Annotated in this window: 49 protein-coding genes and 1 other RNA gene (1 of these 50 cut by a window edge); 40 read left to right on the plus strand and 10 right to left on the minus strand. The window is 45.3% G+C overall.

The genetic code is table 11. The features are described from left to right. Positions 1–2,548, minus strand: partial view of an alanine--tRNA ligase gene (gene alaS / locus B3R91_RS03985; protein WP_286796565.1) — the 5' portion only. It extends 125 nt beyond the left edge of the window; the window shows 2,548 of its 2,673 coding nt (coding positions 1–2,548); its start codon is at positions 2,546–2,548; its stop codon lies beyond the left edge, outside the window. A gap of 188 nt (positions 2,549–2,736) precedes the next feature. Next, positions 2,737–4,473, minus strand: a complete 1,737-nt coding sequence (locus B3R91_RS03990) for a TIGR00341 family protein (RefSeq protein WP_286796566.1) — start codon at positions 4,471–4,473, stop codon at positions 2,737–2,739. A 379-nt stretch (positions 4,474–4,852) separates the two neighbouring features. On the opposite strand from B3R91_RS03990, the gene B3R91_RS03995 reads away from it, so the two are divergent. After that, positions 4,853–5,062 carry a hypothetical protein gene (locus B3R91_RS03995; protein WP_144296491.1) on the plus strand — a complete coding sequence of 70 codons (210 nt, stop codon included), beginning with the start codon at positions 4,853–4,855 and terminating at the stop codon, positions 5,060–5,062. A 225-nt stretch (positions 5,063–5,287) separates the two neighbouring features. Here B3R91_RS03995 and B3R91_RS04000 read toward each other — a convergent pair whose 3' ends face one another. Next, on the minus strand, positions 5,288–6,688 hold the full coding sequence (locus tag B3R91_RS04000; protein WP_286796567.1) for a L,D-transpeptidase family protein: 1,401 nt from the start codon (positions 6,686–6,688) through the stop codon (positions 5,288–5,290). A gap of 427 nt (positions 6,689–7,115) precedes the next feature. On the opposite strand from B3R91_RS04000, the gene prmB reads away from it, so the two are divergent. The 4 genes from prmB to ssrA all read left to right on the plus strand — a co-directional run bounded on the left by prmB (position 7,116) and on the right by ssrA (position 10,782). Further along, the gene (gene prmB, locus B3R91_RS04005) at positions 7,116–8,288 is read left to right on the plus strand and encodes a 50S ribosomal protein L3 N(5)-glutamine methyltransferase (protein WP_201591603.1); all 1,173 of its coding nucleotides are present in this window, start codon (positions 7,116–7,118) and stop codon (positions 8,286–8,288) included. An 85-nt stretch (positions 8,289–8,373) separates the two neighbouring features. Beyond that, positions 8,374–9,477 (plus strand): chorismate synthase, encoded by a 1,104-nt coding sequence (aroC, locus tag B3R91_RS04010; protein WP_286796568.1) that lies wholly within the window; start codon positions 8,374–8,376, stop codon positions 9,475–9,477. 189 nt (positions 9,478–9,666) lie between these two features. After that, positions 9,667–10,338, plus strand: coding sequence for an alpha/beta hydrolase (locus tag B3R91_RS04015; protein WP_286796569.1), 672 nt, complete (start codon positions 9,667–9,669; stop codon positions 10,336–10,338). A gap of 85 nt (positions 10,339–10,423) precedes the next feature. Further along, positions 10,424–10,782, plus strand: a transfer-messenger RNA (tmRNA) gene (ssrA, locus tag B3R91_RS04020). A gap of 82 nt (positions 10,783–10,864) precedes the next feature. Here the strand turns inward: ssrA and B3R91_RS04025 are convergent. The 7 genes from B3R91_RS04025 to B3R91_RS04055 all read right to left on the minus strand — a co-directional run bounded on the left by B3R91_RS04025 (position 10,865) and on the right by B3R91_RS04055 (position 14,813). After that, on the minus strand, positions 10,865–12,019 hold the full coding sequence (locus tag B3R91_RS04025; RefSeq protein WP_286796570.1) for a tyrosine-type recombinase/integrase: 1,155 nt from the start codon (positions 12,017–12,019) through the stop codon (positions 10,865–10,867). Positions 12,020–12,211: 192 nt separating this feature from the next. Next, the gene (locus B3R91_RS04030; protein ID WP_286796571.1) at positions 12,212–12,382 is read right to left on the minus strand and encodes a hypothetical protein; all 171 of its coding nucleotides are present in this window, start codon (positions 12,380–12,382) and stop codon (positions 12,212–12,214) included. Then, positions 12,375–12,575, minus strand: coding sequence for a hypothetical protein (locus B3R91_RS04035; protein ID WP_286796572.1), 201 nt, complete (start codon positions 12,573–12,575; stop codon positions 12,375–12,377). Before B3R91_RS04035 ends, B3R91_RS04030 begins: the two co-directional genes overlap by 8 nt. A 2-nt stretch (positions 12,576–12,577) precedes the next feature. Continuing rightward, entirely contained in the window at positions 12,578–13,429 is an 852-nt protein-coding gene (locus B3R91_RS04040; RefSeq protein ID WP_286796573.1) for a hypothetical protein, read from the minus strand. Between the two features lie 2 nt (positions 13,430–13,431). Continuing rightward, on the minus strand, positions 13,432–13,629 hold the full coding sequence (locus B3R91_RS04045; protein WP_286796574.1) for a TraR/DksA C4-type zinc finger protein: 198 nt from the start codon (positions 13,627–13,629) through the stop codon (positions 13,432–13,434). A 3-nt stretch (positions 13,630–13,632) separates the two neighbouring features. After that, positions 13,633–13,926 (minus strand): hypothetical protein, encoded by a 294-nt coding sequence (locus B3R91_RS04050; RefSeq protein WP_286796575.1) that lies wholly within the window; start codon positions 13,924–13,926, stop codon positions 13,633–13,635. 167 nt (positions 13,927–14,093) lie between these two features. Then, the gene (locus tag B3R91_RS04055) at positions 14,094–14,813 is read right to left on the minus strand and encodes an XRE family transcriptional regulator (protein ID WP_286796576.1); all 720 of its coding nucleotides are present in this window, start codon (positions 14,811–14,813) and stop codon (positions 14,094–14,096) included. A 137-nt stretch (positions 14,814–14,950) separates the two neighbouring features. Here B3R91_RS04055 and B3R91_RS04060 point away from each other — a divergent pair, with 137 nt between their 5' ends. The 35 genes from B3R91_RS04060 to B3R91_RS04230 form a co-directional block, all read left to right on the plus strand. Then, the gene (locus B3R91_RS04060; protein WP_286796577.1) at positions 14,951–15,175 is read left to right on the plus strand and encodes a transcriptional regulator; all 225 of its coding nucleotides are present in this window, start codon (positions 14,951–14,953) and stop codon (positions 15,173–15,175) included. A gap of 54 nt (positions 15,176–15,229) precedes the next feature. Further along, positions 15,230–15,673 carry a phage regulatory CII family protein gene (locus B3R91_RS04065; RefSeq protein ID WP_286796578.1) on the plus strand — a complete coding sequence of 148 codons (444 nt, stop codon included), beginning with the start codon at positions 15,230–15,232 and terminating at the stop codon, positions 15,671–15,673. Between the two features lies 1 nt (position 15,674). Next, complete coding sequence (locus tag B3R91_RS04070; protein WP_286796579.1) at positions 15,675–15,851, plus strand: hypothetical protein; 177 nt, start codon at positions 15,675–15,677, stop codon at positions 15,849–15,851. 40 nt (positions 15,852–15,891) lie between these two features. Continuing rightward, positions 15,892–16,542, plus strand: coding sequence for a Rha family transcriptional regulator (locus B3R91_RS04075; protein WP_286796580.1), 651 nt, complete (start codon positions 15,892–15,894; stop codon positions 16,540–16,542). 13 nt (positions 16,543–16,555) lie between these two features. Next, a complete protein-coding gene (locus B3R91_RS04080) occupies positions 16,556–17,935 on the plus strand; it encodes a YdaU family protein (RefSeq protein ID WP_286796581.1) in 1,380 nt (459 codons plus the stop codon). A gap of 134 nt (positions 17,936–18,069) precedes the next feature. Next, positions 18,070–18,414: a DUF1064 domain-containing protein gene (locus B3R91_RS04085; protein ID WP_286796582.1), complete on the plus strand. Its 345-nt coding sequence runs from the start codon at positions 18,070–18,072 to the stop codon at positions 18,412–18,414. Positions 18,415–18,684: 270 nt separating this feature from the next. After that, the gene (locus tag B3R91_RS04090; RefSeq protein WP_286796583.1) at positions 18,685–19,506 is read left to right on the plus strand and encodes a hypothetical protein; all 822 of its coding nucleotides are present in this window, start codon (positions 18,685–18,687) and stop codon (positions 19,504–19,506) included. Positions 19,507–19,831: 325 nt separating this feature from the next. Next, positions 19,832–20,188, plus strand: a complete 357-nt coding sequence (locus tag B3R91_RS04095; RefSeq protein ID WP_286796584.1) for a hypothetical protein — start codon at positions 19,832–19,834, stop codon at positions 20,186–20,188. 95 nt (positions 20,189–20,283) lie between these two features. Then, entirely contained in the window at positions 20,284–20,502 is a 219-nt protein-coding gene (locus B3R91_RS04100; protein WP_286796585.1) for a hypothetical protein, read from the plus strand. Then, positions 20,460–20,804, plus strand: a complete 345-nt coding sequence (locus B3R91_RS04105) for an HNH endonuclease (RefSeq protein ID WP_193030017.1) — start codon at positions 20,460–20,462, stop codon at positions 20,802–20,804. Before B3R91_RS04100 ends, B3R91_RS04105 begins: the two co-directional genes overlap by 43 nt. Positions 20,805–21,151: 347 nt before the next feature. Next, positions 21,152–21,616 (plus strand): phage terminase small subunit P27 family, encoded by a 465-nt coding sequence (locus B3R91_RS04110; protein ID WP_252962943.1) that lies wholly within the window; start codon positions 21,152–21,154, stop codon positions 21,614–21,616. 22 nt (positions 21,617–21,638) lie between these two features. After that, on the plus strand, positions 21,639–23,357 hold the full coding sequence (locus B3R91_RS04115) for a terminase large subunit (protein WP_286796586.1): 1,719 nt from the start codon (positions 21,639–21,641) through the stop codon (positions 23,355–23,357). Positions 23,358–23,374: 17 nt separating this feature from the next. Then, positions 23,375–24,655 (plus strand): phage portal protein, encoded by a 1,281-nt coding sequence (locus B3R91_RS04120; RefSeq protein ID WP_286796587.1) that lies wholly within the window; start codon positions 23,375–23,377, stop codon positions 24,653–24,655. After that, a complete protein-coding gene (locus B3R91_RS04125; RefSeq protein WP_286796588.1) occupies positions 24,624–25,472 on the plus strand; it encodes a head maturation protease, ClpP-related in 849 nt (282 codons plus the stop codon). The genes B3R91_RS04120 and B3R91_RS04125 overlap by 32 nt, the downstream gene beginning before the upstream one ends. 45 nt (positions 25,473–25,517) lie before the next feature. Next, positions 25,518–26,756 (plus strand): phage major capsid protein, encoded by a 1,239-nt coding sequence (locus B3R91_RS04130; RefSeq protein ID WP_286796589.1) that lies wholly within the window; start codon positions 25,518–25,520, stop codon positions 26,754–26,756. Positions 26,757–26,868: 112 nt separating this feature from the next. Next, positions 26,869–27,117, plus strand: coding sequence for a hypothetical protein (locus B3R91_RS04135; protein WP_286796590.1), 249 nt, complete (start codon positions 26,869–26,871; stop codon positions 27,115–27,117). Between the two features lie 14 nt (positions 27,118–27,131). Beyond that, positions 27,132–27,587, plus strand: coding sequence for a head-tail connector protein (locus B3R91_RS04140; RefSeq protein WP_286796591.1), 456 nt, complete (start codon positions 27,132–27,134; stop codon positions 27,585–27,587). 1 nt (position 27,588) lies between these two features. Then, on the plus strand, positions 27,589–27,912 hold the full coding sequence (locus tag B3R91_RS04145; protein WP_286796592.1) for a phage head closure protein: 324 nt from the start codon (positions 27,589–27,591) through the stop codon (positions 27,910–27,912). A 90-nt stretch (positions 27,913–28,002) separates the two neighbouring features. Continuing rightward, on the plus strand, positions 28,003–28,461 hold the full coding sequence (locus B3R91_RS04150; protein ID WP_286796593.1) for an OB-fold protein: 459 nt from the start codon (positions 28,003–28,005) through the stop codon (positions 28,459–28,461). A 498-nt stretch (positions 28,462–28,959) separates the two neighbouring features. Continuing rightward, complete coding sequence (locus tag B3R91_RS04155; protein ID WP_286796594.1) at positions 28,960–29,679, plus strand: BRO-N domain-containing protein; 720 nt, start codon at positions 28,960–28,962, stop codon at positions 29,677–29,679. Positions 29,680–29,972: 293 nt separating this feature from the next. Then, positions 29,973–30,359, plus strand: coding sequence for an HK97-gp10 family putative phage morphogenesis protein (locus tag B3R91_RS04160; protein WP_286796595.1), 387 nt, complete (start codon positions 29,973–29,975; stop codon positions 30,357–30,359). 12 nt (positions 30,360–30,371) lie between these two features. Then, a complete protein-coding gene (locus tag B3R91_RS04165) occupies positions 30,372–30,740 on the plus strand; it encodes a hypothetical protein (RefSeq protein ID WP_286796596.1) in 369 nt (122 codons plus the stop codon). Positions 30,741–30,770: 30 nt separating this feature from the next. Continuing rightward, the gene (locus B3R91_RS04170; RefSeq protein WP_286796597.1) at positions 30,771–31,202 is read left to right on the plus strand and encodes a hypothetical protein; all 432 of its coding nucleotides are present in this window, start codon (positions 30,771–30,773) and stop codon (positions 31,200–31,202) included. Positions 31,203–31,305: 103 nt separating this feature from the next. After that, positions 31,306–31,662 (plus strand): hypothetical protein, encoded by a 357-nt coding sequence (locus B3R91_RS04175; protein ID WP_286796598.1) that lies wholly within the window; start codon positions 31,306–31,308, stop codon positions 31,660–31,662. Positions 31,663–31,739: 77 nt separating this feature from the next. Beyond that, positions 31,740–32,024: a phage tail assembly protein T gene (locus tag B3R91_RS04180; protein WP_286796599.1), complete on the plus strand. Its 285-nt coding sequence runs from the start codon at positions 31,740–31,742 to the stop codon at positions 32,022–32,024. 15 nt (positions 32,025–32,039) lie between these two features. After that, positions 32,040–35,336 carry a phage tail tape measure protein gene (locus tag B3R91_RS04185; protein ID WP_286796600.1) on the plus strand — a complete coding sequence of 1,099 codons (3,297 nt, stop codon included), beginning with the start codon at positions 32,040–32,042 and terminating at the stop codon, positions 35,334–35,336. A gap of 60 nt (positions 35,337–35,396) precedes the next feature. Then, on the plus strand, positions 35,397–35,735 hold the full coding sequence (locus tag B3R91_RS04190; RefSeq protein WP_198328381.1) for a phage tail protein: 339 nt from the start codon (positions 35,397–35,399) through the stop codon (positions 35,733–35,735). Positions 35,736–35,743: 8 nt separating this feature from the next. Then, positions 35,744–37,210, plus strand: a complete 1,467-nt coding sequence (locus B3R91_RS04195; protein WP_286796601.1) for a hypothetical protein — start codon at positions 35,744–35,746, stop codon at positions 37,208–37,210. 25 nt (positions 37,211–37,235) lie between these two features. Further along, positions 37,236–37,619, plus strand: a complete 384-nt coding sequence (locus tag B3R91_RS04200; RefSeq protein WP_286796602.1) for a four helix bundle protein — start codon at positions 37,236–37,238, stop codon at positions 37,617–37,619. A 277-nt stretch (positions 37,620–37,896) separates the two neighbouring features. After that, positions 37,897–38,964, plus strand: a complete 1,068-nt coding sequence (locus B3R91_RS04205) for an RNA-directed DNA polymerase (protein ID WP_286796603.1) — start codon at positions 37,897–37,899, stop codon at positions 38,962–38,964. Next, positions 38,927–39,250, plus strand: a complete 324-nt coding sequence (locus tag B3R91_RS04210) for a hypothetical protein (RefSeq protein ID WP_286796604.1) — start codon at positions 38,927–38,929, stop codon at positions 39,248–39,250. Before B3R91_RS04205 ends, B3R91_RS04210 begins: the two co-directional genes overlap by 38 nt. A 1-nt stretch (position 39,251) precedes the next feature. Then, entirely contained in the window at positions 39,252–40,085 is an 834-nt protein-coding gene (locus tag B3R91_RS04215) for a phage minor tail protein L (RefSeq protein ID WP_286796605.1), read from the plus strand. Positions 40,086–40,094: 9 nt separating this feature from the next. Further along, the gene (locus B3R91_RS04220) at positions 40,095–40,844 is read left to right on the plus strand and encodes a C40 family peptidase (protein WP_286796606.1); all 750 of its coding nucleotides are present in this window, start codon (positions 40,095–40,097) and stop codon (positions 40,842–40,844) included. 7 nt (positions 40,845–40,851) lie between these two features. Continuing rightward, positions 40,852–41,406, plus strand: coding sequence for a tail assembly protein (locus tag B3R91_RS04225; RefSeq protein ID WP_286796607.1), 555 nt, complete (start codon positions 40,852–40,854; stop codon positions 41,404–41,406). Beyond that, positions 41,406–44,568 (plus strand): host specificity protein J (locus B3R91_RS04230; protein ID WP_286796608.1); only part of this gene is annotated, 3,163 nt, incomplete at its 3' end. The genes B3R91_RS04225 and B3R91_RS04230, both read left to right, overlap by 1 nt.

The following is a 44,568-nucleotide window of genomic DNA, read 5'->3' on the forward strand; positions in this document are numbered from 1 at the left end:
CCAAATGACGAATAATGTCGCCCGCTTTGACGCGATCGGTTAGCGATTTATCAACGCTTGCCGCCAGTGCCAGTTGCTCGTCTTTATCACCAATTAACACAATCACGCTGTACGGCAGTTTTGATTTTACATCGTCTATTAGGGTACGGATCGATTTGCCATCAACACCGCTTAAGGTGCTAATAAGTACCGATGTACCAGCGATTGTCTGCACGTCATCAAGCAAGTTTGCCGCTTGGGCGCTAGCAATTTTTTGCTCTAAGCGTTCTAGTTGTTTTTCCAAATCACGCTGCTTATCTGCCATGGTGCGCACACGCTGTGCAACTTCTGGACGTTTGACTTTTAGCTGAGCTGCAAGCTCGCTCAGTTGCTGCTCGCTTTGCTGCATGTTTTTAATGGCATTCATCCCAGTGACCGCTTCAATACGGCGAATACCCGCAGCAATACCTGATTCACTGGTGATTTTTAATACCCCAATATCGCCAGTATGCTGTACGTGAAGACCGCCACACAGCTCAATAGAAAACGGCTTACGCTGACCATCAACGATACTGTCGGTACCCATGGTCAAGACACGGACGTCATTACCATATTTTTCGCCGAATAACGCCATCGCACCTTGTTTCATCGCTTCATCGATAGACATATGCTCGATACGGGCAGGGATGTTGGCTTGAATTTGCTCATTGACAAGACGTTCGATACGGCTGATTTCAGCAGCGCTAACCGGTTTGTCATAAGAAAAGTCAAAACGTAATACTTCGCTTGAGACTAATGAGCCTTTTTGTGTGACTGCATCGCCCAGTACTTCTCTTAATGCCGCATGCAATAAATGCGTCGCCGAGTGGTTTTTGGCACTCGCCGCACGAATGCTTGATAATACTTGTGCATCAGCGGTTTGCTGAGCGTTAATTTCGCCCATAGTGACCACACCATAATGGATAATGGCTTGGCCAGATTTTTTGGTATCTTGCACTTCAAAAACACCTGTCGCTGTGCGAATCTCACCCAGCTCGCCAACCTGACCACCGCCTTCAGCATAAAATGGGGTACGGTCAAGGACAATAACGCCTTCCATGCCTTCAGCCAAGCTCTCGGCTAGATTGCCGTCTTGATAAAGCGCATGAATAGTGACGCCGTCTTCTTCAAGCTGTTCGTAGCCGACAAAGGTCGTTGGATTGTCTACTTGAATGACACTACTATAATCAACGTCGAATTTGCCGGCATCACGCGCACGTTCACGCTGTGCTTGCATGTGCTCATCGAATTCTGCTTCATCAATCACAATACCGCGCTCACGGGTGATATCAGCGGTCAAATCAACGGGGAAACCATAAGTATCATAAAGTTTAAATGCTGCTTCGCCAGAGAGCGTATCGCCGTCTTGTAAGCCTTCAAGCTCGCTGGCAAGCAAGCGTAACCCTTGTGCTAAGGTTTTGGCAAATTGGGCTTCTTCTTTTTGAATGGCGTTTTCAATCGCGCTTTGTTTGTCTTTTAGCTCGGGATAGGCGTCGCCCATCTCAGTAACCAAAGGCGCGACCATTTTATAAAAGAATTCACTGTCCGCGCCAAGTTTATTGCCATGACGTACGGCACGGCGAATGATACGGCGCAGTACATAACCACGCCCTTCGTTACTTGGGGTTACGCCATCAGCAATCAAAAAGGCCACGGCACGAATATGGTCGGCGATGACTTTTAATGAGGATTGTTGCTCGTTTTCAATACCTAAAATCTTAGCCGCCGCATCCATTAGATGGATAAATAAATCTATCTCATAGTTGCCATGGACGCCCTGCATGATGGCGCTAATACGCTCAAGCCCCATGCCAGTATCGACGCTCGGCGCAGGTAGCGGTAGCATGGTACCGTCTTTTTGACGGTTAAACTGCATAAAGACGCAGTTCCAAATCTCGATATAGCGGTCGCCGTCTTCTTCTGGTGTACCCGGCAATCCGCCTTCGATATCAGGGCCATGGTCATAAAAAACTTCGGTACAAGGACCGCAAGGACCGGTATCACCCATGGTCCAAAAGTTATCAGAGGCGTACGGTGCGCCTTTATTATCACCAATACGGATGATGCGCTCACTAGGTAGGCCAATGTCTTTATGCCAAATATCAAAGGCTTCATCATCAGTTTCATAAATGGTCACATACAAGCGATCTTTATCAATTGCCAACCATTCATCGGAAGTTAAAAATTCCCAAATATAAGCAATACCTGCTTGCTTAAAATAATCGCCAAACGAGAAGTTGCCGAGCATCTCAAAAAACGTATGATGGCGCGCCGTATAACCGACATTATCCAAATCGTTGTGCTTACCGCCGGCACGGACGCATTTTTGTGAGCTCACCGCACGCGTATAGTCGCGCGGCTCCATACCCAAAAAGGTCTCTTTAAACTGATTCATACCGGCATTGGTAAATAGCAATGTCGGGTCATTGTAGGGAATCAAGCTCGATGAGGCGACGGGGGTGTGCTGCTTGCTTATAAAAAAATCGATAAAAGCTTGACGAATATCGGCTGTTTGATGTGGCTGGCTCACAGCGGCTCCTTACTGACGAATGGTTTTATTAAATAGAATAAGTAAAATAATTTTGCAAGCGATTTTAGCACAAACGTACCAAGCGTGTTGAAGATTCATCAGCAAACGCAGTGGAAATAAGGCTTAATTTTCTTTATTAAGCAAGCGCTTGTATTAAGTGACTAGGATAAATTAAACCGTCAAACACATCAGTTGGTTAAAACGGTCACATCGGTTTTATCGAGTTTATCTTGAATAAGTGGGTGTGATTCAATCACCTGCACGGGCATATAGCGTAGCTGTAGCTTAATGGGTAAATAGTCGGGAAAATGTTCCGCCATATTTTTGCTAATAATCGCCTCAATTTGGCGGACGTCATAAAAGGTAGGGGTGGTCTCGCCGCGAATCACCGCGCGCACGACTTGATGGGAAGTGTCTTTATCGAATTGGGTATTGGTCAGCACGTTACCCTTGTCGCTAAAGTAGCTATTAATCGTCTCTTTGACGCTACTTTCAAACCCTTGCTGCTTGGCGTTGGTTTGTAGGTTGATGGTTAAATAGGTCCCTAAAACGCCTAACAACAATAACGTCACCGCATTACGCCGTAAAAAGGTCCAATAAGTACTTGATTTATAATCATCATCGACCAAGCGGCGAAAACCTAGTAGCCATAATACCAAAGCGTTGGTAAATTGAATGGCGATAATATTGGTCAAGGCCAATAGCAGCGCGCCAAGTCCCATTTGCATCTCACCATTGGCAAATAATATCCCACTGGCGGCAAGCGGTGGCACCAATGCCGTAGCCACGGCGACCCCAACCACAGCGACCGAGAGGTGCGGCGAAACCATGGCATAAGCACCTGCCGTACCACCAGCTAAGGCAATCATCAAATCCATCGAAGTTGGCTGGGTGCGCGATAATATCTCGACAGTAAGTGGTTGATCTTTATGTAGCCAACCAACGATGAAACCGACCAATACAACCAAAGAGATGCCAAGAAATACCGTAATAAGTGATTTTCGCAATAGCGGCATACGGTGGTCAATAATCGCCAACGCCACACCAGTGATAGGACCGAGCATCATTGCTACTAGCATCGCGCCGATAACCACCGCTGCCGAATTGGTCACCAAACCATAGCTTGCGATGATAGCCGAGAGGATATTCATCACAAAATACATTTTACTCGGCAGGGCGTTGGCCTCAATCCGGACCCGTACTTCTGGATAGTCTACTTTTTTATTACTGAATTGCTCGGCGACAAACTGCTTATAAGACTCAAGTTTGGCTTCTTTTTTCTCTTTGACCTCGTCTTCTTCGCTATCCTCTATATTATCTGCATTTACGTGGTTGTCGCCTTCCAAAGCCTTATTAGCGGTTTGGCGTGTGTTTTCAGCCTTATTAACTTCCTGCTTATTTTGCTTATTATCTTTTTTATCGTTGGTGTTATTTATATCTAAGCTATTTAGGTTTTGTTTTACATTCTCTTGCCGTTTTTCTTCAACTACTAATTTTTGAGTTTCTGTGTCTTTTGCATGGTTTTGATTAGAGATAGTTTTATTTGCGGCGGCGTTGACCTCAGTTTTATCCTTATCCTTCTCCTGAAAAAACGCTTCCGCTGTATCGGTAAATTCAATGTCTGAATTATTATTTGTAAATTCATCAACAGGTTGAGAGTCGTCAACGTCTTCCGGCGTTTCTAAGGAAGCAACCACCACATCGGGTGCCACCGTTTCCATTTTGATGGTTGCCTCAGGCACTTGCGCATCTTTTGACGCTGTTGCTCGTTCTTCCTCATTGTTATTTTCGCTATGCGTCTGTTCTTCGATAACAGCCTCGTTGTCGATATTGCCAACATTACGTTTATCTGCAAACTCAGCATCGTTTTTAGGGTGATTCATAGGTAATGAGTCTTTAGAAGTGTCAGCGTGAGAGGAGGTCATAGAAGAAAACTTTATTAAAAAATGAGGTTAGAAGATAAAAGTGGCAGTTCAGAGTATAGAGAACGACAAGAACTCTAAAACTAAAGAAAGTAGAAGGTCTACTATTGTAATGATAAATGTCCAATAGCGTGTAAATTTCTTGTGCCTATAGCGTGTAAATTTCTTGTGCCTAAATAGAGGGAGATAAAAGACAGATAAGCGGATAGTTTAGCTATATTTTCAAGAGAAAAATGCCAAGTACAAATCAATAATTATAATATGGCTTTTAATATGAATCACTTGCTATAAATGGGCTGTGGGTCTATAAGAAAAGGCTTACTATTTGTGTGGATTTGGTGTATAAAGGTGTTATACCCACACAATAAATGAGGAATACATCATGAACTGGCCACTATTTTCTGTCATCTATTCAATAGCCGCAACCGTGACCGTCGGTGTATTAATGATTGCCGCTTTGGTCACAGGATTTAACCAAATCCCGCACATCCAAATGGCGGTTGCCGCAGGGATCATTGTATCCATTCCTGCTGCCTTATTTTTTACCAAAAAAGTGGGAAGTATCACGGGTAAGGAAAGTCATAAAGCCTAGGGCTACAAAGCTACGACTTTAAAGCTGAGTTATTTCAAAAGCTGGCTATTTCAAAAGCTGGCTATTTCAAAAGCTAGCAGTTTCAAAAGCCCGCCACCATAAAAATTAAAAATAAAGAAAGGCGGCTTAGCTTTAGACTTTATATAAAATAAAAAACAGCCCCCTAAAAAGGAGCTGTTTTTTTATTGCTTATGATGTGTTGTTATGCGTTTTCATTAATAACAACTATTTTAACTCAACGGTGGCGCCATTTTCGATATTGGCATATACCTCTAACACATCCCAGTTTGTCAAACGGACGCAACCAGCGGATGCTTGGCGGCTGATACCTTCAGGTTTCGGTGAGCCATGTAGACCATAAGATGGCTTAGACAAGCCCATCCATACCACACCGACAGGGCTGTTTGGACCTGGTGGTAGCATATGTACTTGTTTGTCTGACCCTTTACCAACGGTCGCTTTATACCACGGCATTTTTACTTTATTAATGATTTTAAACGTGCCTTGCGGTGAAGGTGTCGCATCACTTCCGACTGTTGTTGGATAAGTGGCGACCAGTTTATCACCGTTATAAGCATAAAGGGTTTTGTCGGCTTTATTGGCAACGACGCGATTAATCCGCTGTTTGAGTGGATCGCGCGTATTTAAAACGGTGATGGTTTCGCCAGCTTTATACTGTTTGTTTTTATTCAACTTGTCTAAATAGCGCACATCCATATGGAAGCGCTCACCTAACATCTCTTTGATGTCCTGATAATACAAGCCTTTCATTTTCGATTTGGCTTCTGCACCAGCAGGCGTAGTAGCAAATTTGGTTTTCACATCATCTTCGGTGATGGTATAAGTCACTAGCACTGGCTTATTGGCTGGGATGTTTTTATTCAAAGCGTCCCACGTTTTTTGATCCATTTTACCAGTCGCAGGCAAGTCTTTCATGGTTTGGAAGTTAATCAGTGCTTTTTTACTGTTCATACCCCAGCCGCCATCGATAGCGCCCGGTGAAGCGTGATTCCAATCCAATAACGCTTGCATTTTGATGGTCATTGCGGAGTTGACCTTCATGTTCGGTGTCCAAGTGGCACCGTTGACTTGCTTGGCATAATTAGACAGGTTTAGCGTGGTATATTTTTTACCATCGACATCTTCGATACTTTTGATAGAAGTATCGGCTGGGCGGTTATTTGCTACTGCTGCACTAGGAGCGGCAACAGCTTGGCCATCACTGATGTCATCGGTGCTATCAGACTGTACATCTTTACGCGCTAGCTCTTCGACGCTCATATTGTCGGCGCTGACGCTTTGTTGCTCATCTGCTTGTTGCGCGTCATTGTCGTCTTCGTTAGCTTCCTGTTTTTCATCAATCAGCTGCGTCATACGATCAGGCGATTTAGGCTTTAAAGCAGGCGTGGCTACGACAGGCGCACGACTATCGAGTGAACTGCTGCGGTTTTCTTGCACGTTAAGGCTGACTTTTTTCGCCATACTAGGCTGAGCAATAGTAGGCATTGAGTCAGCTTTACGTACTGGTAGAGTGCGCGTATTGTCGGCAGGGGCAGCAACAGCGCTGACACTGGCACTAACAATCGCAATAGATATAGCGGTGATAAGGGGCTTCATTTTCATCATATTGGCTTACTTATGGTTATAACTAATGCGGCTATTATGCGCATAATTTGGACGCTTCGCAAACTTTTGACACATCTTTTTTCGTTTAGGGCTTGCTAAACGTCAACAGTTGACGTATTCACTACAGTTGGGAAATAATTTAGTCATGCTAGTTATCAAACAGCATTCACATTTGGTTAGAGTCTTGTTTATTTGCTTTATCGTTAAATGCTAGAGTGATAAGAGGTTAATGATACATTTACCTATCATAAAAGTTGCCTTATTTATTTGCAGTAGCTTTTTGCGCTAAAAAACACAGTTATTGGCGCCGCAGCAGGTTTACGTCTATAATGTATGACAAGTTTTTATTTAATAAATCGGCTGTTAAAAGTCAGCGATTTAACCCATCCGCATGTCGTCGATACGCATGCAATCAGTAAGGTGTGATATGTCAGAAGACCAAACCATGAGCGCAGAAGAGTTTCAAAATCAGTACTTTGCTGATGAGTCGCAAGGCTTAGAGGATGAGATGACCTACGATTTGGAGTCAGGTCTGCTTGGTGAAGATGATGAGTTTGCCAATCTGCGTGCCGAGCTTGCAGAAGCGCGTGAGCAACTGGTCAGCATTCGTGATTTTATTCGTTTTGCGGTCACGCAGCTGCGCAACTATGACGTGGTCGTCGCTCAAGGAACGACGGATGAATTTGCCGAAGCGTCGGCGATTGTGTTGCACACGCTGTCCTTAGATTGGGCAGCCAATGATCAGATTCTAGATTGCCGTTTAACCACTTCAGAAAAGCAGCAGGTACTGGGCTTATTAGAAGAGCGTATCGCTGAGCGTAAGCCGTTAAGTTACCTCATTAATTTATCGTATTTCTGTGACCTGCCTTTTTATGTCGATGAGCGCGTCCTAATTCCACGCTCACCAATCGCCGAGCTGATTCGTCAGCAGTTCCATCCGTACTTCGATGTTAATGAGTTGGCAAAGCCGCTTGGTATGAGCATGAACAATCAAGCTGCCGCCTTCTTTGACCATGGTTTAGAGATTAAGCAGTTGGCGCAGCCTGAGCGTATTTTGGATTTATGTACCGGTTCTGGTTGTATCGCTATTGCGCTTGCCACCCGCTTTGTTGATGCCTTAGTCGATGCGGTTGATATTGATAAAGGAGCGCTAGAAGTTGCGATGGTCAATGTCGATCATCATGACTTAGGTCATCAAGTTAATGTGATTGAGTCTGACTTATTTGCCAAGATTCCTGCTGAGCATCAATATGAGCTAATCGTTACCAATCCTCCGTATGTCGATGCCGCGATTATGGCCGATTTGCCACCAGAGTTTTTATATGAGCCAGAACATGCGCTCGCTGCCGGTCAGGACGGACTGGATTTGGTACATCGTATCTTGTTTGAAGCGCCAGATTATCTGAGCCCTGAGGGCTTGCTGGTCTGTGAAGTCGGCGATAGTGAATGGGCGTTAAAGCAAGCGTATCCTGAAATCCAATTTGATTGGTTGAAATTCGCTCACGGTGGTCATGGTATTTTTGCTATTACCTATGACGAGCTTATGACTCATCGTCAATTATTCGCCGCTTATGTGCAATTATTAGATGGTAATCAATAAAGTAAAATTGACACTGACAATAAATTAAAAACAGCAATTCAAAAACGGCAATTAAAAAATCGACTTCATTTGTTTAAGGATAGATATGGCTGGCAATAGTATTGGACAGGTTTTCACCGTAACGACGTGCGGTGAGTCGCATGGTGCAGGCCTGATGGCTATCGTCGATGGCGTTCCGCCAGGTTTAGAATTGTGCGAAGCAGATTTGCAGATAGATTTGGATCGCCGTAAACCTGGGACGTCTAAATACTCGACCCAGCGCCGTGAGTCTGATGAAGTCGAGATTATCTCTGGGGTATTTGAAGGTAAAACGACGGGCACATCGATTGGGCTTTTGATTCGTAACACCAATCAAAAATCAAAAGATTATAGTGAGATAAAAGATACTTTTCGCCCCGGTCATGCCGACTATACCTATAGTATGAAATACGGCTTTCGTGATTACCGCGGCGGCGGTCGTTCATCTGCGCGCGAAACGGCCATGCGGGTGGCGGCAGGTGCCATCGCTAAAAAATATTTGCATGAGCGCTTAGGCGTGCAAGTACGCGGTCATGTTACCCAAATTGGCTCGGAATACAGTCAAGTGCTAGATGCTAGTCAAATCGATTGGGATTTTGTCAATAGCAATCCGTTTTTTTGTGCAGACGCCGATGCAGTCAGCCGCTTTGAGGTTTTGATAGACAGCTTGCGCCGTGAAGGCACGAGCTGTGGTGCGAGGTTAGAGATTATCGCAAGTGGCGTGCCCGTCGGATTGGGTGAACCGGTATTTGACCGCTTAGATGCCGATATTGCCCATGCGATGATGAGTATCAATGCCGTTAAAGGCGTTGAAGTTGGTGATGGTATGGCGGTAGCTGGACAGTTTGGTCATCGCTCACGTGATGAGATGACCCCTGATGGTTTTACCGCCAATCATGCAGGTGGTATCTTGGGTGGTATCTCATCAGGCCAAGATATCCGCGTTAGTATTGCTCTGAAACCAACTTCTAGTATTACCACGGCTGGCAAGAGTATCAATACAGAGGGTGAAGCGATTGAGATGCTGACTAAAGGGCGCCATGACCCTTGCGTGGGTGTGCGCGCGACCCCCATCGCTGAAGCGATGCTAGCGATTGTGTTACTCGATCACTATCTGCGCCATCGTGGTCAAAATGCCGATGTTAAGCTGCCAGTGCAGTCGATTACTTAGATTTTCTACCATCCGTTTATTTGCCCTTTGTCGCATCTACTGCTGTTCTATTAGATACGTTAGAGGGTTTTTTTATGCATGCCTAAAAAGTTAAGTAGGTAAGTTATAAACTCTCATTGAATACGATATATCTTGATTAATCAAAGAAACAAATCTGGTTTTATTTATCAGTTAAAGGAACTTAAAAACATGAGTAACTATTTAGATGCTGTGATTGTTGAACATAATCCTACAAACAAAGTGATTGACCGAGCGGTTATTTGGTTGCATGGCTTGGGTGCTAGCGGTCATGACTTTGAGCCAGTTGTTCCACAGTTAGGTCTTGCGGATGACATGGCAGTACGTTTTATCTTTCCGCATGCGCCTAATCGTCCAGTGACGGTGAATGGTGGTATGGTCATGCCCGCATGGTATGACATCTTAGAAATGAGCCTTGAACGTAAAGTCGATATCGCTCAAATCGAAGAATCTTCTCAGCAAATCCATGATTTGATTGCTCGTGAAGTTGAGCGCGGCGTTAAGCCTGAGCATATTGTCATTGCGGGATTTTCGCAGGGCGGGGCAGTGGCGTATCATGTGGCACTTGGCTATCCACAGCGCTTAGCAGGCTTGATGGCGCTGTCTACCTATCTGGCGACCAATGACCATATCAGCTATAGCGCCGCTAACAAAGACATGCCGATATTGATTGAACATGGTACGCATGACCCTGTGGTGCCTGTGGTTCTAGGCGAGCAAGCACAAAATTTGTTATCGGCGAAAGGCTATAGTGTCGTTTACCATACCTACCCGATGGCGCATCAAGTTTGTATGCCACAGATTCAAAATATTGGTCAATGGATGAATAAAGTTTTGGCTTAGACAATTGAGCTGTAACTTAATGTAATACAGAAGGCGTTTAGGTTGAAAACCGATAGGCAGGTACTATATAATAGTCAGTCTTATTGGGGATGTTCTGGCTTCGACGCTGGTGATGAAACTCAATGATGCATGTCGAGAGTGTATGTCCTCTCGTTAATCAAACATATATTGTTATAGTCGCAAACGACGAAACTTACGCTCTAGCAGCTTAAACCCTGCTTACTTGGTTGCTGATCACCTACAGTTGGTCAACTAAGTTGAAGCGTCCGCATGTAGGCTCGCCACAAGTGATTGTCTCAATCGCTTGGGTTCAAAAGTAGAGAATCGTCCAATCCATCCTGACTGTCGGATCGGTGCGGATTAAAACTAAAGACAGAAACTAAACATGTAGATTCATGAGCGTAATGCTGGCGGACGCGGGTTCAACTCCCGCCATCTCCACCAAATATTTTAAATAAAGTCAGTCACTTAGGTGGCTGGCTTTTTTTATGACATCATTTTGACATCATTGGCTGGCGAGAAGATGTCAGTCAGTTGTGAGCTTGGATATCTCAAGCTTGTTCTGATCACCGTGCAACCAACGACCATACCTCTTAATTAGCATCTGTAAGCTATGGCCCAACTGGTTGGCAACAAATACTGGATTCACATCAGACATGAGTAACATGGTGGCATAGGTGTGCCTGGCGTTATATGCTGGACGATGCCTTACTCGAGTAGACTGCATTGCTTCAATCAAGCGCATGCGAGCAGGCTTCTCATTGTAGAAAGGCTCATTGGTTTCTGGACATATCATCACATAGTCATCACTGAGCTTCATAGCATTCAGTGCTTCAAGCGCTCGCTTCGAGCGGTCATTCAAATAGACTTCACGCGCAGTATGGGTTTTGGTGACTTGCTTCTCAACGCCGCGCACACGGCTTTTATTAATAATCACTGAGCCGTTAAACCAGTCAATATCCTTCCATCTTAGAGCGTTCAGCTCACTAGGGCGACATCCAGTCCAAAAAGCCACTTCAAAATACCAATAATAAAAATGGTCTTTATTGGTCAAATTTTTATCTAACCAATTTAATAGCGCATTCATCTCATCACGGGTAAATGGGTCCGGCAATCCCGATTGCACTTTTTTATTCTTTATCATCGCCATTGGGTTTTCTGCTGGCGTGATAAGACGCAATTCAATAGCCTTTTCAAATACGCCGCGCAGTGGTACCAGGCAGTTATTGAAAGTCTTGTCGGACTTAAAGTCGATATCGGCAATGATGTCACGTATTAGGTCAGAGGTTATTTCATGGATTGGCATCAATGCCATATCTGGCATCCAATGCTTATTTAATGCGCTGACATAATCCTTTTTCGAGTCCATGTTGGCTTCGCAGTGCTTAAGGTATTTTTGCGCGACTTCTTGGAATAAGGCGCCATCGCCGACGATGACGCTATCATCATTAACCAATTCACCTTTTGCGCTGGCGAGGTCTGCTTCTGTGAGCACACCCCATTCGGCTTTGGTGATTAGGTCACGTCTAATTTTAGCAGCTGCCTTGATGCCCTCCGCAGTGATGGGGTGTGGTAGCGTGACGTGATAGGACTTACCATCTCGTCTAAAGTAGACCTGGATACGCCCCGATCTAAGCCGGACGCCCTGCGGTAACGTTGCTCTGCTTTCTGAGTCATCCACTTGTTATATCCTCTTATTGAGTAATATAGGTTACCAGCTTCCTTCATCCAAACAACGTTTTCTGGCCACTCTCGCTTACGGTGAGTAAGCTTTTGCTCGTCGATACCGGTAAGAGCAGCGAATTGCTTGGCGTCTACCCAATCAAGCGGGGTTAGGCCCATCTGATGGAGTAATTCGATAGTGACTTTCGATTCATTTGGCATTTCTTGCACTCCTATCTTGTTGTCTGGCCAACTCCTTAGCGACTTGAGACTTAATTACTATTTCATCATATTCATGCTTAGTTATTCTTTTAACAAACAAGCCGTCATCGTACCAATAGGTCTTGCCGAATAACCCTAGTTTCTGATAAACCTTACTCATAAGCTTCTCCTAATACGTCTATGCGTAGTTGGTTAAAGGCATGAGCTATCAACGCATCTTTAGCTGCAATCTCGCTATTACCTGAACAGCCAACCATTACATCAATCTCAACATTGATTATTACGGTTGCAGAACAAATAGAGCCTGTCTTAGTGAAACCTAAAACCCTAACTTCATTTTCAAAATCACTCACAATCATGCTCCTTGTTTAAAGTGTGAGTTCGGCTCAAGAGCATCGATGAAATGCACAAAACGCCAAATATCGCCTATTGAGTCCATATATCCATCGTCGTCATAGTCAACGATGACCGCTCGAGTAAAATTAGCCATCCTTTTTGCCTCGTCTGGCGATTTATTACTGAATCCGCATATTGCCCCATAACCATCATCAAGCCACTGTTGCACTTCAGGCTTCGGTATTGGATGTTCATCCATCAAAACCGCGTGATGCTCTTCATCTGTAGTGCCTGCAGATTTGCAACTGGTCACGATATACATCAGGTTTTTGTTGCCATTGAAAGTAAATATATTAGTAATACCATCAATTGGTTTTGAGCTATAAAGACGTATTGGCACATCTTTGATTTTGTAATGCTTACCGATAATTTGACCTATTTTTCCTAGGTTCTTAAGGCAATTGCCTCGGAGCAATATATTCTTGTCTTTTTCTTTTTTTATATCTTCAATGTAGCCTGCCACAGCGCGCTTAACATCGGGGAATTTGCCATCAATTAAACCTCTGAACGTTCTAAAGTCTTCGTCTTTGGCACAAACAAGGTCGCCCGTTGAGGCTTGTAGATGGACGCTGTATTTAGTTTTGATGGCGTCTTTGATACAGCGACGGTTAATGATGTAAGAGAAGTCATCACCTTGATAGTCTTCACAGACAATCCAGCGCAATAGCTGATGGCCATCAGTAGAGTAGGCCAAGACTTTATTATCACCGCCGACGAAGTAAACACCTTCTAGGTAATATCTAACGTCTTCTTTGGCAGCGGCACATAACATGGCTTTTAAATAAGCTGTTTTTAATTCGATTAAATCCATGACTATCTCCGTCCTTCAAAGTTGTTTTGGCAATCAAAGCAGCGCTTAACACCGCCAATGGCGCGCCGCTTACTTGGTATTTCTTCGCCACATTCTTGGCATTCGATTAACGATGCAATGTCAAACGTTGGCAGTACACGCAGGCGAGCTTGCATTTCAGCATCTATACGGTCTTGGGCGAGGTCGATATCATCAGCCATTAGTTACTCTCTCCCGTAAGCATTAGATATAAATAGGTTGGCATGCCTTGCTTCTGACGCCTGCTTAGATGCTTCATATACCTCTTCATCAAAACCATTCATTGGATCAGTGACATAGTTACTACTCTCACTGATCGGGTTGTCTAGCTTGTGAATGGCAATCTTTGCATCATGTGCCGATTGCTGACGGTCAAAAGCATCTCCTATCACGCCAGCCACTGCCGAAACAGTATTCAGTGCAATAACAAGTAGCGCCATGAGTCCGATTGCTGCGAGCATGTTCTTTGCGAATTTCATAGTAGTTACTCTGTGTCGTTGTGATTGATTAGATTATAGTTAAAACTATAAATAGCTGTCAATAGTTTTAACAATAAAAATAGCTTTGACTTTAAAATAGAGTAATTTGCGCAAATAAAAGACACAAAAAAAACCGCCATAAAGGCGGTATTTAAAGGGGCTTAGCTTTAATGTTGGGCGAATGTGTATCGAACACGCCCAAATAGTTTAAATTGAGCAAAGCTGTCTCTATCGATTACTTGGTCAGGATAATTATCTTTATCTGAATTATCTGACTTTAAAACGACTGTGCCATTTAAGTTTCTAATAGCTCGTTTGCATATCATTTCACTGTCTGCTTGGAACACATAAATTTTATTGTTTACAAAGTTATCAAATTCACGCTCATTTGTATCGACCAACATTAGTGTGCCATGCGGAATAGTGTAGCCCATGCTATCGCTACAGGCATGCATCAATACCAAGCCGTCGCCATTGATAGGCATATTGTTACTACGTAAAAATTCAACCGTAAAAGCTTGTGTATGGGCTTCAGGGTACTGCTCATTGATGTACCCGCTGCCACAGCTAGCCTTTATATCTAAATACTTAACCTTGACTAGCTCGTAATCAGACTGCTTACCAATAGATATGTATTGGGCATTGTCATGCTCATCATAGACAGTATCTTTGGTTGATAAGTCATAATCGCCTTCGCCAGTTATTAGCCAGTCTACATCTGTTTGCAGAACCTTTGCTATATCGTTTATAAATCTTGACCGCTTAGACTTGCCAGCTTCAAGCTGGTAGTAGCTAGGCTGCTTCATACCCACCGCATCTGCGACTTGTTGTTGTGAGAGGTTAAGGCGCTCCCTAGCAAATTTCAACCTATCCGGCAGAGTGCTCATACTGACCTCGATATTAAAATGAATAGTAATTACCCATACTTTATAGTCAAAACTATATAAGGACAAACAGCTAAAACTATTGATTTGTTATAGTTAAAACAATATAATCATATAAAATCTATAGTTAGGACAATAAAATGCCCACTCTTTATCAATCATACTCCCAACTCGTAGCTCATTTCGGCGGTCAGCAAAAGACAGCTAATGCTTTAGGTTGTACTCAACCTTCAGTTTCAGCATGGGTTCAAGGCAAGGCCAATATGTCAGCTGCTTTGGCATTAAAGGCAGAGCGTTTAACCGCTGGCGAGTTTAAAGCTGTTGACCTTTGCCCCGCATTAGCTGAACTCGAAACCACTGATTAAATACTACAACCACCCACTCATCAACAAAACGTTTTTAATTATAGGTAGGACACGATGGACGTAATAGACGCAGCACACAAGACAGTACATAACCCTAAGCATGGCGGTTCAACAGCCATTGCCGCACGCATGGGTATGTCGAGCACCGTATTAAACAACAAGGTTAATCCAAACACTGATACTCATCATTTACGTTTGGATGAAGCAATCACAATTATGGAATACACCAACGACACGAGCATCATTCAAGCGATGGCCCAGCGTCTTGGTGGTGTGTTTTGTAAGGTTGATGGTGAAGCGACGCAGGCAAGTATCATCATGACGGCATTATCTACGTCAGCCTGCCAGGGCGACATCATGAGTGAGATGCAGCAAGCGCTAGAAGATGGCCGCATTGACTGCAAAGAACATGACGCGCTACAGACAAAGATTCAAGATGCCATGGTCGCGCTGCGCACATTGAGCGTTCAAATCACTAAGCATTGTGAGGGAAAATGACATGCCAGCCAATAATTGCCATAACTGCTCATATTGTAAAAGCGTCGCTGCCGTAGAAGTCACTGGTGACGAGCATGCAATCAAGCGTGAGTTTGAGCGCATCGAGCGCACCAGTCAGGCCAAAAACAAAAGTGACACGCAAACAAAAAGCCCATCAGCGGGAACTGATGGGCTTTAGGTGTTTCTGAAATACAAACAATGAATGAGGGAATCTTACAATGAATATTCAAACTTTGCAAATAAATAATCAAACGATGAGCAGTCGTGAAATCGCTGACTTATGTGAAAAACAACATGGTCATGTTAAACGTGATATCGAAACCATGTGTCAGCAAATCGAAATAGATGCATCCAAATTTGGATACACCTATATTGACGCATCAAACCGCCGTCAATTTGAATACATGCTTGATAAGGACTTAACAATTACTTTGGTTGCTGGCTATAACGCACAATTACGCTATCGCATTGTAAAGCGCTGGCAAGAACTTGAAGCCAACGCCAGTTCACCAGTAATACCTCAATCGTTTGCTGATGCCCTGCAGTTGGCAGCAGACCAAGCGCGCCAGCTTGAACTAGCCAAGCCTAAAATCAGTCACTATGACAATGTGGTTGAGCGTGCTGGCTTGTTGAATGCCACACAAGTGGCTCAAAAGGTTCGTCTATCAGCAGTTGCGATGAATAAGATACTTGATGAGCTCGGCGTCTATAACAAGGCTGTGAAGCGTTCGCGTGTGTTCCAGCAATGGTTTATCGATAAAGGTTTGGGTGAAGTTAAGCAGACTGATCAAGGTTTCTCACAAGCTATGTTTACCAAGCGCGGTGAAGCATGGATCATTGAGCGTTTGATTAGTGAGGGGGTAGCATAATATGCATTTTTATATGTTCAACCCTGCCGACTTCAATAACTCAGCACGCCATCTATCATTAGTTGAGCGTGCTATCTATCGTGACTTGATAGATATGTACTATCACAGCGAGAAAGCCATCGATACATCAGATATGGATAAGCTGGCACGTCGTCTGCTATGCACCAGTGAAGATTATCGCGCATCGTTGGAATACGTGCTTGATGAGTTCTTTGTAAAACGTGGTAAGCGTCATCATCATCACCGTATCGATAAAGAAATAAAAGCCTATCGTTACAAGAACCGTAACGCAGTTAGTAACGTAAGCGGTAACGCTGTAACGTTTGATGTAACGCAAGGTGTAACGCTCGGTAACGATGGTTGTAACGTTACGTGTAACGATGACGACACACCAATGACACCCGCAGAACGTACTCGTAAGTCTCGCCAAGATCGTAAGATAATGATTGATAGCCTTACCAATATAGGTGTGACAGTAGATAAGAGCATTAAAGCTGCTGACCTAAGAGAGTTATATGCAACTCACGCCGAAACTATTACAAGTAACGTTACAACCGATGTAACGAACACTGTAACGAATGACGATGATGTATGTAACGGTGGTAACGCAAAAAACGCTGCTATAACCAGTAACCATAAACCAGTAACCAATAACCATAAACCAGTTAGTGAGAGCGCACACACAAACACGGGCGAGGTAACTGTGGATAATTTCAATCATGGTTCTGTGGATAACTCTACTGACGGCAATCAATCATCAGACAGCCAACCAGTACCAGTTGCACCAGTAGTAATTCAACCATCAGCTAACCAGCCAGCAACCAAAGCTGACCAGATACGTAGCCAACGTGCTGACGACATCGAAAATTGGGAAGCGCCAACCATTGACGAGATGCGCGGTGAATTATTCAAAGCAGGCAAGATGATGCAGCTCACTGAAGACCAGTATGCTTTGCACGTAGGGGATTTCAAGGCCCATTATGCTGAGCAGGCGCTACTTGGCAAGCCGATAACTACTGAATCAAATCGCAAGGCAAAGCTGCGTAAATGGTTGGCGGGTGAGATTGACAAGCAGGCAGCAAACCAAGCACGTCAGGAAAAAGCCAAGGGCACGTTTAATATCGATAATGAGGATTGGGGCAACGGCGCTGGCACGTCGACCAACAGCTACGACAGCGACTTACCGCCAGTATTTCACCCAAGCCATAGCCAACCAGTACAGGCCAAGCTCGATCCAAGTAAGTGCTGCATATTTAACGGTCTACGCAAAGAGCCGCTGCCAAATATGGATATCGCTGAAACTTATGAATATATCAAACAGCAAAAGATGCCAGGCGAATCAGCTGATGAAACTTATGACAGAGTATTAACCCAAATGCAGGAGGCGGTATGAGAAATATCTACAACAAGAAAATAGTCCAACGATACGAGTTTATAGCAAGCAACACGGTACAGGTCTATTACACAGACGGCACTAAAGAGACCATGAGCCGAACCAGTTTCAATCAGATTATTAAGGGGTAAGTGGTGAATAAGAGTATTCAGTCATTAGGTCGTATGAAGTCAGGCAAGATGAATAACACTGAGAAAGCGTACGCCCAACATTTAGAAATGCAGCGCCGAGAAGGTGAGATTTCTTATTACTTATTCGACGGCATTAATCTGCGCTTGGCAGACAATACATTTTACAAGCCAGACTTCTTGGTGATGCGTTCAGGTGGTGAATTAGAAATCCATGAAGTGAAAGGTCATTGGACAGATGACGCTCTTGTGAAGATTAAAGTGGCTGCCGATAAATTTCCTTTTAAGTTTATAGCAATTATGAAGCAAACCAAAAGAAATGGTGGTGGTTGGGATATTAGAGACTTCTAATACTGCGTTTTAGCAAAATTTTATGGTGTATAGGTTATGAGCGTTTATACAGTAGTATGCGGAAACTGTTATCAGCCTATTCAGTTTGCAGTCAGTGACTTAGTACTTAGGCCACGACCTGCCAGCAGTGATTATCCGGATGGGTTTCTAATGGTGAAGTGCTCACAGTGTGATTGTTTTAACCCACCATCTGGCATGCTGGAATATGAATTAATAAAAGAAGAGTGGTCGGATTGTCACCATAATTAAATATATTTAAGGAGAAGGGTTGTGAGCGAGATTGCGATTGAAGTTGCTATTGGTAGCGAATGGCTAGACAAGAAAGGTGACGTGATTAACGTCTTGTCGATAGATAATGAAAAGGGCTTGGTGACAATTGAGTGGCCTAATCACAAGAAGCGCGGAACTAGGACTGTCAGCATTCAGAAGTTTCTTAGTCAGGTTAAATCAATTGATGCAAAGGCTGAGCCGGTAAAGGAAGATACTGCCAAGCCAGGTGACCAATTTATTGCAATATGGGTTGATGAATCGCGCCGCAACTTTGGTAAGTCTCCAAACCTACAGCTATCAAACCAAGACTGGCTCGAGCGCGGTATGCACGCTAAGACAGTTAAGTTTAATATTGGCGCTGGCGGGCTGCCACCGGAAGTAAATTGGGAGGACCGCTGCGCTGCAATAGCAATGATTGAAGACAAGCCAGCCAGAGCGCTGGCTAGTATATTGTTATGGGGTAGCGATACTAACTGGGATTGGTCACGGCAGTTCGATGAAGTAGTGCAGTATTTAGCTGACAATATGGTTGAGCGCTGCAATAAAGATGGGCGAGTAGCGCCGCAGGCGTGTCGTCACAGCTTGCTTGAGCTGGCACGATTGATGGCGCGCATGGTATTACATTTCGAGTTATATGAGCTGTGGGATGTTTATACAGTTAAAGGTAGGTTACAGTTTTCAGGGATAGAGGTAAACGTTAATACATATAGCCATGCCTGGTTAACTTACCAACGCCATATGACTAACGACCTATTTGATATGGTTGTCATAGCTGATCATTGCGTAAGCGATTACCTCCAACAATTAGCACGGTCTCATTAACTTATAGTGCTTGACCCATGACTGCCGAATGGGGTAGTATTTGTCATACTGGCTTCAGTTGTAAGTAGAGCCAAAGAAATAAAAGACGACAGCTTAATTGCTATCGTCTTTTTTTATGTCTGATTGATTTAGCCACAGTCAGCACATGCCATAGAGACACCCGCTAGCAGGTGGCACTGCAACCCAAGCCGAAGTCTTCACTGATTGATGCACGTTGCATGTGGCGTGTAGTCATCATGATGTGATGGCGCCTTCTTACAAGCTTCCTTACCCACGTTAGAAATAGCGTGGGCTTTTTTATGTCCCGCATTTAGTAGGTATTATTATGAGAGAGATTAAAGGTCACATCATCAACCCAACTAATGACACATTATCATTGGTAGCGATGGACGAAAAAGGGCAGGGCAACGCCAATCATCATTATCAAGTAACGCATAGCAATAGCACGCTAGTTGATGTTCGTTTTCAAAACGGTCCTATTAACGAGAATGGCGTAAATGGCTTAACAAATGAAGTGTTGCTTGAGATTGTTGCAGACCGATTGCGCGGTTTTCAAGATGGCGAATATCGCTGCAAAGAAAATTCCTGCGCGTTGACTCATATTGAAGAAGCGCAGCACTGGTTGCAACAGCGAACTATTGAGCGTATGCGTCGTGGTGTAGAAGGCACACATAAAAAATAGCTATTACTTAATACGTGATAATACCTAATAGATTTACCCACGTTAGAAATAGCGTGGGCTTTTTTATGCCTAACGTTTAGTGAGGTGTGATAACCATGAGATATGAATGCACAAGCGAGACGCTGTATATCAACTATCGCACAGGCGAAACGCTAGAATATAGACACTCGAATCTAAAGCTGCTTACTGCTAGAGCCAACAACGGCAACAGTGATGCCAAGAAGTATATGGCTTTGATTGAGCCAGACAATAAGAAATGGAAACCAAAGCCATGCCATCCACACCATGCCGCCAATACCGCTGCCCAAACATAGTTAAACGTAAAGACAAAGGATACTGTGATGACCATGCAGACCAACGCAGCAACTGGACCAAGCGACCAGACCGCAGCGGTAGCACAACCAAGCGCGGTTACGGCCATGCTTGGCGTAAGCTACGCGCGCAAGTACTTGAGCGTGATGGTCATCTTTGCGTGGCTTGTCAGCAGGCAGGCAGGTTCGTGCCAGCAACCGACGTCGATCACATAGTGCCAAAGTCTAAAGGCGGTACGGACGAGCTCAGCAACCTACAGTCGCTATGCAATCCGCATCATAAAGCTAAGACAGCTAATGAGTAAAAACCATGCTTAAATTTATCAAAGTACGCAAGACGATTATCAATGCAGCAGATATTGAATCCATACAGCCCGGAACATATCGAGATCATAATGGGTTGCAGCAACATCGCATAGTGGTCACATTGCAAAACGGTAACCGCCATAACTTTAGTATTGATTCTAGCTCTGAGGTTCAGACTGCAATTGACGATATATTTAATGAGATATCTCGCTTAAATAAATAGTTTTTCAGGGGGAGGGTGGGTTCGGAGTTCAGCTGGAAGCCCCGAATGACCGCCCCCTAAAGTACATTTTTACGAGCGTTTAATTAAAAGTTTGCCCTATTGACCGGCTAAGGATTATTTGCTATGGGAGGAATTGCGGCGGTACCAGGACGCGGCCGCAAGGCTGATCCGAGAAAATCGAAAAATAAAAATATCAACGTTCCCGAATTTAGCGAAGTGGTCGATATCGAACCGCCAGAATATATGAGCGATTTAGAATTTGCGCCGATGATTTGGCGGTCCATCGTTCCTGAATTACTTGAAAACGAATTGCTCAGAATTACGGATATGCACAACGTCGAAGTGTTTTGCATGGCCTACGACACTTATCGCAAAAGCCAGATGGAACTTGCAAAAGAAGGCGTTACCGTTATGGGAGCTTCAGGCAGTCCGATTAAAAATCCAGCATTAACTGCACTTAACGAGGCGGCAAGACAAATGGCAACTTTTGGTAGCTTACTAGGATTAGATCCGTCATCTCGTCAACGCTTAACGGGTGCTGGCGATAAAAATCAAACCAACCCATTTGCAGGTGTTCTGAATATGTGACGGATGCTCAAGCGAGATAAATATGGCCGATTATCCTAATGTTGATATCGCCAATAAGTGGGCAAGAGCAGTCGTCAAAGGCAAAGTTCCAGCATGCAAATGGGTAGTTCTGGCTTGCCAACGTCACTTAGACGACTTAAAAGCATCAAAAAAACGTGACTATCCATACAAATTTGACCCAAAAGCCGCCGAAAAGAAGATACTTTTTGTTGAATTGCTGCCTCATACGAAAGGTGAGTGGGCCCTAAAGCGCTTAAAAATTCAGCTTGAGCCATGGCAAAAATTTGGCATCGCGGTCACGTTCGGTTGGATGCGTAAAAAAGATGGCTTCAGACGCTTTCGTGAGTCCTATTGGGAGGTGCCACGTAAGAATGGTAAGTCGGCAATTGCTGCTGGCGTCGCTCTTAATATGTTTGCCAATGATGGCGAGTTTGGTAGCGAGGTTTATTCAGGCGCGACAACCGAGAAGCAGGCATGGGAGGTTTTTAAACCTGCTCGCTTGATGGTATTGCGGTCGCCTGCTTTGGTAGCAGCGACTGGCCTACAGATTAATGCAGCAAGCCTCGAGCGCCCTGATGATGGCTCTTTGTTTGAACCAATTATCGGTGACCCACCAGATGGTCAGTCACCACATTGCGCCATCGTCGATGAGTATCATGAGCATCCGGATAGCCGTCTTTATGACACGATGCAAACGGGTATGGGCGCGCGCCGCCAACCGATGATGTTTGTCATCACCACAGCCGGTCACAATATTGAGGGCCCATGTTATGAGCTGCGCAGTCGTGTGCAAGACATGCTGCTTGGAAATGTACCAGATGATGAATTATTTGGCTGGATTTGGAGTATCGATGACGGGGATGATTGGACAGACCCAAATGTCCTGATCAAAGCCAACCCAAATTATGACGTGTCTGTATATGCTGACTTTTTAGCATCACAGCAAACCAAGGCGATTAATAACGCCAGTCGTCAAAACTCTTTTAAGACCAAGCATCTAAACGTTTGGGTATCAGCAAAATCAGCGTTCTTTAACATGGAACATTGGCGCGCGTGTGCTGATGACACTTTAAGTATTGATGATTTTTCAACTACGCCTTGTGTGATGCCGATTGATTTGGCGTCAAAAATTGATATTGCCGCGCGCATTAATCTGTTTTATCGACATGAAGATGACGGCAAGCTTCATTACTACTGCTTGGCGCCATGGTTTTATTTACCAGAAGACACGGTTTATAAGGGTGATGAGAAGCAAGCGGTTGAGCGGTACCAAAAGTGGATGAATCAAGGGCTGCTTGAAGTGCACGATGGTGCTGAAAACGACCTGAATGCTATCGCTGAAGACTTGGTTTCTGATGCGGGAAGCTTTCCATTAACCGAAGTGCCTTACGATGAATGGGGTGGTTTCCAAGTTGCGGCTACTATTGAAGCGGCAGGCTATGATGCGGTGAAGATTCCTAAGACTGTTAAGTCTTTCTCTCCAGCAATGCGTGAGTTAGAGGCTGCAATGAAAGGCGGACGGTTTCATCATGACGGTCACCCAGTCCTATCTTGGATGATTGGCAACGTTGTATCACGCGAAGACGCCAACAATAACGTATTCCCGCGAAAAGAAACCAACTACAAAAAAATCGATGGTGCTGTTGCTCTATTAATGGGTATCAGTCGCGCCATGGTATTGGCTGGCGATGGTGGCGGCGATAATGGCTTCTACGATGACCCAATCATAATCGGCGTTTAATATTTAAGGGATTCAATGTGCGTAATCTAATCAAGCCCAAGCGTTTTGCAAAAGCTGCAAAAGCCGCCATTAGTTTTTTAGGCTTGGATGGACATCTGAGTCTAACGCCTAGTGATAATGTGACAACCAGAACAGCCAGTGGCAAAAACGTCACTGTGGATAGTGCCTTGCAGCTTAGTACTGTGTTTTCGTGTGTGCGCTTGGTATCTGAGACGGTTTCAACATTGCCACTAAAGGTTTATGAAACTAAAGCCGATGGCAGTCGTGTGGTGGCAAAGCAGCATCCTTTGTATGATTTGTTGTGCCGGTCGCCTAATTATGAGATGACGCCTGCACGATTCATGCAAATGATTGTGGCAAGCCTACTGCTTTGGGGTAATGCTTACGTTGAGATTAAGCGAAATGTAACGGGTAAGCGGATTATCTCGCTTGAGCCGCTTTTGCCGCAGCATGTCAGCGTGACCCGCAATAAAAACAATCAGCTGCTTCAGTATCACTACACAGATGAAGGTACACGCCGCGAAATTAATCACAAAGATGTCATGCATATTCGCGCGTTTGGCGTTGATGGCGTGATGGGTATCTTTACGATTAACAAGGGTCGCGAAACGTTTGCCACAGCTGCATCTGCTGAGCATGCCGCGGGCAAGTTCTTTGAAAATGGATTGCAAACGTCTGGGTTCTTAACTACTGACCAAAAGCTAACCACTGAGCAGCGTAACAAGCTTCACACCCATATCAGTAAGTTTATGGGCAGTAGCAACGCTGGCAAGACGATGGTGCTTGAGCATGGCATGCAATATAACGGCGTGACCATGAACCCAGAAGCAGCGCAAATGCTGGAGACGCGCTCTTTTGAGATTGAAGAAATCTGTCGTTGGTTCCGCGTGTCGCCCATTATGATTGGTCACTTTGACAAGCAAAGCTCATGGGCGGCGTCTGCTGAAGCGCAAGACTTACATTTTTTGAAGTACACATTTAGACCGCTGCTGGTCAATATTGAGCAAGAAATTCTACGTTGTCTTATCGGCAAAATTGATAGCGACAAGTATTACGTTGAGTTTAATGTTGAAGGCTTACTACGAGCAGACAGTAAGACGCGCTCTGAATACTATTCATCTGGTCTGAATAACGGTTGGATAAACCGTGATGAAGTCCGGTCTAAAGAAAATATGCCACCGATTGAAGGTGGTGATAAATACACAATTCAATCCGCACTTATCCCGCTTGATAAGGTGGGCTCAAACTACAGTGGAGTTACCAAAGATGAGCAAGCGAACAATGATGCCAAAAGCTGATTTTGAAGCAGCGCATGATGTAAAGATGCCGCTTGCTTTGGATCGATGGAATCCAGACATTAAAGCGTCAGACGATGACTCTGAAAACGTTATCAATATTTTAGAAGTTATCGGCTATGACTGGTGGACCGATGGTGGTATCACTGGCAAGTCTATTAGCACGCAACTCAAAAGATTTAACGGTGCAGATATTGTCGTTAATATTAACTCCCCTGGTGGTGATGTATTCGAAGGCTTGGCAATCTACAACATGCTGCGCGAATATGCTGGTCATGTGACTGTCAGAGTGCTTGGCATGGCAGCAAGCGCCGCATCATTTATCGCCATGGCTGCTGATGAAGTTAAGATTGCGCGCGCTGGCTTCTTCATGATTCATAATGCTTGGACTGGTGTTGGCGGCAATCGTAACGATATGCGCGAAGTTGCTGACTTCTTGGAACAAATCGATGCGACCATCGCTGATATTTATCATGTCAAAAGCGGTATGGATGCGACGGAGCTTTCATCGCAAATGGATAAAGAGACTTGGATTAATGGCAAGACAGCCGTTGAAACAGGCATGGCCGATAGCTTCTTGGACTCTGACGTAATTGCAGAGCAAACCAATAATACGGCTAAAGAGCGCATCGCGGCTCATAAACTAGATTTAATCATGGCGCAGGCGGGTATGTCTCGCAAAGAGCGCCGTGGTCTTGTAAAAGATTTAAAGAGTACGCCTAGCGCTACTCGAACAGATGCTACGCAAAACGCTGGCGTTGACTTAACGGGCTTGATTGACGGTCTGCAAAACGCGATTGATTCAATCAAACTGCAATAAACACACTTAACCATTCACCTCGCTGCCTATATGGCGGCTTTTTTTGTGAGAAAAATTATGGATCCTGAAGATATCAAAAAAGACGACGTAGCTAATCAGCTAAAGCTGGTCAATGCTAGCGTCAAAGAGCTGACTGAAAAAGCGCTGCCAAAAGCTGAAAACGCTTTGAAAGAAGCGCAAAAAGCTGGCGAGCTATCAAATGAAACTAAAAAAGAAGTCGATAAATTGCTTACCGACTTAAATACTCAGCGTGACTTGCAGAACCAACTAGCAACCCAGCTGGGCGAAGCTGAGCAGATGTTCGCACGCATTGGTAATAATGGTGGTCAAGCGCCTGCTCGCAATCGTGCAGGTGATTTGGTTATTGCTAATGAAGCAATGATTGAATTTAGTAAAAACGTCGCCGCTGGTCGCCGCTTGGCAATCGATATGCCGCGAAATGCGCTAACCTCTTTCGCGGTGAATCCAGTTGATGGCAACACTCAAATCATTACCAATCCAAATCAGCGCTTAACGGTTCGTGATTTATTGGCGCCTGGTGATACCGAATCAAATGCAGTCGCTTATCTGCGTGAGATGCTATTCACTAACGCGGCTGCGCCGGTCGCTGAAAACACCACCAAGCCTTATTCAGATATTACGTTTGAAGAAGTACTGTCTGGTGTCAAAACCATCGCGCACTTGATGAAAGTCGCCAAACAGACGCTTGATGACTTGCCGCAGCTGCGTAGCATTATTAACGGCCGTTTGCTTAATGGCTTGAAGCGTGTCGAAGATACTCAGCTGCTATTTGGTAGTGGTGTGGGTAACAACCTACATGGCATTTATACGCAAGCGACTGCTTTTGCCAATCCTAGTACTAAGACCACGCCTTCCAATAGCTTGGACGTGATGCGTTTGGCAATGCTACAAGTCACATTGGCAGAATTGTCGGCCACTGGTCACGTCATGCATGATATCGACTGGACTGATATTGAGCTGATTAAAGATGCCAACACCAAAGGCTACTTATTCAGCAATCCGTTTGGTACGTTAGAAGCGCGCCTATGGGGCCTGCCAGTTGCTCAGACTAATCAGGCGGGCATGCTTGGTAACTTCTTGACGGGTTCGTTTGCGGATGCCGCGCAAATCTTCGACCGTGAAGATGCGAACGTGGTCGTCTCTACTGAGAACGCTGATGACTTTGAGAAAAACATGGTGTCAATCCGAGCTGAAGAACGCTTGGCATTGGCCGTATATCGTCCGCAGGCATTCGTTAAAGGTTCGCTTACTGTAGGACCATAAGTTTAAAAACTATCGTTAATAGTACAAAACGCAACTTGTCTAACAGGTTGCGTTTTTTATTAAGCCAAAAGCAATTTATAAGTTGTTTTTGTCTTACTAAAAGGAGCAAGTCATGAAAGTTAAATTCAAAGATGTTATTTGCATGGGTAATCAGACATATAAAGCCGGTGAAGTTGGTGAGTTTACCGATATCACAGGTCAACAGTTGATTGATAAAGGCTATGTCGAAGCGGCTGCTGAGAAAAAAGCTGATGACGACGCTAAGGCTAAAGCGGCTGCCGAAAAAGCCGATAAAGAAGCTGCTGCGAAAGCTGAAAAAGAGGCTAAGGCGAAAGAAGCCGCTGCCAATACAAAGAAATAAGCTGAGTAATCATTATGTCTATAGTCAGTATTGAAACCGCTATCCATCACTTGCGCGCGGATGCTGATGATAGTATCGATATACAGCATAAGCTGAATGGCGCGCAAGAGATGGCTGAGCAGTATATGGGTCGCCGTATCTATGCCACTGATGCTGGGCTGGATGCTGCTATTGATGCCAATTCTATAGAGATGAATGCGCTCGATAGCTTACGAATTGGCGCTTTATCAGGTGATGTCAATAGTTATGCGGTCAAAACAAAGCTAGAACGCATTGAAAATCAAATGTATGAAAAGCTGATGGTAGCGCGAGGCATTGTGACTAATCCTGGTATCGAAGTGGCTATCTTGCTAATACTGGGTACGCTGTATGAACATCGGGAAGACGTGGTGATCGGTACCAGTATCGTGAGATTGCCACAAGCGGCCGAACATCGACTGCAACCTTATCGACGAATAATGGGGCTATGATATGCGTGCAGGCAAGATAAGACACCGTATCACGGTATATAAGCAAACTAGCGGGCGCTCACCAACGGGCGCAGTGCTACCACCAACCTGGACGGCATGGATTGTACTTTGGGCATCATTTGAGGCGCTATCTGTCAAAGATATACTGACAGCGCAAGCCGCGGGCAGTGAAGTGGAAGCGCGCTGTATGCTGCGCTACCGCAATGATATTGATAGTACGATGCAAATCGAGCACCGTGGTAAGCGGTATGATATCGACGGCGACCCAATGCCAGATAATCGCAGCGGGCGTGAATATATGACGCTGATGCTAAAGAGTGTTTGATTATTTCTACTTTGTTTCTGTGATTGCTAGATTAATGTTGTCACTCGTAATATACTTGGTCTTATTGTTAATTAATATGAGTAAGTTATTATGAAAAAAGTCCTAAAATGGATAGGTATAGTTGTCATCGCATTAATCGTCCTTGGGTTTATTGGTGCTATGTTGGGTGATGATACTGATGGCGCAACCACTTCTGACACGAAACCTAGTGACACTACTGCTGTCGAAAGCAATGAAACGGCATTGCCAGTGACTGCGCAGCAATTATTTGACGCTTATGATAGCAATGAGGTGGCTGCTGATAAACAGTACAAAGGGAAGCTACTACAAATCGATGGTAAGGTTGCAAGTATTGATAGTGGTCTTACAGATAGCGCCCAAGTGCAACTAGCTACCAGTAATGACTTTATGAGTGTTACTGCTACTGGTGATGAGGCTTTTGATGATGCGGCTGCTGGCTTGAGTAAAAATCAATCAGTCAGCTTATTGTGTCGTGGTGAGGGCGAGATTATTGGCTCACCAATGGTGGGCGATTGCGTTATTCAATAGTTTTCTATTAAATACTTATCATGAGATATTCACCTAAGCGAAAACTTCCCGCTCAGCAGTTAGACTGGGCGCAAATATGGATAAATCATTTGATTAAGAGTAATCAATGGTCGCTCGTTAAATCGATACCTATTGGTTATTATGTGTATGTGTATTTAGATGATGAATAATTAAAAGCTCACTTCGGTGGGCTTTTATTTTGAATAAAGTTTGCAACGCATGAGCTAATACAGTATATTTGCATTTGAGGCGTCGAAACCTCCCAATCAAGTAGCGCAATCCACAAGCGTAATTCGTGGTTTTTTTATGCCTATGCAAAAGGCAAGCTCTCATAATAGCTATCTGTGTCGTTGTGATAAACCACATGTTTCTATGTCGAGAGGGCGGCAGCCATACAATACCTTTCGTGGGGAAAACTGCCCGCCGTTCTACTTGACGGTTTCGAACCTCTCGGCGCCCTATTTTGGGCAAATTCGAAGAAATAAGTAGGAGTTCATCATGAACACATTAACATTCAACGGTAATACCCTTACTACTATCAACCAAGCTAATCAAATTTGGCTAACGTCTGCTGATGTAGCCAAAGCTCTTGGGTATAAGAGCACTCGTTCCTTAACCAATCTTTATAACGCTAATTCAGACGAGTTCTCGGCTAACATGACCGAGGTCATCGAGTCAGTGACCTCGTCGAAAACAAAGGGCTTGAAGGTAAAAACCCGCATATTTTCATTGCGTGGCTGTCACTTACTGGCTATGTTTGCCCGTACTGATATAGCCAAGGCTTTTCGCGTTTGGGTGCTCGATATACTCGACCGCGAAACAAAAACAACACCACGTCAGCGGACGCCACTGCGCCAAGCCTGTGACCGTCTCGCTGTTGGTAATATGTTGGTCAGTGATGCTTATAAACTGGTAAGCAATCATTATAATGTCGAGCATATCGACCAAATACCGGAAGCCAGTCTGCCGGAAGCGGTTGCCTTTGTTTACAACATGATACTCATGAAGCAGCAGGCAAGTGCTAAAAATACGCAATATGTGAATGACATGTATGCAATCGGCAGCAAAAGGGTTGAAGAAACCCGCCATGCTATCGGTGTGATAAAAAAGGCACTGGCATCGCTGGACTGCGGTATTGAAGTCGTCCGGCAGCACAATGAAACGCAGTTTAGTGTGTTTGAAGGCCTGAAAAGTCAGACTACGAGAGAAGTAAGGTAACTCAACAAACTAAAAAATATTTAAAGAAACCTCAATCAGTAATGATTGGGGTTTTTTATTATTCAAAGCAAAACCCCGAAGCTGGCAGGCTATCGGGGTTTTTGTATTTACGCCTAACGCAAATAGGAATAAATCATAAATGAATTTTAACATAGATTTAAACGGAGTGCTGACTAAGATGCTAGACAAATACGAAAGCTCGAAGACAGTAAGACATCTAATCAACTCATTGGTTTTTATATTGTTTTTGTTTGTCTTAGGTGGGTTTATCCAAGCTATTAAGTGGTGGTGATATGAGCATAGATTTTAGAATAGAAGGTTTAGAGCATCTTGAAAGCCAGTTTGACAGACTTGCGGAAACATCCAAAAAAAAGGTAATGATGAAAGCTTTAAATGCTGGCATTGCGCCCATCAAAAAAGAAGCCAAGGCCAATGCGCCAGTAGATAAAGGCGTCTTAAAAAGTCAGATTCGCTCTAAGCAAATGCGCCTAACTGCCAAACCTGCCGTCGGTATCTATGTGTCGGGCAAAGCGTTCTATTGGTACTTTATAGAAAACGGTACGAGCAAAATGGCCGCCGCGCCGTTTCTGCGACCTGCAGCAGACAGCAAGCACGAAGAAGGCGTCGGCAAGTTCAAGGAAAAACTAAAGGCTGAGATTGATAAGGTAATGATCGGCTAAAAGGAATCTTCGATGAAAGCGAGTGAAGTGATATACAGCAACCTTGGGCCGCTATTTGATAGCAATGTATGGCCGCTTGTCAGACCAGAAGGTGAAAAAGGACTGCCTTACTTAGTCTATACCGTGCTTAATACCAACGCGACCAACGTAATATCAGGCTACACAGGGCGCGAAATGGCATATCTGCAACTGGATGTTTATCACAACAATTATGACGGCTGCGAGGATACTACCAATGAAATGATTCGAATACTCAACCAAAACGTAAAACCCTTTCATTATGACAGCCGCCGATACATCTATGACGAAGAAGGCAAGCTATACCGCCAAAGTATCGAATGTCATATTTGGCAAACCAACAAACAAACCCCAACCCCATAGCAGCCGCTATATCAAAACAAGGAAATGATCATGGCCGTATCAACCGATGGCTTAGTAAATACCCAATATACATGGGAGATTGCTACTGATGACGTACCAACGTTTAATAAAGTAGAGTTTCTCAATAAAATGGATATGCCTAATCTACCCAAAACAGTGGTAGATGTAACCCCAAGTGATGCAACGCACACCATCAATGCGGTCGCAAACTTCCGCGAAACAGGTGAGTTGCCGTTTACGCTTTACTATATGCCGACAGATCCGCAGCACATAGCGCTTAAAGCTGCTTTCAATGCTGGTACCACATTTAAAAATAAGATTAAGTTTGTTGATGCTGCAGGCGAAGGTTTTGCGTTCGACGGCATGCTCAAAGAATTTAATCTGGTCGCTGAGCAAAAAGACATGCTAAAAGTCGAAGGCGTGTTGGTTATTAGCTCTGACGTTACTGCTGTTACTCCATAGTACTAATACAACCTTGCTAGTAAAAAAGGCGTAAGAAGCTAAAAGCTCTGCGCCTTTTTTATTGCCCATAAATTATTTTTATAAATCATTCAAGGATAAAAACATGTCAAAGCCAGTCGCTAAAAAGAAAGTATTGAGCAAAGCAGATTTTATGCAGCTAAAAACCAGTGTGAAGTCTGTAGAAATTCCTGAGCTTGGTGAAGTATTTATCAAGGTAATGACTGCTGCTGAGCGTGAAGGCTTAGAGCGTCATATGCAAAAAGAATCAAAAAACAACGGCGTACGCGCTGTGATATTTATCTACTCAGTGTGTGATGAAAATGGTGTTTTAGAGTTTAACGATGACGACTTGGAAATGGTCAAAAACTTTCCGTCTGCCATTGTGTCAAAAGTATTCGACGCATCAAGCGACATCAACGCCCTGCAACCAGAGGCAAAAGAAGAAGCTGCAAAAAACTAATAGCCCACCCTCTACGTGCTTTTAAATTTCGACTTGCTGCTCACCTGGGAAAAACAGTTGCCTGGATTGATGACAATATGACATCAAAAGAGCTAACTGAGTGGCAAGCATTTTATGAGTATGTAGAGCCGTTCGGTGGGAAGTTTTTAGATATACAGTTTGCCACTTTGCGCAAGCAGAATTATGGCGGTGAGGAGCAACTAAGCGTTAATGACTTTATGCTGTTTGATTATAGCTTGCAAACGCCTGAACAAAAAGAACAGCAACGGATACAAGACGCCAAACAGCAAGCACAAGCTCAAGCAGCCGCGCTAAAAGACTTTTTTAAATCAAAAGTCAATCAGCAGAACAATCACAATTAATCATAGGGTGGCGATATGGCGTCGGTATTAAGTAGAATCCAAATCATTATGGAGGCTAACACAGCCAGATATAATAATGAGATGAGGCGGGCGCGTGAAAACTCAAGTACCACTTTTTCTGAGATAGGTAAAAGTGCCAGCAAAGCAGCTTTAGTTGTGGGCACAGCGCTGGCAGGTATGGGCGCCTTATCCATAAAGACAGCCATGTCGTTTGAAAGCTCGATGGCTGAGATTGATAAAACCGTAGAGTTTACTTCAAGCAATGGCTTGGCAAATATGCGTAAAGAGCTGCAAGCACTGACAACACAGATACCGCAAACCTTTGAAGAATTGGCAGCTGTTACCGCTACCGGCGGTCAGCTGGGTATTGCAGAAAAAGACTTGGTTCACTTTACTGAAGTCATGGCAAAGATGGGTGTTGCTTTCGATATACCAGCGCAGCAAGCCGCCGATAGTATGGCGAAAATCGCTAACGTATTTCAGATACCGATTGCCAATATTGACCGTCTGGGCGATGCGATTAATACGCTATCAAACAACACTCCTGCCACCGCCGCCCAGCTCATTGATTCACTACAACGTGTTGGCGGTGTCGCTAAAGTCTTTGGCTTGTCAGAGGACGCAACGTTAGGCTTGACCGGCGCATTGATTGCCATGGGTAAGCCTGCCGAGGTTGCATCAACTGCTGTTAACTCGTTATTAACTTCATTTTCTACACTGGACAATGCCACCAAGTCTCAATTAATCGGCTTTGAACAGTTGGGGTTAAATATTGATGATTTTAGTAAGCTGGTCGCAACTGACGGCAAGCAAGCTATTATCACTTACTTGGAGGCTATCAATAAGCTAGAGCAGTCAAAACGAATCGGCACAAATGCCTTAATTATCGGTAAAGAGTTTGGCGATGATATAACGATGCTCGCAGGCAGTGTCGGCGTACTCGAAAATAACTGGGCAATGCTTGGTGAGACTGCTAACACAACCAAAGAGTATTTTGGCTCAATGGATATTGAGTTTAAGAAAATCAGTGCAACGACTGCCAATAAAATGAAGTTATTTAAGAGTAACATCGATGGAGTGGTCGCTAGTATCGGCGAGGCATTTATACCTGCATTAAATGAATTGCTGCTAAATATGACCCCTATGGTCGCAACCATTGGCACATGGGTGTCTGCTAATCCCGAATTGATACAACAAATCACCCTTGTTGGCGGATCATTAATTGGCACAGTGTTAGGTCTAAAGCTAGCAGTTGATGGGTTTACGGCAGCAAAGACTACTGTTGACGGCTTGAAGTTAGCCTACGCTGCATTAGGCACTACGATGGGCTTGACAGTGCTAGGCCTTGGCATATTGCTTGCGACTGGGGCCTTAGTGTATCAAAACTGGGATGAAATAAAACGTGTCGTTAGTGAGAATCAACCTGCTTTTATTGCGCTAGGCGTAGCAGTAAGTGCGCTCACAGTGGCTTTGGTTGCAGCAAATGCGCCATTGATACTATTGAAAGTACAGGCAGCAGCGGCAGCGGTGCAAGCAGGTGTAATGACTGTGGCAACCGCAAGTTGGTCGGTGGCGGCAGGTGTAGGGGCCGCAGCAACTTGGACGTTCAATGCTGCACTAGCTGTTTTAACCAGTCCAATCCTTGCGGTGGTCGCGGCCATCGCCTTAATCGCGACTGGTGGCTATCTAGTTGTTAAAAACTGGGCTGCTATCAGTGCTGGGCTTAACGCTGAGTTTAATAAGATAAAAAGCTATGTCTTGAACACGGTTGCGACTATGCAAGCGGCTTGGGATAGAGGTGTGGCCAACACTCGTGGCGCAATTATCAACATCAAAAATACCATCGTAACTACGCTAAAAGAATTGCCTGGTCGTATGCTGCAAATCGGTAAAGATATCGTTAACGGTTTGATTAACGGTATCAAGCAAGGCGCAAGCGGTGTTGCTACTGCAATCGGCAGTATGGCATCAAGTGCAGTCGCTAAAGCCAAAAGTGTGCTGGATATTCGTTCGCCCTCACGCGTTATGAAAACAGTAGGGGAGCAGACTGCGCAAGGTATGGCAGACGGTATCAAGAAAGGCAAAAAGGCAGTCGTCACTGAAGCGCAAAAGATGGCGGCCGATGCGGTAAAAGCTGTACAAGATGGTGTTGCAAGTCTAAAGCGTGAGATTGCATTGTTTGGCAATGATAGCCCAATTGCTGCGCTTAAATACGATATTAGTGTCGGCAAGTTTGGCGCTGCTGATACCAGCCAACTGATGTCATTAACGCAAACCAAAGAGCAATTAGAGTTAACTAAGAAGCTCGCTGATGCCAATAATTCGGTGCAAGACAGTATCGATGGACTTATCAAGCAGCAAGCCTTGTTTGGTAATAACAGCTCGCTTGCTGCGCTCATGTATGATATTGAGCACACCGAGAAATACAAAGGCATCAATGAAGAATTGCTTGAAGTGCTTAAAGAGCAAACGCGGGCTTACGAGCAGCTGGGCATGACCGCGAAAGCGACTGACGCTATCAGGGCACGCTTTGCAATACTAGAAAAAGATAGAGAAAAATCTAGCGAAGCGCTAAAAGGTATGCTTGGCGGTATCGAGCAAGAAACGCCGTTGGGTAAAATACAATCTGACTACGAACAGCGATTGGAGATAGTGCGCCAATTTGAGCAGCTGCATACCGACGAAGTGCAAAGAGCGTCAGAAGCGAGAATGGCAGTCGAGCAGAGCTATCAAGATGCTAAGCGCAACCTAATGCTAACGCAAAGCGAGTCTTTGTTTGGTGATTTGGCAGGCATGGCCAAATCTTTTGCTGGCGAGCAATCAGGTATCTATCGTGCGTTGTTTGCAGTGGAGAAAGGCTTTGCTATTGCGCAGTCTGCAATGGCTATTCAGCAGTCTGTCGCCAAGGCAATGGCTGTTGGCTTCCCGCAAAACATACCTATTATCGGTCAAGCGGTTATGCAGGGCGCTGAGATTGTTAGTAACATCAAGTCAATTGCTATGCCTGTTGGTCAAGCGCATGACGGTATTGCATCCGTACCGCGCGAAGGCACTTGGGTGCTTGATAAAAATGAGCGCGTAGTAAAGGCTGATGACAACAAAAAGTTAAGCCGCTTTTTGGATAATAGCGAAGGCAGCAAACCTAATATCAACGTCAACGTAACCGTATCAATGGACGGCAATTCAAACGTCGAATCAAACAGTGCATACGGCAAACAAATCGGACAAGGACTAGCAGCTGTCGTCGTCAGTGAAGTCAATAAGATGACCCGACCAAACGGCACGCTCGATAGATTGTACGCAAAACGGTAATCAACCTATCTCAATCAACCAAAAGCCCACTACTCAGTGGGCTTTTTAGTGGGCAAACCTATGATAAAAACATTTCCTTGGCAGATGGATATGGGCGCGGTTGCTGACAAACAGTATCGCGTGAACAAAACACAGTTTGGCGATGGCTATGCACAGCTGTCATCTATTGGCATTAATAACACAACCAAAAACTGGTCAGGCACTAAGACTGGCGCACTTGATACCGTTATCAAACCTATTGAAGCGTTTATCGATGAGCACGCAGGCGCCAAGCCTTTCTTATGGACCGACCCGCACGGCAACACCAAACAATATACCTGCGCCGGTGTATCGATACCGCAGCGCAAAGGCGATCATTGGCAAATCACGCTCAACTTTGAGCAGTTTAATAATACTTAAGGATTGGTATGCAAATACAAAAAATAAACCTTGGCGCTCTGCCTAACGGCATCGGCGGTGACAGCGCCCGAACCAGTAATGGCAAGGTTAACGACAATTTTGATGCGGTAGCAGCTGAATTTACAGACGTCAAAGCCTTGATACCTAAAGTGACCTCTGAGCTTGGACAATCGACAACGACAGCGATATCACAAAAGCTGTTTACCGATACAGTCATTCCGACGTTCGAGGACATTGGCGTTGCGGGATCGATATCATTTGGTATTGGCATTACAACCAACCTACCGCCTGGCATGTCAGAGATGGAAGGCACGCGCATCAAGGGTCACAGTAATTACGGCAACTATCAATATAGCGATGGCTCGGTGATGTGCTATGTCCCCATGTTCTATTACCGCTGGGGACATGCAAGCAATCCTAATTATGCAACTCACGGTCTTAATTCATGCGATGTTAAGTCAAAACAAGCATTCGCAAGCATTGCAGCGGCACAAAGTGCAGGTTACGCAATTCATCGCGCTTTTTATGACGATGGCAAATTAAAAGACGGCTTCTTTGTTGACAAATATCAAGCGAGTAACAACGCAGGCAAAGCAAGCTCTATCAAAAATGGCATCCCATTATCATCCGCCGCCGCTAACTCCCCGTTCAGCGCACTAACTGGCTCACCTGCCAACAATTTAGCCGGGTCGATTGATGCTGTCAAAACCCGTGGCGCAAGCTTCTTTCCAACGACCATCTTTATCCAGCGCGCGCTATCGTTGCTGAGCATGGCTCATGCGCAATCAGCAACGAGCACAGCGGCATGCGCTTGGTACGATGCAGCTGGTGTAACCAATTACCCTAAAGGCTGCAATAACAACGCACTGCGCGACGTAAACGACACGAGCGTTATCTATGAAGAGACCGGCTACTTAACAGCGGGCAAAACAGGGTCAGCAAAACCATTTGCCAAGACCACGCACAACGGCCAGCACAGCGGCGTTGCAGACTTAAACGGCAATATGTACGAAGTGGCTTTAGGGTTGACGCAGACAGACGGTAATTTTTACATCTTAAAAACCAGTGCTAAAGCGTCAGCACTCACAAGCGGGGTAACGCTTGCGACCGACGCGTGGGGCACTGCTGCAATGACCAAAAGCTATGACTCGCTAGGTGCAAGCTATGGTGAACTCACAGGCGAGAGTCGCAGTTTTGCCATCGGCTCGACAACCAAGCAAGTATTCTCAAGCGCCAACAGTGGTCTGGCTTGGTCGGCATCCTGCGCAGGCATACCACAACTTGGCGGCTCAGATGGCACCAACATATTTGGCAACGACCGCTTCTACGACAATCGAGTTGAGCACTTGTGCCCGCTTGTGGGCGGCCACTGGAGCCACGGCACGGATGCTGGTGTCTGGATGGTCGGTTGCCACAATTCTCGGACGAACAGCAGCCACAGCATCGGTGTCCGGGCGGCCTTGTACCCTGTTTGACTGAGCGATAGCGAAGGAGTTTGAGTTGGCAGTAGACAGCGAGTCAAATTTAGATAAGAAGTTCATTCAAACGATGAAGCTTTTAAATATCTATCTTAACCATTTCCCAAGCCATGAGAAGCATGGCTTGGCGCTTAAAATAAGACAAACCGCTTACGAGATGTATGACTACATCGTCGAAGCGCAAAAGCGTTATCACAAGAAGACGACGCTTACCAATTTAGACATCAAGCATGAGCAGCTCAGAATGCAAGTTAGGCTTGCGTTCGAGCTGTCCTATTTCGGTCATCCAAAGACCGAAAAGGTGTCTGTGCAAAAATTAAATGCCAAACGTTATCTTGTGATATCAGCAAGTATCGATGAGATCGGCAAGATAATCGGCGGTTGGATTAAATCACTAAAACAATAAGGTGCTCCAAAAAAGGGAGACGTCTTAATATGTGCCCGATTGTGGGCGGCAACTGGAACAACAGCACGAATGCTGGTGTCTGGATGGTCAATTGCAACAATTCTCGGACGAACAGCAACAACAACATCGGTGTCCGGGCGGACTCGGCATCACCTAAATCGGCAAGCTGCCGACTGGTGCCAAGGGAGACGTTTTCCTGCTTTAAGCAAAATCGGTTTAAACCCGTCTTTCTAGTAGCGCAAGCGAAAGTCAGACGGGTTCTTTTTTAAGGATTGTTATGAAAAGGGTTGGTAATTTATACGAATCCGTAGTCTCAGCCGAATCATTATGGGACGGCTATTTGGGCGCAAAGAAAAGCAAAGGTGGTCGACGTGGGTGTTTTCAGTTTGAAAAAAGCCTAGGTCGCGAGCTAAATGAATTACAAGAAGAGTTGGCAAACAAATCCTATAAGCCAAGACCCTATTTTAGATTTGTGGTATATGAGCCAAAAAAGAGGGAGATATATGCCCCAGCATTTAGAGATTGTGTTGTGCAATATGCAATCTATTTAAGAGTTATGCCAATATTTGATAAAACCTTTATAGACCAGTCGTTTGCCTGTCGCACCGGACTTGGGACACACAAAGCCGCCGAGTATGCGCAAGACGCGCTCAGAAGAGCCGGCCCCAATACCTACACGCTACAATTAGACATAAAGAAGTTCTTTTACAGCATAGACAGACCGACTCTCAGAAAATTGTTAGAGAAGAAGATTAAGGATAAGCGCTTAGTCGATTTGATGATGCTGTTTGCGGACTATCCCGAACCCAAAGGCATACCAATTGGCAACCTACTCTCGCAAATGTTTGCGTTGATATACATGAATCCTGTAGACCACTATGCCACACGAGTGTTGAAACCAGCAGCTGGGTATTGTCGTTATGTGGATGACTTCTTATTGTTTGGCTTGACCCGCGCGCAAGCACTGAAGTACAGAGAATTGCTGACAGATTTTGTAGAAAATGAGCTCAAATTGACCCTATCACGATCAACGATAGCCAACACTAAAAAAGGTGTTAATTTCTGTGGCTATAGAACCTGGCGCAGCGGCAGGTTTATTAGGAAGCACAGCTTATACAAGACTAGAAAAGCTGTAAGGGCCAATAAACTGGAATCTGTTATATCGCATCTTGCGCATGCCTCAAAAACCCATTCACTGCAACATCTACTAAATTATACGGAGCAACAAAACCATGGCTTATATTGTGAGCTACCAAAAATTTATCACCAAAGACACTACCAAGCAGTTGGACGCTCCGGAGGGATCAGTGGAGTTATGTACAATCGATGGGGTGACGTATGTTAGTGTGCCTGATGACGCGGACTTGCCCATCAATCAGCCGGATGAGATTGCAGATACAGTACAAACAGTAGTAATGACTGACGAGCTGCGAGCGCGAATTAAATCGCACTCAACGCATGTGCAGCTCATCGATGATCGCGTCAAAGCAAAGATTGCTGAGCGCTATAGTATTACTGATGAGCTTAAGCAGTTACGCAGCGCACCATCTGACGAATTTGATGTGTATGCAGAGTATGCAGAATCATGCCGTACATGGGGCCAAGAACAGAAATCAATGCTGGGGCTATAACATGCTTTCATCTGACCTACAAAAGCTAACGGTCACAGGGCTTGTCACACTATATGAATTAGATGCTACCAAGCAAGGCGGCGGCATATTGCGATGGCACGGCCATGTGAGCTTTGAAGACTGGCGCAAGTTATTTGAGTGGGCCGGTAGTACTGAAACACTAGCGGGCGACACTACAGTCTTGGCTGGTACCGACTATACACAAAGTCCTACAGAGACTGATTTTTTTAGAAACATCATTTGGCAAGGTCAAAAATACACTCCGGTTGCCATTCAAACCGATGGGCTTGAGATTCGAGGCGATGGCAGTCCATCTACGCCGGCACTTGTCATTGGCAATAACATCGATGGTATTAATGGCGCAGTCACGGCGTTGTGCGCCTTTTACGGCGACTTTGTTGGCGCAGAGCTCCGCGTCATCCATGTCCTAGCAAAATATCTCGACGCCGCAAACTTCGGCGCAGGTAACCCAACAGCTGATAGTCAGCAATATACTGACCAGTACTGGACCATCAATCAAAAGACCCACGAATCGCTAAGCGACCAAGACAGCTCAGTGGCGTTTGAGTTATCAACCCCGCTGACAGCGCAGCGCAAGATGATACCTAGTCGCACGATTACTAAGTATTGCGACTGGGCGGTTAAAGGTAAGTATCGCGGCGAGTCATGCGGCTACACAGGTGCCGCCATGTTTACTGAGGATGGCAAACCAACCGATAATCCCGCGCTAGATAAATGCGGCGGTTGTCTCAGCGATTGCAAGCTGCGATTTGGTGAGCATGAGCCACTCTCGTTTGGTGGATTCCCAGCCGCATCGATGTTGGGCCGAAGATAAGGAATAAGTATGTATATTTTAAAAGAAGCACGCGAAGCCATAATCAATCATGCTGCCGCTTGTTATCCCAGAGAATCTTGTGGTGTGATTGTTAATCGCACCTATATCGAATGCGAAAATATTGCTGATAGTGAAAATGAGTTTGTTATCAGTCCGCGCGATATCGTCGCCGCTGAGGCGTTCGGTAAAATAGAAGCGATTGTACATAGCCATCCTGACGGCTCAACCAAGCCCAGTACGTTTGACCTTTTGCAGATGCCACTACACGGGCTGCCATGGGTGATTGCCAGCTACCCTGAAGTAGACATCAAAGTCCATAAGGCCAAACCATATAGCGCACCATTGATTAATCGTGAGTATATCCACGGCGTACTGGACTGCTTTAGTATCGTGCGTGATTACTATGCCCGTGAGCTGGATATTGAGATTGATAACTTTGAGCGACTGGACCGCTGGTGGGAAAACGCCGCTAACGCGGATTTATATGTCGATAACTTTGCCTCACAAGGCTTTGTCCAAGTCGATAACTTGCAGCGCCACGATGTCATCTTATGCCGTGTGCAACCAACCGCGCATGTTAATCATGCTCTTATCTATCTTGGCGACGATGGCCAATTAACCTCAGAGAAGTCAGAGGCAGTGATTGGCGATCACTTAGTATTACATCATCCATACCGCCGCCGCTCGCGCCGCGAGATTTACGGCAATGTCTGGCAAGAGCGCAGCGCGATCATCGTGCGCCACAAATCATTAATGTGAGGTAATCATGCTTCGACGCATCGAGCTACACGGCATCTTAGCCGAAAAATTTGGCAAGTCATTTGAGTTTGATGTGGCGTCGCCCCGCGAAGCGTGCGAGGCGCTGAGCTATCAAGTCGATGGCTTTAGAAGATTTATGATGACCGCACACGAGAGCGGTCTTTTTTTCGCCGTATTTAATGATGATAACAACATTGGCGCCAATGAAGTCGAGATGAAAACGGGCGCAAAAGTCATTCGTATCGTACCTAAAATCACCGGCGCAGGCGGCGACGCAATGGGCTGGATTCAAGTGATTGCCGGCGCTGCGCTCATTGGCTTCAGTGGCGGGAACCCCGCCATGATTGCAGCCGGTGCTGGTATGTTGCTAGGCGGTGCCGCAACACTACTTATGCCTCGACCTACTATCACTCCGCAAGACCCGGATGGCAACAAACCAAGTTATGCCTTTGGCGGTGCTGTCACTACCATAGCAGAGGGTAACGTCTTGGCGTTAGGATATGGCCGCTATCACTGGGGTGGCTCTGTTGTTAGTCTAATGATCGTCAATGAGGATACGTAATGTCATTATCAGCAATCAAAGGCGCAAAAGCCGGACAAGAAAAACCACACCAGCCCTCTATCGCCAAAGACGATATCGCATCTATCAGCAAAGTAAAAATCTTATACGCACTCTCTGAAGGCGAAGTTAAGGGCCTAGCTAATGGCGCTGCCAGTATTATGCTAGACGGTACGCCATTACTTGATAGCGCAGGGCAGCCAAATTTTGAAAACGTAGAGTGGGAAATACGCAACGGTACGGTTGACCAGACACACATCGCAGGGCTGCCAAGCCTTAGTAGTGAGATTGGCATTGGCACAATATTGCGTAGCGGTACGCCGTGGATTCGCACCATTACCAACACCCAGTTATCTAGCGCCAACGTCAATGTGTCTTGGGCGCGACTCAGCGAAACCACTGACAAATTTGACGTTATTGGCACCAAAGTTGCTTATGCAATTGACATCCAAACTGATGGCAATGGCTATGTGACGGTACTCGATACCAGCATCAAAGCCAAAACATCTGGTCGCTATCAGCGTACGCACAATATAAAACTGCCCGAAGCACAGCAGGGCTGGCAGATTCGTGTGCGTAAAATCACTGCTGATGGCGATAATGAGCGCAAGTTCAATCAGATGCAAATTGACAGTATCGCTGAGATTATCGATGCAAAGCTACGCTATCCGCATACCGCATTGCTATACCTATCGTTTGACGCCCGCGCTTTTAGTAATATGCCTAAAATGACGGTTGATATGTACGGCCGCTATCTCAAAGTGCCCGTCAACTATGACCCTGTTAGCCGAACCAGCACAGGTATTTGGAATGGTACGTTTAAAACTGCGTATAGTAATAACCCAGGCTGGGTATATTACGACCTCATCACCAACGACCGTTACGGCTTGGGTGAGCGCCTAAAGCCATTTATGATTCATAAGTTTGCCATTGCTCATATCGCGCGTATCTGTGATGAGCCGGTCAGCGATGGTAAGGGTGGTACTGAGCCGCGCTTTACTTGCAACCTATACTTGCAAGTCGCTGAGCAAGCGTACCAAGTCTTGCAGCACATCGCCGCCATCTTTCGCGGCATGAGCTTTTGGAATGGCGCGCAGATTATTTTAGATGCAGACACACCCCGCGACGTAGATTATGTCATCACCCGCGCAAACGTAGTCGACGGGCAGTTCAACAAAAGCGGTACCGCTATCGATGACCGTCATACTCTCGCGCAAGTAGCATGGTCAAACCCAGAAAACAACTATGAGACGGACTATGCAATGGTGCGCAATGAGCGTGCGATTGCAAAATATGGCATCAATCCACTTGAGATGCCAGTCGTCGGCTGCACCAGCGAGGGGCAAGCATATCGCGCAGGGCTGGCAGCTTTACTGTCTGAGCAAAACCGCACACAAACCGTCACATTTACGATGGGGCTGGACGGCTCACTACCGACCGTCGGCAACCGTGTTGATATTGCAGATATGATGTTCACTGGTGTTAATAACGGCGGGCGCATATCAGCAGTTAATGCAAACCGTACCGTCATTACTGTTGATCGTGATGACATCCCTGCAACCACTGGCGACAGATTAAGCGTTAACTTAGAGTCTGGCCGCGCTCAAACGCGTGAGATATTAAGCGTATCCGGACGCAATATCACAGTAAAAACACCATTTGACCCAGTTGCAGCTGAAAATGTCTGGGCAGTTGATAGCGATGAGCTACCAACCATGTCATTTATCGTGCTATCAATCACAGAAAACGAGGATAGAACGCAATACACGTACACCGCACTGCAATATGACGCAGGGCTCTATGCGCAAATCGACAATGGCACCATTATTGAGCCGCGCCCACCAGCACCGCCGTTTAATCCGTATATCATCCAAGCACCGGATAGTGTCACGGTGTCATCACGTAACCGCGTAGTACAAGCACAAAACGTCACCACATTTGTTATTGTGTGGGACCAAGTTAAAGACGCGGTTGCATACGATGTTGAGTGGCGTAAGGATGACGGCGACTGGATTAAACTACCTCGCACTGGCAACATCTCTGTCGAGATTGATGGTGTGTATAGTGGTAATTACATTGCTCGTGTGAGCGCAGTGTCTGCATTTGATGCAGTTTCTAAGCAAACCACGTCAATGCTTACCGCCATCACCGGCAAAGCTGGTAAACCACCAAAGCTGCTAGCGCTAAAAGCAATTGGCTTGCTCTTTGGTATGCAGCTTGATTGGACATTTAGCCCAGGCAGTGACGACACGGCTTATACAGAGATACAAGTCGCCTCTGCACCTGATGTTAATGTCGCAACCCTGGGTCAGTTTGCATACAGTACCGATACTCACACGATTAACGGACTGCAAGGCGGATTGACACAGCACTATCGTGGTCGCATCGTCGATAAGCTTGGCAACACCAGCGACTGGACGACTTGGGTTAGCGCGACAACAGACCAAAGTGCTGACAAAGTGCTGGACTTAATCCAAGGTCAGATAACCGGTAGCAGCCTCGATCAAGCCCTAACTAGCCAGATTGATAAAATTGCAGTGAATGAAACTGCAATTATTGCCGCCAACAAAGCTATCGCTGCAGAAACGCAAGCTCGCATTGATGCAATACTAGCAGCTAATGACGCTATCACTGCTGAGCGTGACGCGCGGACCGCCGATATTTTAGATGCAAATAACAAAATTACCGCAGAGCAGCAAGCGCGTACCGCCGATGTTTTAGCTGCCAACGACGCTATTAGCACAGAACAACAAGCTAGGGTCGCCGAAATTTTAGCAACGAACAATGCAATAAATGCAGAAACGCAAGCCCGTATTGATGCAATGCTAGCAGCTAACGATGCTATCACTGCTGAGCGTGACGCGCGTATCGAGGGGTTGTTGGCAGCTGAGGAAGGTATTACTACAGAAACGACACAGCGCAAAGCCTCTGACGAAGCATTAGGCAAGCGCATTGACACAGTCATTACTAAGACTGATGGGAATACGGCTGCCATACAGACCGAAGTTACTGCCCGCACCGATGCCGACACCGCACTATCAAGTCGCATCGATACTGTGGTGGCTCAAAGCGACGGTAATACGGCGGCTATCAGCAGCGAAGTAACAGCGCGTACTAATGCTGATAGCGCACTCTCTACTCGTATTGATACGGTGTCATCTAAAA

The organism is Psychrobacter sp. UBA6291, assembly GCF_002439405.1.
Taxonomy (GTDB): domain Bacteria; phylum Pseudomonadota; class Gammaproteobacteria; order Pseudomonadales; family Moraxellaceae; genus Psychrobacter; species Psychrobacter faecalis.

Bases quoted from the DNA above. Each gene is read 5' to 3' on its own strand.
- B3R91_RS03990 (WP_286796566.1), bottom strand. From the start codon at position 4,473: ATGACCTCCTCTCACGCTGACACTTCTAAAGACTCATTACCTATGAAT.
- B3R91_RS03995 (WP_144296491.1), top strand. From the start codon at position 4,853: ATGAACTGGCCACTATTTTCTGTCATCTATTCAATAGCCGCAACCGTG.
- B3R91_RS04000 (WP_286796567.1), bottom strand. From the start codon at position 6,688: ATGATGAAAATGAAGCCCCTTATCACCGCTATATCTATTGCGATTGTT.
- prmB (WP_201591603.1), top strand. From the start codon at position 7,116: ATGTCAGAAGACCAAACCATGAGCGCAGAAGAGTTTCAAAATCAGTAC.
- aroC (WP_286796568.1), top strand. From the start codon at position 8,374: ATGGCTGGCAATAGTATTGGACAGGTTTTCACCGTAACGACGTGCGGT.
- B3R91_RS04015 (WP_286796569.1), top strand. From the start codon at position 9,667: ATGAGTAACTATTTAGATGCTGTGATTGTTGAACATAATCCTACAAAC.
- B3R91_RS04030 (WP_286796571.1), bottom strand. From the start codon at position 12,382: ATGAGTAAGGTTTATCAGAAACTAGGGTTATTCGGCAAGACCTATTGG.
- B3R91_RS04040 (WP_286796573.1), bottom strand. From the start codon at position 13,429: ATGGATTTAATCGAATTAAAAACAGCTTATTTAAAAGCCATGTTATGT.
- B3R91_RS04045 (WP_286796574.1), bottom strand. From the start codon at position 13,629: ATGGCTGATGATATCGACCTCGCCCAAGACCGTATAGATGCTGAAATG.
- B3R91_RS04050 (WP_286796575.1), bottom strand. From the start codon at position 13,926: ATGAAATTCGCAAAGAACATGCTCGCAGCAATCGGACTCATGGCGCTA.
- B3R91_RS04055 (WP_286796576.1), bottom strand. From the start codon at position 14,813: ATGAGCACTCTGCCGGATAGGTTGAAATTTGCTAGGGAGCGCCTTAAC.
- B3R91_RS04060 (WP_286796577.1), top strand. From the start codon at position 14,951: ATGCCCACTCTTTATCAATCATACTCCCAACTCGTAGCTCATTTCGGC.
- B3R91_RS04065 (WP_286796578.1), top strand. From the start codon at position 15,230: ATGGACGTAATAGACGCAGCACACAAGACAGTACATAACCCTAAGCAT.
- B3R91_RS04070 (WP_286796579.1), top strand. From the start codon at position 15,675: ATGCCAGCCAATAATTGCCATAACTGCTCATATTGTAAAAGCGTCGCT.
- B3R91_RS04075 (WP_286796580.1), top strand. From the start codon at position 15,892: ATGAATATTCAAACTTTGCAAATAAATAATCAAACGATGAGCAGTCGT.
- B3R91_RS04080 (WP_286796581.1), top strand. From the start codon at position 16,556: ATGTTCAACCCTGCCGACTTCAATAACTCAGCACGCCATCTATCATTA.
- B3R91_RS04095 (WP_286796584.1), top strand. From the start codon at position 19,832: ATGAGAGAGATTAAAGGTCACATCATCAACCCAACTAATGACACATTA.
- B3R91_RS04100 (WP_286796585.1), top strand. From the start codon at position 20,284: ATGAGATATGAATGCACAAGCGAGACGCTGTATATCAACTATCGCACA.
- B3R91_RS04105 (WP_193030017.1), top strand. From the start codon at position 20,460: ATGCCATCCACACCATGCCGCCAATACCGCTGCCCAAACATAGTTAAA.
- B3R91_RS04110 (WP_252962943.1), top strand. From the start codon at position 21,152: ATGGGAGGAATTGCGGCGGTACCAGGACGCGGCCGCAAGGCTGATCCG.
- B3R91_RS04115 (WP_286796586.1), top strand. From the start codon at position 21,639: ATGGCCGATTATCCTAATGTTGATATCGCCAATAAGTGGGCAAGAGCA.
- B3R91_RS04125 (WP_286796588.1), top strand. From the start codon at position 24,624: ATGAGCAAGCGAACAATGATGCCAAAAGCTGATTTTGAAGCAGCGCAT.
- B3R91_RS04135 (WP_286796590.1), top strand. From the start codon at position 26,869: ATGAAAGTTAAATTCAAAGATGTTATTTGCATGGGTAATCAGACATAT.
- B3R91_RS04140 (WP_286796591.1), top strand. From the start codon at position 27,132: ATGTCTATAGTCAGTATTGAAACCGCTATCCATCACTTGCGCGCGGAT.
- B3R91_RS04145 (WP_286796592.1), top strand. From the start codon at position 27,589: ATGCGTGCAGGCAAGATAAGACACCGTATCACGGTATATAAGCAAACT.
- B3R91_RS04150 (WP_286796593.1), top strand. From the start codon at position 28,003: ATGAAAAAAGTCCTAAAATGGATAGGTATAGTTGTCATCGCATTAATC.
- B3R91_RS04155 (WP_286796594.1), top strand. From the start codon at position 28,960: ATGAACACATTAACATTCAACGGTAATACCCTTACTACTATCAACCAA.
- B3R91_RS04160 (WP_286796595.1), top strand. From the start codon at position 29,973: ATGAGCATAGATTTTAGAATAGAAGGTTTAGAGCATCTTGAAAGCCAG.
- B3R91_RS04165 (WP_286796596.1), top strand. From the start codon at position 30,372: ATGAAAGCGAGTGAAGTGATATACAGCAACCTTGGGCCGCTATTTGAT.
- B3R91_RS04170 (WP_286796597.1), top strand. From the start codon at position 30,771: ATGGCCGTATCAACCGATGGCTTAGTAAATACCCAATATACATGGGAG.
- B3R91_RS04175 (WP_286796598.1), top strand. From the start codon at position 31,306: ATGTCAAAGCCAGTCGCTAAAAAGAAAGTATTGAGCAAAGCAGATTTT.
- B3R91_RS04180 (WP_286796599.1), top strand. From the start codon at position 31,740: ATGACATCAAAAGAGCTAACTGAGTGGCAAGCATTTTATGAGTATGTA.
- B3R91_RS04185 (WP_286796600.1), top strand. From the start codon at position 32,040: ATGGCGTCGGTATTAAGTAGAATCCAAATCATTATGGAGGCTAACACA.
- B3R91_RS04190 (WP_198328381.1), top strand. From the start codon at position 35,397: ATGATAAAAACATTTCCTTGGCAGATGGATATGGGCGCGGTTGCTGAC.
- B3R91_RS04195 (WP_286796601.1), top strand. From the start codon at position 35,744: ATGCAAATACAAAAAATAAACCTTGGCGCTCTGCCTAACGGCATCGGC.
- B3R91_RS04205 (WP_286796603.1), top strand. From the start codon at position 37,897: ATGAAAAGGGTTGGTAATTTATACGAATCCGTAGTCTCAGCCGAATCA.
- B3R91_RS04215 (WP_286796605.1), top strand. From the start codon at position 39,252: ATGCTTTCATCTGACCTACAAAAGCTAACGGTCACAGGGCTTGTCACA.
- B3R91_RS04220 (WP_286796606.1), top strand. From the start codon at position 40,095: ATGTATATTTTAAAAGAAGCACGCGAAGCCATAATCAATCATGCTGCC.
- B3R91_RS04225 (WP_286796607.1), top strand. From the start codon at position 40,852: ATGCTTCGACGCATCGAGCTACACGGCATCTTAGCCGAAAAATTTGGC.